This window comes from Pedobacter sp. GW822-FHT03F06, from assembly GCF_058801365.1.
Window position 1 is genome coordinate 173,014 of record NZ_JBXANE010000005.1, and the last position, 56,853, is coordinate 229,866.

The 56,853-nt window shown below is 38.0% G+C and carries 55 protein-coding genes (1 of these 55 only partly in view); 30 read left to right on the forward strand and 25 right to left on the reverse strand.

All coding sequences use genetic code 11. From position 1 onward, the window contains the following. The first annotated feature begins 165 nt into the window (after positions 1-165). From ruvX to AC1RJ8_RS10465, 7 genes are all read left to right on the forward strand, one after another. Entirely contained in the window at positions 166-582 is a 417-nt protein-coding gene (gene ruvX / locus AC1RJ8_RS10435) for a Holliday junction resolvase RuvX (RefSeq protein ID WP_025141594.1), read from the forward strand. Positions 583-589: 7 nt separating this feature from the next. Then, a complete protein-coding gene (locus AC1RJ8_RS10440) occupies positions 590-1,225 on the forward strand; it encodes an O-methyltransferase (RefSeq protein WP_492953757.1) in 636 nt (211 codons plus the stop codon). Positions 1,226-1,307: 82 nt separating this feature from the next. Then, positions 1,308-1,982, forward strand: coding sequence for a glucosaminidase domain and LysM peptidoglycan-binding domain-containing protein (locus AC1RJ8_RS10445; RefSeq protein ID WP_492953758.1), 675 nt, complete (start codon positions 1,308-1,310; stop codon positions 1,980-1,982). A 78-nt stretch (positions 1,983-2,060) separates the two neighbouring features. After that, positions 2,061-2,903 carry a glucosaminidase domain-containing protein gene (locus AC1RJ8_RS10450; protein WP_492953759.1) on the forward strand — a complete coding sequence of 281 codons (843 nt, stop codon included), beginning with the start codon at positions 2,061-2,063 and terminating at the stop codon, positions 2,901-2,903. A 48-nt stretch (positions 2,904-2,951) separates the two neighbouring features. Further along, complete coding sequence (locus AC1RJ8_RS10455; RefSeq protein ID WP_492953760.1) at positions 2,952-3,704, forward strand: hypothetical protein; 753 nt, start codon at positions 2,952-2,954, stop codon at positions 3,702-3,704. 41 nt (positions 3,705-3,745) lie between these two features. Further along, on the forward strand, positions 3,746-4,024 hold the full coding sequence (locus tag AC1RJ8_RS10460) for a hypothetical protein (protein ID WP_492953761.1): 279 nt from the start codon (positions 3,746-3,748) through the stop codon (positions 4,022-4,024). A gap of 94 nt (positions 4,025-4,118) precedes the next feature. Further along, positions 4,119-5,126, forward strand: a complete 1,008-nt coding sequence (locus AC1RJ8_RS10465; protein WP_492953762.1) for a DUF3078 domain-containing protein — start codon at positions 4,119-4,121, stop codon at positions 5,124-5,126. Between the two features lie 2 nt (positions 5,127-5,128). On the opposite strand, the gene AC1RJ8_RS10470 is transcribed toward AC1RJ8_RS10465, so the two are convergent. Next, positions 5,129-5,860 (reverse strand): SIP domain-containing protein, encoded by a 732-nt coding sequence (locus AC1RJ8_RS10470; protein WP_492953763.1) that lies wholly within the window; start codon positions 5,858-5,860, stop codon positions 5,129-5,131. A 96-nt stretch (positions 5,861-5,956) separates the two neighbouring features. Between AC1RJ8_RS10470 and AC1RJ8_RS10475 the strand changes: the two genes are divergently transcribed. Further along, positions 5,957-6,946 carry a helix-turn-helix transcriptional regulator gene (locus AC1RJ8_RS10475; RefSeq protein WP_492953764.1) on the forward strand — a complete coding sequence of 330 codons (990 nt, stop codon included), beginning with the start codon at positions 5,957-5,959 and terminating at the stop codon, positions 6,944-6,946. A 56-nt stretch (positions 6,947-7,002) separates the two neighbouring features. On the opposite strand, the gene AC1RJ8_RS10480 is transcribed toward AC1RJ8_RS10475, so the two are convergent. Next, complete coding sequence (locus tag AC1RJ8_RS10480) at positions 7,003-9,426, reverse strand: DUF5916 domain-containing protein (protein ID WP_492953765.1); 2,424 nt, start codon at positions 9,424-9,426, stop codon at positions 7,003-7,005. Positions 9,427-9,618: 192 nt separating this feature from the next. Here AC1RJ8_RS10480 and ffh point away from each other — a divergent pair, with 192 nt between their 5' ends. The 3 genes from ffh to AC1RJ8_RS10495 all read left to right on the forward strand — a co-directional run bounded on the left by ffh (position 9,619) and on the right by AC1RJ8_RS10495 (position 13,582). Further along, positions 9,619-10,956 (forward strand): signal recognition particle protein, encoded by a 1,338-nt coding sequence (gene ffh, locus AC1RJ8_RS10485; protein ID WP_057930942.1) that lies wholly within the window; start codon positions 9,619-9,621, stop codon positions 10,954-10,956. A gap of 336 nt (positions 10,957-11,292) precedes the next feature. Further along, positions 11,293-12,831, forward strand: a complete 1,539-nt coding sequence (locus tag AC1RJ8_RS10490; RefSeq protein ID WP_492953766.1) for a YifB family Mg chelatase-like AAA ATPase — start codon at positions 11,293-11,295, stop codon at positions 12,829-12,831. A 94-nt stretch (positions 12,832-12,925) separates the two neighbouring features. After that, on the forward strand, positions 12,926-13,582 hold the full coding sequence (locus AC1RJ8_RS10495) for a SanA/YdcF family protein (protein ID WP_492953767.1): 657 nt from the start codon (positions 12,926-12,928) through the stop codon (positions 13,580-13,582). A gap of 182 nt (positions 13,583-13,764) precedes the next feature. Here the strand turns inward: AC1RJ8_RS10495 and AC1RJ8_RS10500 are convergent, their stop codons facing one another. Next, complete coding sequence (locus AC1RJ8_RS10500) at positions 13,765-13,887, reverse strand: hypothetical protein (RefSeq protein WP_492953768.1); 123 nt, start codon at positions 13,885-13,887, stop codon at positions 13,765-13,767. Between the two features lie 110 nt (positions 13,888-13,997). On the opposite strand from AC1RJ8_RS10500, the gene AC1RJ8_RS10505 reads away from it, so the two are divergent. From AC1RJ8_RS10505 to AC1RJ8_RS10515, 3 genes are all read left to right on the forward strand, one after another. Beyond that, a complete protein-coding gene (locus tag AC1RJ8_RS10505) occupies positions 13,998-14,372 on the forward strand; it encodes a hypothetical protein (protein ID WP_230143069.1) in 375 nt (124 codons plus the stop codon). A gap of 73 nt (positions 14,373-14,445) precedes the next feature. Further along, positions 14,446-15,015 (forward strand): Crp/Fnr family transcriptional regulator, encoded by a 570-nt coding sequence (locus AC1RJ8_RS10510; protein WP_492953769.1) that lies wholly within the window; start codon positions 14,446-14,448, stop codon positions 15,013-15,015. An 84-nt stretch (positions 15,016-15,099) separates the two neighbouring features. Further along, positions 15,100-15,780: a type 1 glutamine amidotransferase domain-containing protein gene (locus tag AC1RJ8_RS10515; protein ID WP_492953770.1), complete on the forward strand. Its 681-nt coding sequence runs from the start codon at positions 15,100-15,102 to the stop codon at positions 15,778-15,780. A gap of 52 nt (positions 15,781-15,832) precedes the next feature. On the opposite strand, the gene AC1RJ8_RS10520 is transcribed toward AC1RJ8_RS10515, so the two are convergent. Then, positions 15,833-16,087, reverse strand: coding sequence for a hypothetical protein (locus AC1RJ8_RS10520; protein WP_477610512.1), 255 nt, complete (start codon positions 16,085-16,087; stop codon positions 15,833-15,835). Between the two features lie 194 nt (positions 16,088-16,281). Here AC1RJ8_RS10520 and AC1RJ8_RS10525 point away from each other — a divergent pair, with 194 nt between their 5' ends. Then, positions 16,282-17,664 (forward strand): MBL fold metallo-hydrolase RNA specificity domain-containing protein, encoded by a 1,383-nt coding sequence (locus AC1RJ8_RS10525; RefSeq protein ID WP_492953771.1) that lies wholly within the window; start codon positions 16,282-16,284, stop codon positions 17,662-17,664. 104 nt (positions 17,665-17,768) lie between these two features. On the opposite strand, the gene AC1RJ8_RS10530 is transcribed toward AC1RJ8_RS10525, so the two are convergent. Both AC1RJ8_RS10530 and proB read right to left on the reverse strand, forming a co-directional pair. Continuing rightward, on the reverse strand, positions 17,769-19,016 hold the full coding sequence (locus AC1RJ8_RS10530) for a glutamate-5-semialdehyde dehydrogenase (protein ID WP_492953772.1): 1,248 nt from the start codon (positions 19,014-19,016) through the stop codon (positions 17,769-17,771). Between the two features lie 130 nt (positions 19,017-19,146). After that, positions 19,147-20,226, reverse strand: a complete 1,080-nt coding sequence (proB, locus tag AC1RJ8_RS10535) for a glutamate 5-kinase (RefSeq protein ID WP_492953773.1) — start codon at positions 20,224-20,226, stop codon at positions 19,147-19,149. Between the two features lie 243 nt (positions 20,227-20,469). On the opposite strand from proB, the gene AC1RJ8_RS10540 reads away from it, so the two are divergent. The 5 genes from AC1RJ8_RS10540 (at position 20,470) to AC1RJ8_RS10560 (ending at position 25,677) form a co-directional block, all read left to right on the forward strand. Beyond that, entirely contained in the window at positions 20,470-22,620 is a 2,151-nt protein-coding gene (locus AC1RJ8_RS10540; RefSeq protein ID WP_492953774.1) for a S9 family peptidase, read from the forward strand. Between the two features lie 123 nt (positions 22,621-22,743). Continuing rightward, the gene (locus AC1RJ8_RS10545; protein WP_492953775.1) at positions 22,744-23,196 is read left to right on the forward strand and encodes a hypothetical protein; all 453 of its coding nucleotides are present in this window, start codon (positions 22,744-22,746) and stop codon (positions 23,194-23,196) included. Between the two features lie 26 nt (positions 23,197-23,222). Further along, positions 23,223-24,455 (forward strand): M16 family metallopeptidase, encoded by a 1,233-nt coding sequence (locus AC1RJ8_RS10550; RefSeq protein WP_492953776.1) that lies wholly within the window; start codon positions 23,223-23,225, stop codon positions 24,453-24,455. A gap of 144 nt (positions 24,456-24,599) precedes the next feature. Next, entirely contained in the window at positions 24,600-25,160 is a 561-nt protein-coding gene (gene def, locus AC1RJ8_RS10555; RefSeq protein ID WP_492953777.1) for a peptide deformylase, read from the forward strand. A 4-nt stretch (positions 25,161-25,164) separates the two neighbouring features. After that, on the forward strand, positions 25,165-25,677 hold the full coding sequence (locus AC1RJ8_RS10560; RefSeq protein WP_492953778.1) for a hypothetical protein: 513 nt from the start codon (positions 25,165-25,167) through the stop codon (positions 25,675-25,677). 144 nt (positions 25,678-25,821) lie between these two features. Here AC1RJ8_RS10560 and AC1RJ8_RS10565 read toward each other — a convergent pair whose 3' ends face one another. The 3 genes from AC1RJ8_RS10565 to AC1RJ8_RS10575 are packed head-to-tail and all read right to left on the reverse strand — an operon-like array spanning position 25,822 to position 27,867. After that, entirely contained in the window at positions 25,822-26,457 is a 636-nt protein-coding gene (locus AC1RJ8_RS10565) for a peptidase associated/transthyretin-like domain-containing protein (protein WP_057930958.1), read from the reverse strand. 53 nt (positions 26,458-26,510) lie between these two features. After that, positions 26,511-26,756 carry a NifU family protein gene (locus AC1RJ8_RS10570; protein ID WP_029274884.1) on the reverse strand — a complete coding sequence of 82 codons (246 nt, stop codon included), beginning with the start codon at positions 26,754-26,756 and terminating at the stop codon, positions 26,511-26,513. Positions 26,757-26,790: 34 nt separating this feature from the next. Then, positions 26,791-27,867, reverse strand: a complete 1,077-nt coding sequence (locus tag AC1RJ8_RS10575) for an Mrp/NBP35 family ATP-binding protein (RefSeq protein ID WP_492953779.1) — start codon at positions 27,865-27,867, stop codon at positions 26,791-26,793. Positions 27,868-27,998: 131 nt separating this feature from the next. Here AC1RJ8_RS10575 and AC1RJ8_RS10580 point away from each other — a divergent pair, with 131 nt between their 5' ends. The 3 genes from AC1RJ8_RS10580 (at position 27,999) to AC1RJ8_RS10590 (ending at position 31,570) form a co-directional block, all read left to right on the forward strand. Then, positions 27,999-30,155, forward strand: a complete 2,157-nt coding sequence (locus AC1RJ8_RS10580; protein WP_492953780.1) for a transglycosylase domain-containing protein — start codon at positions 27,999-28,001, stop codon at positions 30,153-30,155. Positions 30,156-30,312: 157 nt separating this feature from the next. After that, entirely contained in the window at positions 30,313-30,855 is a 543-nt protein-coding gene (hpt, locus tag AC1RJ8_RS10585) for a hypoxanthine phosphoribosyltransferase (protein ID WP_492953781.1), read from the forward strand. Positions 30,856-30,910: 55 nt separating this feature from the next. Next, positions 30,911-31,570 (forward strand): phosphatidylserine decarboxylase family protein, encoded by a 660-nt coding sequence (locus AC1RJ8_RS10590; RefSeq protein ID WP_108197006.1) that lies wholly within the window; start codon positions 30,911-30,913, stop codon positions 31,568-31,570. Between the two features lie 325 nt (positions 31,571-31,895). Here AC1RJ8_RS10590 and AC1RJ8_RS10595 read toward each other — a convergent pair whose 3' ends face one another. From AC1RJ8_RS10595 to trmD, 6 genes are all read right to left on the reverse strand, one after another. Next, complete coding sequence (locus AC1RJ8_RS10595; RefSeq protein ID WP_492953782.1) at positions 31,896-33,071, reverse strand: mechanosensitive ion channel family protein; 1,176 nt, start codon at positions 33,069-33,071, stop codon at positions 31,896-31,898. A 70-nt stretch (positions 33,072-33,141) separates the two neighbouring features. After that, entirely contained in the window at positions 33,142-33,489 is a 348-nt protein-coding gene (rplS, locus tag AC1RJ8_RS10600) for a 50S ribosomal protein L19 (protein ID WP_057930964.1), read from the reverse strand. Between the two features lie 231 nt (positions 33,490-33,720). Then, entirely contained in the window at positions 33,721-34,209 is a 489-nt protein-coding gene (locus AC1RJ8_RS10605) for a hypothetical protein (RefSeq protein ID WP_492953783.1), read from the reverse strand. Between the two features lie 115 nt (positions 34,210-34,324). Then, positions 34,325-36,106 (reverse strand): sensor histidine kinase, encoded by a 1,782-nt coding sequence (locus tag AC1RJ8_RS10610; protein WP_492953784.1) that lies wholly within the window; start codon positions 36,104-36,106, stop codon positions 34,325-34,327. Beyond that, positions 36,084-36,719: a response regulator gene (locus tag AC1RJ8_RS10615; RefSeq protein WP_492953785.1), complete on the reverse strand. Its 636-nt coding sequence runs from the start codon at positions 36,717-36,719 to the stop codon at positions 36,084-36,086. The genes AC1RJ8_RS10610 and AC1RJ8_RS10615 overlap by 23 nt, the downstream gene beginning before the upstream one ends. Positions 36,720-36,783: 64 nt before the next feature. Then, positions 36,784-37,458 carry a tRNA (guanosine(37)-N1)-methyltransferase TrmD gene (gene trmD / locus AC1RJ8_RS10620; protein ID WP_492953786.1) on the reverse strand — a complete coding sequence of 225 codons (675 nt, stop codon included), beginning with the start codon at positions 37,456-37,458 and terminating at the stop codon, positions 36,784-36,786. Between the two features lie 203 nt (positions 37,459-37,661). On the opposite strand from trmD, the gene AC1RJ8_RS10625 reads away from it, so the two are divergent. Further along, positions 37,662-39,815 carry an ATP-dependent helicase gene (locus AC1RJ8_RS10625; protein WP_492953787.1) on the forward strand — a complete coding sequence of 718 codons (2,154 nt, stop codon included), beginning with the start codon at positions 37,662-37,664 and terminating at the stop codon, positions 39,813-39,815. Between the two features lie 31 nt (positions 39,816-39,846). Here the strand turns inward: AC1RJ8_RS10625 and rimM are convergent, their stop codons facing one another. After that, a complete protein-coding gene (rimM, locus tag AC1RJ8_RS10630) occupies positions 39,847-40,374 on the reverse strand; it encodes a ribosome maturation factor RimM (RefSeq protein WP_492953788.1) in 528 nt (175 codons plus the stop codon). Positions 40,375-40,541: 167 nt separating this feature from the next. Next, a complete protein-coding gene (locus tag AC1RJ8_RS10635; RefSeq protein WP_492953789.1) occupies positions 40,542-41,114 on the reverse strand; it encodes a 30S ribosomal protein S16 in 573 nt (190 codons plus the stop codon). Between the two features lie 143 nt (positions 41,115-41,257). On the opposite strand from AC1RJ8_RS10635, the gene AC1RJ8_RS10640 reads away from it, so the two are divergent. After that, the gene (locus AC1RJ8_RS10640) at positions 41,258-41,779 is read left to right on the forward strand and encodes a 5' nucleotidase, NT5C type (RefSeq protein ID WP_492953790.1); all 522 of its coding nucleotides are present in this window, start codon (positions 41,258-41,260) and stop codon (positions 41,777-41,779) included. A gap of 61 nt (positions 41,780-41,840) precedes the next feature. Here the strand turns inward: AC1RJ8_RS10640 and AC1RJ8_RS10645 are convergent, their stop codons facing one another. Continuing rightward, on the reverse strand, positions 41,841-44,957 hold the full coding sequence (locus AC1RJ8_RS10645; RefSeq protein WP_492953791.1) for a DUF2135 domain-containing protein: 3,117 nt from the start codon (positions 44,955-44,957) through the stop codon (positions 41,841-41,843). 175 nt (positions 44,958-45,132) lie between these two features. On the opposite strand from AC1RJ8_RS10645, the gene AC1RJ8_RS10650 reads away from it, so the two are divergent. Continuing rightward, a complete protein-coding gene (locus AC1RJ8_RS10650) occupies positions 45,133-45,456 on the forward strand; it encodes a heavy metal-binding domain-containing protein (RefSeq protein ID WP_029274899.1) in 324 nt (107 codons plus the stop codon). Positions 45,457-45,540: 84 nt separating this feature from the next. Here the strand turns inward: AC1RJ8_RS10650 and pfkA are convergent, their stop codons facing one another. The 4 genes from pfkA to AC1RJ8_RS10670 all read right to left on the reverse strand — a co-directional run bounded on the left by pfkA (position 45,541) and on the right by AC1RJ8_RS10670 (position 49,595). Continuing rightward, positions 45,541-46,524: a 6-phosphofructokinase gene (gene pfkA, locus AC1RJ8_RS10655; RefSeq protein ID WP_492953792.1), complete on the reverse strand. Its 984-nt coding sequence runs from the start codon at positions 46,522-46,524 to the stop codon at positions 45,541-45,543. Further along, complete coding sequence (locus tag AC1RJ8_RS10660; RefSeq protein WP_492953793.1) at positions 46,517-48,211, reverse strand: protein-disulfide reductase DsbD family protein; 1,695 nt, start codon at positions 48,209-48,211, stop codon at positions 46,517-46,519. The genes pfkA and AC1RJ8_RS10660 overlap by 8 nt, the downstream gene beginning before the upstream one ends. Positions 48,212-48,361: 150 nt before the next feature. Further along, complete coding sequence (locus AC1RJ8_RS10665) at positions 48,362-48,811, reverse strand: protein-disulfide reductase DsbD domain-containing protein (RefSeq protein WP_492953794.1); 450 nt, start codon at positions 48,809-48,811, stop codon at positions 48,362-48,364. Positions 48,812-48,818: 7 nt separating this feature from the next. Next, the gene (locus AC1RJ8_RS10670) at positions 48,819-49,595 is read right to left on the reverse strand and encodes a biotin--[acetyl-CoA-carboxylase] ligase (RefSeq protein WP_492953795.1); all 777 of its coding nucleotides are present in this window, start codon (positions 49,593-49,595) and stop codon (positions 48,819-48,821) included. Between the two features lie 44 nt (positions 49,596-49,639). Between AC1RJ8_RS10670 and rsfS the strand changes: the two genes are divergently transcribed. The 3 genes from rsfS to AC1RJ8_RS10685 all read left to right on the forward strand — a co-directional run bounded on the left by rsfS (position 49,640) and on the right by AC1RJ8_RS10685 (position 52,770). Beyond that, positions 49,640-50,014 carry a ribosome silencing factor gene (gene rsfS, locus AC1RJ8_RS10675; RefSeq protein WP_057930976.1) on the forward strand — a complete coding sequence of 125 codons (375 nt, stop codon included), beginning with the start codon at positions 49,640-49,642 and terminating at the stop codon, positions 50,012-50,014. Between the two features lie 27 nt (positions 50,015-50,041). Further along, the gene (ftsH, locus tag AC1RJ8_RS10680) at positions 50,042-52,060 is read left to right on the forward strand and encodes an ATP-dependent zinc metalloprotease FtsH (RefSeq protein ID WP_492953796.1); all 2,019 of its coding nucleotides are present in this window, start codon (positions 50,042-50,044) and stop codon (positions 52,058-52,060) included. 65 nt (positions 52,061-52,125) lie between these two features. After that, a complete protein-coding gene (locus AC1RJ8_RS10685; RefSeq protein ID WP_492953797.1) occupies positions 52,126-52,770 on the forward strand; it encodes a LutC/YkgG family protein in 645 nt (214 codons plus the stop codon). Between the two features lie 63 nt (positions 52,771-52,833). On the opposite strand, the gene AC1RJ8_RS10690 is transcribed toward AC1RJ8_RS10685, so the two are convergent. Next, positions 52,834-53,802 (reverse strand): cell envelope integrity TolA family protein, encoded by a 969-nt coding sequence (locus tag AC1RJ8_RS10690; protein ID WP_492953798.1) that lies wholly within the window; start codon positions 53,800-53,802, stop codon positions 52,834-52,836. A gap of 261 nt (positions 53,803-54,063) precedes the next feature. Here AC1RJ8_RS10690 and AC1RJ8_RS10695 point away from each other — a divergent pair, with 261 nt between their 5' ends. Next, positions 54,064-55,140: a 3-oxoacyl-ACP synthase III family protein gene (locus tag AC1RJ8_RS10695; RefSeq protein ID WP_492953799.1), complete on the forward strand. Its 1,077-nt coding sequence runs from the start codon at positions 54,064-54,066 to the stop codon at positions 55,138-55,140. On the opposite strand, the gene AC1RJ8_RS10700 is transcribed toward AC1RJ8_RS10695, so the two are convergent. Further along, positions 55,137-56,624 (reverse strand): tetratricopeptide repeat protein, encoded by a 1,488-nt coding sequence (locus AC1RJ8_RS10700; RefSeq protein ID WP_492953800.1) that lies wholly within the window; start codon positions 56,622-56,624, stop codon positions 55,137-55,139. The two genes, AC1RJ8_RS10695 and AC1RJ8_RS10700, sit on opposite strands and share 4 nt — an antisense overlap. 174 nt (positions 56,625-56,798) lie before the next feature. Continuing rightward, positions 56,799-56,853 carry the end of a zinc ribbon domain-containing protein gene (locus tag AC1RJ8_RS10705; protein ID WP_057930982.1) on the reverse strand. The gene runs 689 nt beyond the window's last position, so the window shows 55 of its 744 coding nt (coding positions 690-744); the start codon falls outside the window, past its right edge; its stop codon occupies positions 56,799-56,801.

Here is a 56,853-nt window from a genome sequence, read left to right on the forward strand (position 1 = left end):
AAATGGAACAAATCATTTTTTTTTTGCCACAAACGCCAATAACATACACGTTACCAAGGCAATACCGCTTAGGTTTACCTATTATTTCAAAAACCTTACCTTTGCTTTTATTTTTTAAACGGGGCTAAACGCTTTACGCCAAACACCCAACGCTTAACTATTTTTATGGCACGGATCCTCGCATTTGATTATGGAACAAAACGCATCGGCATCGCGGTAACCGATCCCTTGCAGATTATTGCGACAGGACTGGATACGGTACATCCGAAAGATGTGATCGAATATGTTAAAAAGTATATGCTAACCGAACAGGTGGAGGCTTTTGTATTGGGCGATCCTAAACAGATGGACGGTTCCCCATCCGATTCGGCACAACATGTAAAGGGTTTTGCTACCCTGTTAAAAAAATCATTCCCCGATATCCCAAGGCATTGGGTTGATGAGCGTTTTACCTCTAAGCTTGCCCATCAGGCCATTATGCAGAGTGGCTTAAAAAAAATGGACAGAAGAGATAAAGATCGGGTTGATACCATCGCCGCAACCATCATTTTACAATATTTTATGGAAAGTAACCGTTTATAACCAACAAATGAGCCTAATAAACGACGATTTACAGGATTTACTAATTGCCTATTGCGAACCTGAAAGCGAATTGCTTCAACAGATAGACCGCGAAACCAACCTTAAAGTTTTAATGCCCCGCATGTTATCTGGCCACTATCAAGGTCGGGTTTTGAGCATGCTGAGCAAAATGATTTCCCCTAAAAGGATTTTAGAGATCGGCACTTTTACCGGTTATGCTACGCTATGCCTGGCTGAGGGCTTAACCAAAGATGGCCTGCTGTATACGCTGGATATTAATGAGGAATTGGAAGACATGGTTCGCCATAACTTTGCCCAATCTGCATTTAATGATCAGATCAACTACATCCTGGGCGATGCCACCACCACAATAACGGGTTTAGATGAAGTTTTCGACATTGTTTTTATCGATGCCGATAAGAAAAATAATGGTACCTATTACGATCTGATTTTTGATCGCGTTCGTCCTGGCGGAATTATCATTGTGGATAATGTACTATGGAGTGGAAAAGTACTGCAGGAGAAACAGGATAAAGACACTAGAAATATTACTAGTTTTAATGATAAAATAACTGCAGATGAACGGGTTGAGAAATTGATATTACCTGTTCGCGATGGTTTGTTTGTGATTAGGAAGAACTGATGATGGCATATAGTTAATGGCTCATGGTCTTAAAAGCCAAGACTATCAACCATTAAACCATGGTCTATTAACCAAAAAAGAAATGAAGAAAATCCTTACTTTTTGTCTGCTCCTTTTAACAGGGATTGTTGCAAGCGCGCAAGATACAGAAGAATATATTGCAGAGCACGTAGAATATGCACAGGGTTTAATGCACGATCATAAAATTCCAGCCAGCGTTATTTTAGCTGTTGCCATACACGAATCGGCTGCAGGAAACAGTAAAATCGCACAACACCTTAACAATCATTTTGGAGTAAAAGGCCCAAATAACAATGCCGAAATCCGTTCATCTTATCGCGATTATTTAAATGCGGACGAATCTTATAGCCATTTTGTAGAAATTATGGAAACCCGCAAGCCTTTTAATAATCTTTTCGAAAAATACGATCAATACGATTACAAAGGCTGGGCTTACGGAATCCGCCGTTGCGGTTATGCCAGCAGCAGAAGCTGGGCCAGCCAGGTAATTGGCTTAATCAAAAAATACGAACTCTACCAATACGATGAAAGGCCAGAAGGATACGAAGAGCCTGTTTATGCAACACCAATTCGCCACCGCAGCAAAAGCAGGAGAACAGCTAAAACTTATACCGTAAAATCTGGAGACAACCTAAGTATAATTGCCAAAAAGAAAGGCACCAGCGTTAAAGCCCTGATGCAAAAAAACGGCATAAAAAAAGCGGCCTTAAAACCTGGACAGAAGTTGAAGTTTTGAGTCATGAGTCCAAAGTCGATAAAGGCGTACAGTTAACCAATTCCAACAATTAACAGATTAAACATAATCATAACATCAATGCGTTCATACAGCCATTACATCCTTATAGCCGCAACCCTCCTATTTTTTAGTTCTTGCGGTACGCGGAAATTTTCTAAAAACAACAAGCAAATAGAAAAAGCAGCCAACAAAGCCAACAACAATTCGTACAAAAGTTACAATACTATAAGTTACATTGATGAGTTTAAAGGAGTGGCGGTTGAAGAAATGAATGCAAACGGAATTCCTGCAAGTATTACATTGGCGCAGGGAATTTTAGAATCGGGCAGTGGAAATAGCGATCTGGCCAAATATGCAAACAATCATTTTGGCATTAAATGTACATCAGATTGGAAGGGAAAAAACTACTTCCGGGACGATGATCAAAAAAACGACTGTTTTAGGGTGTATAAGGATGCCCGCGAATCTTTCAGGGATCACTCTGAGTTTTTAAAGCGCAAACGTTATAGCTTTCTCTTCCAGTTAGATAAGAACGATTACAAAAGCTGGGCACAAGGATTAAAAACAGCCGGATATGCCACCAATCCCAAATATCCGGATTTATTGATCAATACCATCGAAAAATACCAGCTTTACCAATACGATCAACCGGAAAGCGAAAAGCAAAAGATTGCCAGAGAGGACCGTGTCTTTTCAGAAATCAATCAGAATATCCCGCAGGAAAAGGCTAAATTTACGCCAGTAGAAACCCCACCTGCTGGAGCTAAACCCATTCTTGCCGATGGTACTTATACTGTTGTTAAAGGAGATACACTCTACAATATTGCAAAACGTTTTAATTTAACGGTTGATCAGTTAAAAATGTTAAACGAAATGAGTACCGACGCCATTAAACTGGGTCAGATACTTAAGGTTAAATAATGTTAAGTACAAACATAGCCTGCCAGATATTTGTAGTTTTGTAACTTAATGAAATTTTTTCTTCCCTTTATACTTGCTTTCGGCATCTCTACGCTGCTTTATGCACAAAATAAACCTGTGCAGGGAATCGTTATTGATAAAGAAACGAAGCAGCGTTTGGCCAAGGTTTATATTTATAACATCCGCACGGGCGATGGTTTATACAACAATACGAAAGGCGAGTTTAGCACTTTTGCTTTACCAGGTGATACCTTAGTTGCGGCTTTATCGGGCTATGGGGTAGATACTATTGTTTTCAAGGGACAAACAGCCGCATATTTTCAACTTAGATCGTTGGGCATAAGACTGCGCGATGTACTTATTCAACAAAAAAGATTAAGTCCGCAGCAGCAATACGAAAAAAATGTTCAGGAATATCGCTACCAAACCATGAAAGGAAGTAGTAAAGATTTATTGAATTTAGGTAACGGTGGTGTTGGTTTAGGTATCGATGCAATTTATAATCTGTTAAGCAAACAAGGAAGAAATGCCCGTCACCTTCAAAAAATCCTGGAAAAAGATTACCGGGAAGACTTGATCGATTATCGTTTCAGCGCCAGTCTGGTTAGTCAGGTATTAGGCATAAAAGATGCTGAACTCACTGATTTTATGCAACAATACCGTCCAACTTACCAGTTTGTGCTCGATGCTACTGATTATTCCTTTAATCTGTTTATCAGAAATGCCTATAAAAGCTACAGGTTAAACCCGAAAGCACTACAATTGCCTCCATTGCCTAAAATAACCATCGATAAGTTGTGAGGGCGCCAATCATCATCGTTAAAAAACTCCCTGCAGCGGGCATGGCAGTCTTTCCATTTATCCTGTTAAAATCGCCGCGCTTTAAAAGCGATCCAATCATTATTAACCACGAAAAAATCCATTTACGTCAGCAGTTAGAATTGCTTATTTTCCCTTTTTATATTTTATATCTGGTTAACTACCTGCTTAATCTTATTAAATGCCGGAACCATGATTTAGCCTATCGCAACATTGTTTTTGAGCAGGAAGCGTATGACCATGAAAATGATTTAAAATACCTAAAAAACGGGAATTGGTACGGTTGGTTTAAAAAGATCTGAAACAATAGTTTTCAGCTCCGATTCAATTGTCAATCTGACAATCATTTTGTTAAATGCTTTTTATCTCTAAAATTTTTCTTTTTCTTTGTAGGTAATGAAGAACTGTTTAGCTGCCATAATCCTGATTCTAAGTTTCTGCTCTACCAAATTATATGCACAGGAAATTGATACTATTCCGATCAATACAAAAGACCTGAATATAAAGTTAAAGCGTAGTCCTTTACCGAGCAGACAAGGGCCATTAAACTTTGAACCCGTAAAAATTAAGCCCCTGGTTGTAAATGCCAAGATTAATTACTGGAAAACAAAAACCAACATCGGCATCAATGTTAACCAGGCTCAGTTCAGTAACAATTGGAAAGGTGGAGGTACCAACTCTGTGGCTGTTGGCGGGTTGTTAAACTGGAAAGCAGAATACAATAAAAACAGCTATAGTTATATCAGTGAAATTGTTTTGCAATATGGTAAAATCAAAAATAAAGACCAGTTGCAAAAGAAAACCAACGACCGTATTTTTTGGGACAATAAAGCCTCTTTCCAACTCTCCAAAAGCTGGTTCTTTTTTGGATCGGTAAGTTTTGAATCTCAGTTTGATAAAGGTTTCAGGTATTATAGGGATGGCAATGGAGACGAGCAGGCTGTTTTAATTTCTAAATTTATGGCACCAGGTTATTTAACCGAATCAATCGGTTTGGAGTATAAACCGGTTAAATATTTCTCTACCCGAATTGGTACAGGTACAGCCAGGCAGACTTTTGTACTCGATACCGCAGTTTACGAAAAAGATAAAAAGGAAGCTTATGCGGTAGAAAAAGGCAAAAAATTCAAAAATGAACTGGCTTTCCAAATTGTAAGTGCAATTGATAAAGATATTTTTACCAATACCAACCTGAAAGCCAGGTATGCCATGTTTATTCCATATCAGGAGTTTAAGCCCAGTAAAATCGACCACAGGCTGGATATTGCGCTAACAGCAAAAATCAACCGCTTTATGAACACCAGTTTAACAGGAGTATTGTTGTTCGATACCGATATGGATACGAACAAAATACAGGCCAACCAAACGCTGGCCCTTGGTTTTGGCTTTACCTTCCCTAGGTAGCGTTAACCGCCGCCAACTTTACCTATTTCCCAATATGGCATCGTAACAATCTGCTTAAAGCTTACGCCCCTTTGTTTTAGGTAACGTTTAAACTGCTGTACCGATTTTGCCCTTCCGGTTAAATAAAAAGTTGCATTCTGCCACATTTCCCAGCACATTGGGTGCATATTTTCCATCCAGTTGATCGCATTTTTTGCCGGGGCATTTACATCTGATGGTACGGTATCAATTAATAATTTAAGGTGCACAACCGAATTCAGGTTTTCTTCCTGAAGCTCCAGTACGCCAAAATATTCTACATCTTCTTCCATCACTTTTTTACCCAGCGATTCGTACAGGCCAAGGCTGGTTTCATCGCCAAAAAAGAAATGCTGGTTAGATTCTTCCTTATATTTAATCCGCGCACGGTCTAGAATAAGCCTTAAAGTGTCTCCTTTCTGAATGTTCACGGCAAGACTGTGCCCTGGCCCCTGTCTGTTTAAATAAAAGATAACCTCGCAGGTTTCGTTCATTTGATCAAAGGCAGATAGGGTATAGTGCCTGTACTCGTTGGCATTAACCCTAAACAGCACTTCCATTCCAGGAATAAATTTGGCATCGAAAAAATCGCCTTTAAAGGTAACGCACTTTAAGTTGCTGCTCAACATTTTAGTTTCTACAACTTCTACCTGATATATTTTATTGCTGATCACTTTTTCCATAGTATTGGCCAGCCATGATGGTATTTTTGGCATCGTATTCTTTTGTTTAGTAACTTTGAACAAAAGTAATTGTCTAACAAACGCATCTTTTTATACCAAAAGGATTAAAGTTTATATCAAAAGGATTTTATGGCTTTAAACATTTACGATGGTGATGATAAATACTATATTGTTGGTAACAAGTTCGACAATAACGAATTTAACCAGGCACTGGTAACCGAAAGAAGAGACAAATACAGCTTTCCCTTTGGCGATGCAGAGATTGTGGAGATCGCTTTTTCGGGTATTTACATTGTTTACGGCGATATGCTCGTGAAAAAGAGCCGCCTGCGCATTAAATCTTTTGATGAACCCGATATGGTTGAGCTTCATTTTTCAATTACAGGCGGTGGGATTATGGAAAATTACCTCACCAACAAACGCCTGGATATCAAAGCCAATCAGCATAATATTATTTATAGTCCTGATTTTGATGGGATGGCAGAATTTACGATAGGGGGGCCGCATAAATTTTTCGAGGTAAATTTCGAAAGATCACGTTTTGTTGATTTAACCAGCGAAAGCAGCACTTTGCTAAAAAACTTTGCCGAAAAAATCATGAACAACCGTTCGGTAGAGCTTTCATCAGAAAACCTGCCCATCAGCTTAGCCATGCACAGTTGTATAAATGATATTATGAACTGCCAGTTTACCGGTGGATTAAAGCTCTTATTCCTGCAATCTAAATGCCTCGAACTGTTGGCATTGCAAGCCCAGGCTTTTGAACTCGCAGCAAAAAAAACCGACACCCTCACCATTAAATCGTCTTACGATAAAGATCGCATTTATTATGCGCGAGAATACCTGTTAGCCAATGCCATCCATCCGCCATGTTTAACCGAACTGGCAAAGGTTGCAGGCATAAACGAATTTAAACTGAAACAAGGCTTTAAAGAGGTTTTCCAGAATACCGTTTTTGGCTATTTAAGCGATTATAAATTGATGCGGGCCAAAGAACTCCTGGCCGATAGTAGCAAAAATATCAAGAATATTTCCGACGAATTGGGCTATTCTTCCGTACAGCATTTCAGCAGTGCTTTTAGTAAAAAATTCGGTGTAAGCCCTGGCAAAGCACGGTAAGTCTAAGTCATATTTCCTAGCCTTGAGTTTAAACCCAAGGCTAGGAACACCTTAACTTATCCCTTTTTCCTTTTCTTCTTCAGATCGAGATAATCTACATAATATAAAACCTTCACCGAAAGGCTGTTATTCTGAGGAGCATTTAAAATCCCGCTTAGGTTTTTGTTGTAACGTTGCGTGTAAAAGGTATCATAAGTTTCGGCGGCATCCTTGTACGAAACGGAAAGAGTGCTGCCGGGTGCAAATTGCCAGGTATAAATCAAATCAATATTAAACACATTATAGTTTCTATCCATCCCGGTTAATGTTGGTCCTTGATAATCGGTTAAATGGCCATCAGGCTGAAGCAGGTAAAATTCTTTATTTCTTCTATCACTCCAATAATGCCTTAGCACAATGGTTAGTCCCATTAAGTTGGTAAAGGTGTATTTAGCATCAAATGAGTTTTCTACCGTTCTGCGGTCATATTTAGAGAAAATAGCTTGATCACCTTGTGCGGTTACCCAGTTTACATAATCGTAGTTTGGGTTAAAATTAAGGTCTAAACCAAAGGCAATCTTATCATTTAACCGCAGGTTCTGGAAAAAGTAAAAGTTGTATTGTTTACCGCCAAAAAGTTGCTGTTCAAAATAGCGTACATTTCCACCAAAATTATAGGCCTTGGCGCGGTTGGGATTTATATACAAAGCAACACCAAAATTTCCTGGCGCTTGATACATTTGTCCATTTCGGGCTTCGTAAAAGTCGTTCCCTTTTCTATCTACACTTAAATCAAACTCTGCCGACCATTGATTTTTAAATTGAACCCAATACCCTGTATTCGCACCTATTTTTTGATAAGCACTCGGTATTGCCCTGCGAGAATAATTTAGATTAAGCCAACTTTCAAATTGATTATACCATTTGCTTGGCTTGTATACGTTATAACCTATACCAATCCGCTGATCTAAAAAGTTGTTATTGGTAAAGAAACCCATATCTGACGGATCAAATTTATCATCAGCATATACCTGATTGTAGCTCCAGGTAAAATTGCCACTCTGTTTTCCAAACCGTAAGGTGTAGCTATAACCCGTGCTCGACTCTTCACCCCGTAAATAGCTCATTTTACCCCCGCCATTTACGAAATATTTATTGCCTTTATTGTTTAAATTGAAAAGCAGGGCACTCACATTGGCATCGTAAGCAGAACCTTGTCTAAGTACATTTGTATTGATAAACGTAGCCGAACTGTTGTTTTTTAACGACTGATCGAAAACCAGAATGTTATAATTGGTGAGGGGTTGCGTTTCTACCATACGAAGGTTACCCTGAGCATCCTCTACCTCAGTTTCCATGCTATTGGTAATGGCATTAAATATCCCAATACCCAGGCCTTTTGCTGTCCGTCCTGAAATTTTTGTGGCGTTTAATACCTTGGCTTCGGTTTGATCTTTTACAATTTTATCACTGCTGCCTACCCCGCTGTAATTATAATAAGATGGAATAGAACCGATACGCTTCGAATAAAACAGGTCACCTTTGTTAAACAATTCTGTTCCTTCTGTAAAAAACTGCCGGTTTTCATTAAATTTCACTTCAAAAGGAGTGAGGTTTAATATCCTGTTATCGGATTGCACCTGACCAAAATCGGGTACTAAAGTCATATCCAGCGTAAAACTGTTGTTGATTCCGTATTTAACATCCATCCCTCCATTAAACCGCGAAGTTGTGTTTTTTACCCCGGGCAAATTAACCGGATAATGGTTTACATAAGCTGAAATATATGGCGAAAAAGATAATCTTAACGGAGGTTTAACATCTTTTATTCCCATCCACAACCCTTCCTGATTGATAAAGCCATTTACTTTAGGGTCTACAAAATTCCAAAAGGTCTGTGTATTGCTCCGTTGTATCCTACGGCTAAAGTTTAAACCCCAGTTCTGGATATCCTTACTAGAGAAACGCAGGGCCGAATAAGGGATTTTCATTTCGCAGGTCCAGCCTTTATCATCAATTTTAACAGCACTTTCCCACACCGCGTTCCAGTTGGCATCTTCATCACCCACCTGCGAGTATTTGGCATCAAACTGAACACCGGCAGCCGTAACAAAAAAGCCATTTCCGTTCATCTTATCGTAAAAGGGGTCTACAATAATCGAAATGAAATCGGCGTTGCCAATATTATCCCTCGACACCAACTCGTGTGAAACACTGTCAGGGTGATCGTACATCCGGGCATAAACATAAATCGCAACATCATCATAAAGCACCTTCATTTCAGTACGCCGATCATGGGTTTCTATCTTTCCCGGATTTGGCCTGATCTGAATAAAATCAGTAGCAATTGGAACATTATTCCAACACTCATCATCTAAAATACCGTCTACTTTGGGGCTTTGCAGCGTTCTTTTTGCTTCTAGCTGGCGCTGTTTCGAAATATCCTGAGCTTGGGAGAAAGCACAAATAAATATAAAAAAAAGGAGGATACAGCGTTTCATTTGTTTAGGTTAGTTAGGTATAAGACTATACCTTAAGCAAAATGTTGCACCAAAAGAAAAATTTAATATTCATCTTCCTAAAGTTTTGACTTTGAGTTGCTAAGATTTACAAGCAAAATTTGATACATTTGCCTTTTATTAAAAACAACTAGCTTTTTGCCTTTCGGCATGAAGCTTTTAGCTTAAAAAAAGATGTTTGATAATTTACAGGACAAGCTAGACAGAGCATTTAAAGTACTAAAAGGACAAGGCAGCATTACGGAAATCAACGTGGCAGAAACCATGAAAGAAATTCGTAAAGCATTATTAGATGCCGATGTTAACTATAAAACAGCAAAAGCATTTACCGATGATGTGAGGCAAAAAGCTTTGGGGCAAAACGTGCTTACCGCGGTTTCTCCAGGTCAATTGCTTACTAAAATAATGAACGATGAACTTGCAGCCTTAATGGGTGGCGAAGTTACAGAGTTAGATACTAAAGCAAATCCTACCATCATCTTAATTGCGGGTTTAAATGGTGCGGGTAAAACTACCTTTGCAGGTAAGCTGGCTTTGCATTTAAAAGGTAAGGGTAAAAAACCTTTATTGGTTGCAGGCGATATGTACCGCCCCGCCGCTGTAGATCAATTGGAGGTTTTAGGAACCTCGGTTGGTGTTTCGGTTTACGCTAACCGTGCATCAAACGATCCTGTTGGCATTGCTTTAGAAGGTATTGCGCACGGTAAACAAAATGGAAATAACGTAATCATTATAGATACCGCAGGTCGTTTAGCGATCGACGAATCTTTAATGAACGAAATATCAGAAGTTAAGGCCAAAACGCAACCGCACGAAATTTTATTCGTTGTGGATTCGATGACAGGGCAGGATGCGGTAAATACAGCCAAAGTATTTAATGATCGTTTAGATTTTACAGGTGTTGTTTTAACCAAATTAGATGGCGATACCCGCGGTGGTGCGGCACTTTCAATTAAATCCGTCGTAAACAAGCCCATTAAATTTATCGGTACCGGCGAGAAAATGGAAGCACTTGATGTTTTCTATCCAGACCGTATGGCATCGCGTATTTTGGGCATGGGTGATGTGGTTTCACTTGTGGAACGTGCACAGATGCAGTTCGATGAGAAAGAGGCCGCAGAACTTCAGAAGAAAATCCGTAAGAATAAATTCGATTTCAACGATTTCTACAACCAGATTCAGCAGATCAAGAAAATGGGTAACATGAAAGACCTGATGGGCATGATACCGGGTGTAGGCAAAATGATGAAGAATGTAGATATCCAGGATGATGCCTTTAAATCAATTGAAGCGATTATCAACTCAATGACTCCGTTTGAAAAAGAAAACCCAGATAGTATTCAGCAAAGCCGCCGTTTACGTATTGCAAAAGGCTCGGGCAGCAAAGTAGAAGAAGTTACTAAGCTGATTAAGCAGTTTGAAGATATGCGTAAAATGATGAAGCAATTTTCTAACCCGGCAGCCGCAGCAGCAATGATGAAAGGTATGCCTAAAATGCCATTTGGCAGATAGTAGAGAGGTTTGAGGCAGAAGGTTTAGGGTGTAAGGTATAGTAGTTACGTCATGCTGAACTTGTTTCAGCATCTTTTAAAATAATACAAATCCCGATCAGTAATGGTTGGGATTTTTTGTTTTATTGGTTTTGGAAATGGGGGCTCAGTATTCCATAAGGGGGCCAGTCTTGCTTTCCCTGTCCCGACATAAAGTCCAATCAGGTTTATTTAACAGCGGGTCGTGGAACCGACTCGTTAATAGATACTAAAACTTGATCTTTTTTAAATAATCTGTATATTAGAATCAATATTCATCCCGAATAATTTACATCCAAATTTATTTTAATTAAAATCAATGCTTGTAAAAACATACGGGAGTGCTGTTTATGGCGTAAATGCACTAACCATAACAATCGAAGTGAATATTAGCGCGGGTACAAAATACTACATGGTAGGCCTGCCAGATAATGCGGTAAAAGAAAGTCTTCAACGTGTGGCCAGCGCCATTAATATTTCGGGATTCCGTATGCCGAAGCAGAAAATTGTAGTCAATTTAGCGCCTGCAGATATCAAAAAGGAAGGTTCATCCTACGATCTCCCAATAGCCATTGGTATTTTAGCAGCATCTGGACAAATCCCAAGTGATGAACTGGACGACTATTTCATCATGGGCGAACTCTCTTTAGACGGGACCATTCAACCCATTAAAGGTGCCTTACCAATCGCAATCCAAGCACAGCAAGATGGTTTTAAAGGTTTTATCTTACCGAAACAAAATGTTCGCGAGGCTGGCATTGTAAACGATTTAATTGCCTATGGTGTAGAAAACCTGGCTCAGGTAATTGCTTTCTTTAATAAGAGCGAAACACTGGAACAGGTTAAAATCAATACAAAAGAGGAATTCTTAAAAAACATCAATAATTACGAGCACGATTTTGCCGACGTTAAAGGCCAGGAAAATATTAAAAGAGCATTGGAAATTGCCGCAGCCGGTGGTCACAATGTTATTTTAATCGGTCCGCCAGGGGCAGGCAAAACCATGTTAGCCAAGCGCCTGCCAACTATCTTACCCCCTTTAAACTTAAATGAAGCTTTAGAAACCACAAAAATCCACTCCGTTGCCGGGAAACTTTCTGCTGCCGATGCTTTAATGACGATCCGTCCATACCGCTCCCCGCACCATACCATTAGCGATGTGGCTTTAGTGGGCGGGGGAATGAACCCACAGCCCGGAGAAATATCGCTGGCCCATAATGGTGTTCTCTTTTTAGATGAACTACCTGAATTTAAGCGTACCGTTTTAGAGGTAATGCGCCAACCTTTAGAAGACCGTAAGGTGGCCATAGCAAGGGCAAGGTTTTCGGTAGAATATCCTGCAAGTTTTATGCTGGTGGCCTCGATGAATCCTTGCCCATGTGGTTTTTACAATCATCCGGAGAAAGATTGTGTTTGCGCGCCAGGCGTAGTTCAAAAGTACCTGAGTAAAATATCCGGACCGCTTCTAGACAGGATTGACCTTCATGTAGAAGTAACGCCGGTTAATTTTACCGAATTAGCCTCCACAGCCAACACAGAACGAAGCAACCTCATTAGGGAACGTGTAATTAAAGCGAGGGAAATTCAGGACAAGCGTTTTCGCGATAAAGAAGAATTGCACTGTAACGCCCAAATGAGCCCGAAAATGGTGCGGAAGGTATGCCAGATCAGCGAAGCAGGCACTATTTTATTAAAAACAGCTATGGAAAGGTTGGGCTTATCGGCCCGTGCTTACGATAGGATTTTAAAAGTGGCCCGAACCATTGCCGATTTAGCCGAAAGCGAAAATGTAGAACTCGAGCATTTGGCCGAATCGATTAATTATAGGAGTTTGGATAGAGATGGCTGGGCAGGATAAAAAGATTTGAAGAAAATTAATTTTTAAAGACATGTGATAATCCGTTTTGCCTTTAACTATATTTAAGAGATAAATAATTACTACCGTTTAATCCATGAAGACTAAAAAAATCATAAAATTATTAATCTATGCCTCCTTATTGGGCATCATTGTAGTATTGGGCATAAATTTATTGATAAAATCTCAAACTGATCCGGTAATTTTTTCAAAAGAAAAAGACACGCCAGGAACCAAAGTAGCCATTATTTTTGGTGCAGGAATAAACAACAATAAGCCAAGCAAATACTTAAAAGATAGGCTCGATGCTGGCATAAAACTTTATAAAAACCATAAAATTGATAAAATTCTGTTATCTGGTGATAACGGTAGCGATGAGCATGACGAGTTAACGGTGATGAAACTTTATTGCTGTGAACATGGTGTTGATACCAATAAAATTTATCTTGATTATGCCGGCTTTGATAGCTACTCTACTTTATACAGGTCTAAATATATCTTTAATATTGATACAGCCATTCTGGTTTCACAAAAATATCATTTAAACCGGTGTATTAATATCGGGAATAAACTAGGCGTTAAGTCATATGGCTTTGCTGCCGATAAAGGCACGTATCAGGGTTACAAATATGCTTCTTTTAGAGAATATTTTGCCCTTGTAAAATCTACAATCGACTTAATGATTGGTAGAAAGCCTCATTTTTTAGGCGAAAAAATTGATATTAATGGTCCATCAAACTACACCAAAGAATAACATGAAATCCTCCATATTCTTATTGGTTTTATCTCTTTTACCTATACCTCATTCCAAAAAAAATAGCCATTCCGAGGTATTTTATTAAGTGAATCGCCAAAATATAGCATTAATTCAAAAAGGTTGAAATGTTAGACTTTATCAATGCCTAAATTGAACAAGGTCTTTTAAACTGAACAGTTTTACCATGCTAAATCTTTAATGCTAACTCCAGGATCCCCATTTAAAAAATTTTTACTGTCCGTTTTTTCAAAAACCAGCCAAAGCACTGTATTACAACATTTTAAATTTAAAAATAATTTCATTACACAAGATTTTAAAGGCCTATTCAGCCAATGGCAGCAATGCTTTGGCACAGTCGTTGTCATAGCTCTGTTACATTTATTACCTATTTAAAACTAAAAAAGTGAAAGAGATGAAAAAGACAGTTCAAATTTTCAGCATGCTTTTAATAGCATTAACCGTAATGGTATCATGTAAAAAAGATACCGATCCAGCAGATCGGGATTTCTTTGTGGGTACCTACAAAGGAACCGTTTCTTATCGGAGTGGAGAAACTACCATTAACAGTACTGATGGTAAAGTAACAGTAAGTAAAGTGGGCGAAACTTATAATTTTTACTTCGGCAACGGGATTCCTGATATTACAGGTGTAAAGTTTGAGAAAACAGGCGACAACAGTTATGTTAGTATTGGGTCAGGCTTAACCGGTATCAGTATTGATGCCAGTACCCTTAAAATTTTGGTTTCGAAAGATGGCCAAACCTGGACAGCCAATTGTACCCGATAACTCTTAATAAAATAAAAGCGCCAATTGGCGCTTTTATTTTATACCTATAATTCAGATTAGCTAAATTTATAGTATGAGTTTTGAATTAAAAGCACACCTCGAAGAAATCATCCCGCTTACTGATCAAGAATTTGAACCTATAATTGCCCATTTCAGGCTTAAAAAGCTCAAAAAACACCAATATTTGATCCAGGAAGATGAACCTGTAAAAAATATCTATTTCGTAATTAAAGGGCTTTTAAAAGCCACTTTCACCGATGCCAACGGCAAAGAATACATTATACAGTTTGCCATGGAAAACTGGTGGATCTCTGACTTCAGGGCTTTTTACAGCAATGTAAACTCAGTTACAAATATCAGCTGCTTAGAAGATGTAGAATTATTGGCCATTACCAAGGAGAACTTAGACAAAGTATGCGCTGAACACCATAAAATGGAGCATTTCTTCAGAGTGAAAAATAGCTTTGGTTATATTGCCTTACAACAACGGATTTTATCCCTGCTTAGCACAAGTCCTAAAGAACGCTTTGAGCAATTATCACAACAATATCCACAACTTACACAAAGGGTTTCTAAGACTATTATTGCAGCATACTTAGGCATTTCAAGGGAAACGTTAAGCAGGCTTTCTGCAAAAGTGTGATTTAGCGCACACCAAATATGTGACGCTAATCCTTTGCTGTTGAGAAATAGCACTATAATTTTGCTTTATAAATACATAAAAGATATGAACAAGAAAGTTTTATTCGTGCTTACAAGCCACGACGAATTGGGAAATACAGGTTTAAAAACAGGTTTTTGGTCAGAAGAGCTAGCCGCTCCCTATTATGCCTTAAGCGATAAGGGCATAGAAATTACATTGGCCTCACCAAAAGGTGGCCAACCACCCATTGACCCTAAAAGCGAAGATCCCACATTTCAAACCGATACCACGCGGAGAATGGATAAGGATGCTGTTCTATTGGATAAATTAAAAACCACCATTAAATTGGAAGATGTAAAAATGAGTGATTACGATGCGGTTTTTTATCCTGGTGGCCACGGACCACTTTGGGATTTAGCAGAAAGCACAACCTCACAACAACTCATAACCGAATTTTATACCGCCAATAAGCCAGTTGCTTTTGTATGTCATGCTCCGGGAGTGCTTAAAGATGTAAAGATAAATGGCGAATACCTGGTGAAAGAAAAAAATGTAACCGGATTTACCAATACTGAAGAAGAGGCCGTACAATTAACAAAAGTAGTGCCTTTCCTGGTTGAGGATATGTTGGTAAAAAACGGCGGGCATTACAGCAAAATCGCAGATTGGAATCCCTATGCTGTGGTTGACGGCTTGTTGATAACCGGACAAAATCCGGCCTCATCAGAAAAAGTTGCAGAAGAATTATTAAAGCTCCTTGCCTAAATTTAAATCCTCAACAAGGTTGGCTAAGCCTTTCCTTGTTGAGGATTCCTTATTATAGCTCGTCTTCTTCCTCGTCTTCAGGTTCAGGCACATACTTTTCAATGGCCTGCCCAATTGCATTTACTTCTTCGTCTTCCTCAAAAATCGGAAGTTCGGTTTTATAATCCATTTTTAGCCAGATAGATGAAGTATCCTTTTGAATCTGAATGTATTCTTTTCCATCTTTAAAAATGGTATACGAATCATTTCCTTCAGGAAAAACTGAATAATTAATTGGGCCGATTTCTATATCAAAAGGTTCTTGCATGGCGGATATTTTTCTTCAAAGATAAAAAATCTTTCGTTGCATAATTGCTGCCAATCTAAGCTTCCTGATAAAAATCGACATCGGTAATCGAGCGCATTTTAATATTCCATAATTAAAAAATTACTTCTTATTGTTTAAAAATCCCATCATTTATATTACTTTACGCCTAAAGAACTTACGCGAAAGATAAGAAGATGAAGTTAACGTTTTGGGGAGCAGCACAACAGGTAACAGGAAGTATGCACCTACTCGAAATTGGGCATTATAAAATACTGATAGATTGTGGATTAGATTATGAGAAGGAAACCTACCAGGAAGAAAACCAGCAATTCCCTTTCGATCCGGCAAGTATAAACCTCGTTATTTTAACCCATGCACATATCGATCACTCTGGCAATTTACCTACGCTGGTTCGCATGGGTTTTGATGGCCAGGTGCTCTGTACACCACCAACAGCCGACCTTACTTCGATATTATTATTCGATTCAGTAGAGCTTTTTCTAAGAAAAGCCAGTCGCAAACCCAGAACAAAACGCGGTAACTTCAGCGGTCCAAAACCACTATACCTGCACAAACATGTAATGGATACGATCGATCGTTTTGTAACCATTGCCTTTAACAAGCCTTTCAAGATCAACGGAGATATTAGCCTAACCTTTGTGCCTGTTGGCCATTTGCTTGGCGCTGCTGCAGCTATTTTAACCATCAATGACAATGGCATTGAGAAGAAAATTGCTTTTACAGGCGATATTGGTAGAGAGAACTACCCGGTATTGGTTAACCCTGAGCCGCTGCCAGAAGTTGACTATCTGGTAAGCGAAGCAACCTATGGCGGGAGGATGCACACCAAAGATCAGACCTTAGAGGAAAGATTGGTTCAGGAAATTACCGAAGCCTGCATTAAAAGCCCTGGACGATTGATTATTCCTGCATTTAGTATTGGCCGTACACAATCGTTGGTATTTGCCCTAAACCAGATCTTTACTAAAAAACTGTTGCCACCTATTCAGATTTTTGTAGATAGTCCCATGGCCATACAGGCTACCGAGGTTTACCGCAAACACCATAACCTGGTAAATCAGGAAGCGAAAGACTTTTACCAAACCATGGGTGATGAGTTTGAATTTGAGCATCTTGCTTATGTTCAAACGATGAAAGAAAGTAAAGATGTTTCCAATTATTTCGATCCCTGTATTATTATTTCTTCTGCAGGCATGTTAGAGGGCGGAAGGATTCAGGATCACTTGTACTATAACATTCAGAACTATTATTGCACCATTCTTTTTATCGGCTATTGTGCCAAAGGAACACTCGGTTACAAACTTTTGAGCGGAGCACCTATTGTACGCATTAAAGACCGGGAAATGATGGTTTACGCCACTATACACCAAACCGATCTGCTCAGTGGCCATGGCGATCACAATGATTTAGTGAAAACGATTAAACAGACAGGACAGCCCAAAAAAGTTTTCTTGGTTCATGGTGAAGATAAAAGTCTGCAAAGTCTTTCTTTAGCTTTACAAGAAGATGGCTTTAATGTTGCCGTGCCAGAAAGAGGAGAAGTGTTTGAGTTATAGGTTTGGCCGTTGATGGTCCATGGTTTTTTAGTCAATAGCTCAGGGGCTTATAAGCCATCAACCATGATCTATTAAACCATTAACCAAACATCTTCCATCAAACATTACCCCCTCACTTGCCCGTCACCCCGTACCACCCACTTATAGCTGGTTAATTCTTCCAAACCCATCGGACCGCGGGCGTGGAGTTTTTGCGTGCTAATGCCAATTTCGGCGCCCAAACCAAACTGTGCACCATCAGTAAATCCGGTAGAGGCATTGGCATAAACCGCAGCAGCATCTACTTCGTTTAAAAATTGGGCAATATTCGCAGCATCTTCAGAAATAATGGCCTCACTATGTTTAGAGCTATAATCTGCAATGTGGTTCAAAGCTTCAGTTAAATCAGCCACTACTTTAACCGCTAGTTTTAACGATAAAAACTCTGTACCAAAATGTTCAGGTTTAGCCTGGTTTAACAGTTGTGCAGGATATGAAGCTTTTAATAGCTCAAAACTTTTTTCATCAGCATAGAGCTCAACATTACCATCAGCCAAAGGAGATAAAAGCGCAGGAAGATCATCAAGCCGATTTTGGTTAATTAGCACACAATCCAGAGAATTACAAACACTTACCCTTCTGGTTTTCGCATTAAAAATAATCGCTTTCCCTTTCTCTAAATCACCCGTCGCGTCAAAATAAGTATGTACAATCCCTGCTCCGGTTTCAATAACGGGGATTTTACTGTTTTCGCGAACGTAGTTAATTAACGATTGACTACCCCGCGGAATTAAAACATCTACAAAACCTCTTGCATTTAACAAAGCTTCGGTTGCCGCTCTTTCCGTTGGCAGAAGTGTTAAAACATCAGGGTTAATTCCGTACATATCCAGTACGCCATGTATTACCCTCGCAATAGCCAGATTTGAAAATTCTGCATCACTTCCACCTTTTAGCACAGCTACATTTCCGGTTTTAAAGCAAAGTGAAAATACATCGGCAGTAACGTTAGGGCGGGCCTCGTAAATTACCCCAACCACTCCCAATGGCACGCTAATTTTTTGGATATGAAGCTGGTTTTCCAACGTTTTATCTGAAAGGATTTTACCTAACGGACTGTTTAAACTCGCAACATTTTTAAGATCGTTCGCAATATCTGCAATGCGTGCCGTACTAAGCTTCAGCCTATCGTATTTGGGGTCTTCGATAGGCATTTTTGCTAAATCTTTTATATTTTCAGCAAGAATTAATTCAGTATTGGCTACTAAAGCCGCAGCCAGATCTCTTAGAACTGCATCTGTTGTTTCTTTGCTCAGGCTAACTAAGGTACGACTTGCCTGCCTTGCTTTTTCGAAGTATTGTTTGTAATCCATTTTGTTAATTATTAACCGCAAAGCGCCAGGTTTTCGCAGAGAAACGCAAAGCTAGATGCGTTCTTTCATTTTATTCATATTGCCTCTGCGTTCTTTTGCGTCTTCTCTTTGTGTCCTTTGCGGTAAACCTTTAAATAGCCGAGTAAAAATAATCGTAATGTACCAGCGCTTTCTGTTTCTTTTGCCCAATGCGTTCTCTGGCTTTATCTGATCCGTATTCCGCGATTCCCAATCCGATCAGGTTATTTTTTTCGTCTATAATTTTAATAATATCGCCTTTTAAAAAGTCTGTCTGAATTTCGATAATCCCAACCGGCAGTAAACTGGTTGCTTTGCCGGAGGTTAATACCGTTTTTGCTCCATCATTTAATTTCACAACACCTGTTGCGGCAGTTTCTGAATGCGCAATCCATTTTTTCTTGCCCGATTTACTTTTTTCGGGCACAAAGCGCGTATGCACCAGTTCGTTGTTTAGCAAAGAAGTAAGCACATTGTCTTTCGTTCCATTAGCAATATGAACCGTGATGCCCAGTTTAGCCACCTTTTGCGCCATAGTCGATTTGGTAATCATTCCACCACGGCCAAATTGTGATTTACCCGTTTGGATAAAAGAAGCCAGATTAGCAACCGAACCATTAATTTCCTCAATAACAGCCGATCCTTCAATTTTCGGATCACCATTGTAGATTCCGTTTACATTCGATAGGATAATCAAGGCATCGGCATTTAACATCGAAGCAATTAATCCAGCCAGTTCATCATTATCGGTAAACATCAGCTCAGTAACCGAAACTACATCGTTTTCATTCACCACAGGGATTACCTCATTTTGAAGCAAAATCTGTAAGCAGTTTTTCATGTTTAAATAATGCGCCCGGTCGCGGAAATCTTCTTTGGTAACCAAAACCTGTGCACACTGAATTTCATGTGCTGCAAAAAAATTAGCGTAGGTATTGATCAGTTTAACCTGACCAATGGCCGCCAATAGTTGTCGGGTAGTTACGGCGTCTTGTTTTTCAGATACCCTGATCAAACTTCTGCCCGATGCTACCGCACCCGAAGAAACCAAAATCACCTCAATACCAAGTTTTTTTATATCGGCCAGTTGATTCACAAGATGTTTAATCCTTGCTTCATCAGGTAAACCATTCGCCTGTGTAATTACATTCGAACCAACTTTAACAACTATTTTTTTGTACCCTAATTTCATTATTATTTTCAAACAATTTGATGTGGCAATTTACCATCAATTTTTCTAATTAAGATGATTATCTATAGGCATAATGGATTTTTACAAAAATGGTAATGGGTTTGGCGTATGGCGCTAAGCGTTTGGGGCTGGGAGTTTGGAGTCAATTAAACGATTAACCTTTTCCCCCACTAATGAACCAATGACAAATGAACTATTGAACTAAATTATTTAAATTGCATTCAACCTAAATTTCAAACCACTATGAAACGTATCTTACCCAGCCTAATCGTACTCAGTGCAATTACGGCATGTAACAACCCTCAAAAGAAAGAAATGAAAGCAATTAAATGGCCCGACGCCAAGGCCCCTATAGCAGAGATTATTCCACATAAAAGAACAATACATGGAGATACCGTGATAGATAACTACTATTGGATGATCGATTATTTTAAAAAAGGTCCCGATAGTACAAAAGTTGTTGATTATTTAAAGGCCGAAAATGCCTACCTCAACACGATGATGAAAAGTACAGATCAATTTCAGGCCGATCTGTTTAAAGAAATGAAAGGTAGGATTAAAGAAAAAGATGAGTCTGTTCCTGTTTTCAAAAATGGCTATTTTTATTACACCAGAACCGAAGACGGGCAGCAATATTTTAAGTATTGCCGTAAAAAGGGGAGTTTATCCGCTTCGGAAGAGATATTATTAGATGTAGATAAACTGGCAAAAGGCCATGCCTATTATAGCGCAACCGGATTTAGTGTTAGTCCTGACAATAAACTTTTAGCCTTTGGTGTAGATCAGGTTTCTCGCCGCCAATACACCATTAATGTTAAAAATTTAGAAACTGGCGAAATGCTGAAAGATGTCATTACCAACACCGAAGGCGGGGTAGCATGGGCAAATGACAATAAAACATTTTTTTATACATCAAAAAATCCAGTTACACTATTAAGCGAAAAAATTAAAAAACACACGCTTGGCACCGATGCTAAAACAGATCCCATAGTTTATGATGAAAAAGACAACAGCAACTATATCGGTGTGATGAAATCGAAAAATGGCCGTTTTATTTTCATTGCTTCGCAGGGAACATTAACTACCGAACATAGAATGATTGATGCAGATCATCCAGAGGCCGCGTTTAAAGTATTTTCACCCCGCTCAAAAGATGTTTTATACGATATTTTAACCGTAGATGATAAGTTTTACATCATCACCAACTGGAATGCCAAAAATTTCCGTTTAATGCAATGCCCGCTGGATAAAACAGAAAAAGAAAACTGGAAGGAGGTTATTCCAAACCGCAAGGATGTTCTACTCGAATATGGAGAGGAATTTAAGGATCATCTCGTGTTATCGGAACGTAAAAATGGCTTGACCGAGCTGCGCGTACTGAAGAAAAATGGTAGCGATTATTATATTAAGTTCGATGAACCTGTTTATGCTGCCGGTGTTGGCGCAAATCCAGAGTACAACAGCAAAACACTGCGTTATTCGTACACCTCTTTAACCACACCAAACTCAGTTTACGATTACGACCTGGAGAAAAAGGATAAAAAACTAATGAAACAACAGGAAGTTGTTGGCGGTTACGATCCAAAAGATTACACAACAGAACGTGTTTTCGCTACGGCAAAAGATGGCACAAAAATCCCAATTGCTTTGGTTTACAAAAAAGGCTTTAAAAAGAACAGCAACGCTCCATTATTACTTTATGCGTATGGATCTTATGGATCGAGCACTGATGCAAACTTCTCTTCGCCAAGGTTAAGCTTGTTAAACCGCGGCTTTGTTTTCGCTATTGCCAACATCCGCGGTGGACAGGAAATGGGGCGCCAGTGGTATGAAGACGGTAAACTGATGAAAAAGAAAAACACCTTTACCGATTTCATTGCGGCGGGAGAGTACCTGATTGATCAGAAATACACATCAAAAGGCCATTTATATGCACATGGAGGTAGCGCGGGTGGTTTATTGATGGGCGCGGTTGCTAATATGGCACCCGATTTATGGAACGGTATTATTGCTGATGTTCCTTTTGTAGATGTAATTAATACCATGCTGGATGAAAGCATTCCATTAACCACCAACGAGTTCGATGAGTGGGGCAATCCGAAACAAAAAGCAGCTTACGATTATATGAAAAGCTACTCTCCTTATGAAAATGTAGAGAAAAAAGCTTATCCGAATATGCTGGTTACTACAGGCTTACACGATAGCCAGGTGCAATATTTCGAACCGGCCAAATGGGTAGCCAAATTAAGGGCAACCAAAACCGACAAAAATGTATTATTGCTTAAAACCAATATGGAATTTGGACATGGCGGCGCATCGGGCCGTTTCGATTATTTAAAAGATGTTTCGTTACGCTGGGCGTTTTTATTCTCGCTGGAGGGGATAACAAAATAATTTTTTACTCGGTTCGTCATTCCCAACTTGATTGGGAATCTTAAAGCTGGCTGCATTAAGATTCCCGCCTGCGCGGGAATGACGACCATCCTTTTTAAAATTTAAATCAAGCTAAAATCCACAATGAATACCAAACTAAAAACACTCCAGATTATCCACCTTGCTTTATGCTCAGGCGTTTTCCTCTTTGCATTAGTAACCATTTTCCTCAACCGCGAAATCATGTTTTTTGATGCCAATCCTAAAACTACTTCACCTTTTAACCCGATATTTCCGATTATGGGATTGATTACCATCTCGGCGAGCATCTTCTTTTACAGAAACTTAATGGCAAAAATCGACAAAAATGCTCCTGCCGATACCAAGATTAATATGTATCAAAGTGCGTTTATCATTAGTTCGGCAATGTTAGAAGGGGGGGCTCTTTTCAATATTGTTGGTTTTTTTATGACACATAATTCATTCTTTTTAATATTCGGTGCAGCAAATTTTATTTTTTTGGTACTCAAAAGGCCAACTAAGGATAAATTGATTTCCGCTTTACAATTGCAATACCCAGATACAGAGGCTTTGTAAGCAATTAGCCTTATCTTTGCCCCTCAATGGAATACAATGTTCACACTTTGCCAAACGGCATACGCTTATTGCATGTGCCCTCGGCCTCTGCCATATCTCACGCATGCATCATCGTTAACACAGGATCGCGCGACGAGCCTGAAAACAAAGCGGGTTTAGCACACTTTATTGAGCATCTGATTTTTAAGCGCACCAAAAAACGGAGCACCAACCAGATTTTAAACCGCCTAGAGAGTGTGGGGGCAGATTTAAATGCCTATACTACTAAAGAATATACCTGTGTGCACGCTTCTTTTTTAAATCCATACCTTGATCGGACACTAGATCTTTTCAATGATATTATATTCCACTCTACCTTCCCTGAAGAGGAAATGGATAAAGAGAAAAGTGTAATCCTGGATGAAATTTCTTCTTACCTCGATCAACCGGAAGAAGCCATTAATGATGACTTTGAGGATATGCTTTTCGCTGGCCATGCACTTGGCAACAACATTTTGGGCACAACCGAATCCGTTCAGCATTTTACCAGGGAAGATGTAATCAATTTCAGGAAGGCCAATTACCGCACAAACGAAATTGTGGTGGCCGTTTTAGGCAATTACACCTTAAATAGTGTTGTAAATAAAGGGAGCAAACATTTCGCAGCTGTTGAAGAGAATAATCCAAGCAAAGAAAGGCTTAAACCGGGTATAATAGCACAAAACAATACGACTATCTATAAGCCGATTATGCAGGCACACTGTATTTTAGGCAGGCAGGCATATTCTACCTACCAATCGCAAAAGGTACCTTTAATGCTGTTGAATAATTATTTTGGTGGTAATGGCATGAGTTCGGTATTAAATCTACAGATCAGAGAAAAATATGGGATTGCCTATACCATCGAGTCCAATTTTTCTCCATTAAGCGATACAGGTATTTTTTCCATTTATTTCGGAACAGATAAAGAAAAACAAGCCAAAGCACTCTCTTTAATCTTTAAGGAGATCAAAAAGCTCAGAGAACATCCTTTAAATGAATTGCAGTTACAAAAAGCCAAGAACAAATTTATCGGTCAGATTGCTTTAGGAGAAGAAAACAGGATCGGTTTAATCATTTCAATGGCCAAAAGCCTGATCGACCACAACAAAATCGATTCTCTGGAAACTGTTTTTGAGAAAATTAATGCGGTTACCACCAAGCAAATGGCAGATGTTGCCAACGAGATTTTAGATATTGAGCAACTGAACATCTTTACTTTCTGCCCAATAGAGGAATAATTCTTATTTTTGTAAGTCAAAACCACTCGTTTTGTCATCCTGAGCTTGTCGAAGGACTTAACTATAGGTCTTCTACAAGCTCAGACTGACAGCGATTTATAATAATTAATAAGTTCAGATCTAGATCTGAAAAAATATAATACAATGAAATTACCAATAGTAGCTTACGGCGATCCTGTTTTAAAAAAGGTAGGAACCGATATCGATAAAGATTATCCAGGATTAAAACAATTAATCAGCGACATGTTCGACACCATGTATTATGCAAATGGCGTGGGCTTGGCTGCTCCTCAGGTTGGTTTGCCAATCCGTTTATTTATTGTAGATACAGGTGAAGATGAAGACGGGAAACCAGGTTATAAAAAAGTATTTATCAATGCAGAAATTTTGGAAGAAACGGGTGAGGCCTGGAGTTTTAACGAAGGCTGCTTAAGTATTCCTGATATCCGCGAAAACATTATGCGCAAGCCGAACGTTAAAATCACCTATTTTGATGAAAACTGGGTAGAGCATACTGAGGATGTAGACGGAATGCCTGCACGCGTAATCCAACATGAATACGATCATATTGAAGGAAAATTATTTACCGATAAAGTAAGTGTTCTTCGAAAAACCATGCTTAAAAGCAAGTTGGATGCGATTTCGAAAGGAAATATCAAAACAGATTACAAAATGAAGTTTCCGAATAAAAGTAAGAAAAGATAATGCCATGAAAAGTTGTTGGCAGTTATTGAGCAAAGGTTGCTTCGTTATCTTTACGATCGTCAGCTTGATTAGCTGCCAACAAACAAATTCGCCCAGCCCCCAATACAGCTATGATAATGGGCCAGAAATCGACACTTCCTACATTGCAATAATCCCCTTCGAAAAAAACACTGCTTTTAGAAAGCCCGCTCAGTTGACCTCAACTGATCTAAAAGAAATAGATAAAATTCTATTAAAATTTGCTGAAGATTATAATAAGCATATCCTAAGTTTACTTTCGCCTAACGACGACAAAAAGAACTTTCTACTAAATCTTAAAGATTACAAACGCCAATACACACCAACAACCAATAGCAAAGGAGAAAAGGAAGTTGTAATTTATTGCATGTGCCACTCTTTTAATGTTGACTGGAAAAAAGAAAGAATAGATGTTCAAGATGGAGGTAAATGCTACTTTATGTTAAAACTAAACCTTAAAACAAAGGATTTCGAGAGTTCCGTTAATGGAGAGGCTTAGTAGATCGATGGTGATCCGATGGATTTTATATGTAAACATTTACATTTCACTTCAGTCGAGATGACGCCCCTATGAAACTAATTCTTTTATTGAAAGAGATGGTTCTGCATCCAAGACTAAGGACTCCGGACTTAAGACTCCAGACTAATTCGTCCTACTCTTATCCCCATCAAAAATCTGCTGCATTAGCTTGCCCCATGCGAAAGGATTAAGCAGGGGATTAGTTTGCACCATGTTCTTATTGACCATCCTATCAAAATTATACCGGTAATTCTGACTTCCGATTTCTTGTCCGTCGCGTGGCAAGGTTTGAATTAATCCATCAATTGAGGAGCGTGAAAGGTTCTTTTTGGCTATGGCCATATCATCATCCGCCAGTTTCATTGATAAAAACTCGCGGGTAAATTCTTCTGTTGTTGCCCATGGAAAAACACGCACCGACGGTAAATCGATCACATTGGCTTTCAGTTTCACCATAATGGTATACTTGCTATCCGGTGTACTTTCTGGAATTACTGTAGAAAATTTCTTGTAACCAATGGCGGTGAACAAGATGGTATCGCCAGGATTTACAATGAAGGTAAAATACCCTCTATAATCAGCACCAACCCTTTTGCTTTTGGCTGAAAGATTGGTGATGGTAACATAAGGAATCACGTTTGAGCTATCGATATCGGTAATAATCCCAGAAAATTGAATAAGTTTATCCTGTGCCGGCTTTTGTTGTGCAAAAGCGGTTACAGAAAAAATAAGGCAAATTAGGGCAACACAATATCTCATTAAGACAAAAGTAATTTTATTAATAAAACTTCCTTGTTAAATAGTGTTAAAGCTTAATCTTGCTCGGCCATGTTAACGGCAACTACCGAAGTGATCTGAGGAACGGCTTTCATAATGGCCTGTTCGATACCAGATTTCATAGTCATGAAACTCATCGGGCAAGAACCGCAGTTGCCTAAAAGTTTAAGCTTTACCGTTCCTTCAGATGTAATTTCTTCAACAGAAACATCACCTCCATCAGCTTTTAAATATGGCCTGATAGTTTCCAATGCCTGTTCTACTTGTTCTGTTAAATTCATTATATATATTTTAATTTATAAAAATAGTAAATTTTTAGCAATTCACCATTTGCGCATTGTTGATGGATATTTGTTGGGCAATTTTACTTGCAATGTCTCCAAATATAACATCCAGCAAAGGATTTTGGTTTAATGCAACCGGTTTCCCTTTATCGCCAGCTTCCGAAATGCTCTGGATAATTGGAATTTCGCCTAAAAACGGCACATCAAAACGTGCTGCAAGCTCGGTACCACCACCTTTTCCGAAGATATAATATTTATTCTCCGGCAATTCTGCTGGTGTAAAATATGACATGTTTTCTATAACACCTAAAATCGGGATATTAATTCCCGGCATCCTGAACATGGCTAAACCTTTATGAGTATCAGCCAGGGCAACCTGTTGAGGTGTAGTAACTACAACCGCGCCCGAAATTGGGAAACTCTGCGTGATGGTGATGTGGATATCGCCGGTTCCCGGTGGAAGATCTACGATCAGATAGTCCAGTTCTCCCCAGTTGGTATCGTTAAACAATTGTTTTACTGCGTTGGATGCCATTGGTCCGCGCCATGGCACTGGTTGGCCGGGATCAGCAAAAAAGCCTAATGATAATAACTTGATCCCGTATTTTTCGATCGGTAAAATTTTGGTTTTACCATCGGCAGTTTCTTCAGCGCCCGGCTTGGCATCAACCAGATCGAACATGGTGGGTACCGAGGGCCCATAAATATCGGCATCGATAAGACCAACTTTGGCGCCATCTTTAGCCAATACAACTGCCAGGTTACTTGCTACTGTAGACTTACCAACTCCTCCTTTTCCAGATGAAACCAAAATGATGTTTTTGATGTTATCTAACGATGATGAATTGCTTGGTTGGGTAACCCTCGAAGTTACATTGATGATTACCGCTGCAGTTGGCGATACAAAATGCTTGATGGCATTTGTACAGGCATTTTTCAGCATTTCTTTCATCGGACATGCTGGCGTAGTAAGCTCTAATGTAAAATTGACCTGGTTATCTTTAATCTGTAAATCTTTAATCATGTTTAAAGTAACCAGATCTTTTTTAAGATCGGGATCTTCAACATTTTTAAGCGCATCTAAAACTTGTTGCGGGCTAATCTGCATGGTATTAATTTAAATTCAAAATTAACAAAACATAGCCACAAATACTTTTATTTAGGCTTTTTAACTGTAATTTTAACACGAAATAAACATTTAATTGTTACGTTTAAGCAATTAACCATTTTAACGACTATATGCGAATACCAAAAATTAAGATCCCCAAAAAATATTTAAAAATCGGAGCCTGGGTTTTAGGTGTTTTTTTAGTTGTTTGTATTGCTTTAGGTGCGGTTGCCTATAGCAAAAGGGAAGCACTTCTTAAAAAAATGGTCGCCAAAGCAATTGCTAAGGCCGATAAGGATTATGGTTTGGAAGTTAAAATCGGATCGGCTGGTTTTACAGGCTTTAGCACTGTAAAAATGACCAATATTTCTGTTGTTCCTAAAGATAGGGATACGCTTTCTAATATTGGCGAACTTAGCGTTGGTGTTAAACTTTTCCCGCTCATTTTTGGCAAAGTAAAACTCTCAGAAGTAAAACTGAACAATGGTTTTGTAAGTGTTGTACTTAAAGATTCAACCACAAATATCGATTTCATCTTAAAGCGCAAGAAAAAGGACAGCACCCAAACTAATGGAAAAGCCAACTTACCGGAAATAGCCAGTAACATCTTAAATCAGGTTTTATACAAAATCCCTGACGACATGGATGTGAAGAATATGATCTTTAAACTAAACGATCATGACACAGCCAAATTGAGTTTTGCAACGACGGCTACAATTGATGGGGGTGACTTAAAATCAACCATTGATGTGAATGGTCACGAATCTACCTGGCATGTAGATGGATATGTAAATCCAGGCAGCAAAGAATTAAGCTTTACCGCTTATGCTGATGGAAAAAAACTGGAATTACCCTACTTAAACAACAAGCTCCATGCAAAAATCAATTTTGATACCTTACAAACCGAACTTAAAAATGCGAAATACAGTGGAGACGATTATAAAATTTCTGGCTCCTGGTCGGTAAAAAACATGCTAATTAATCAGCCGCGCATTGCTTCAAACGATATCATTATACAAAACGCAAAACTGGATGCCGATATTCTGGTAGGACCTAATTACATTGCTTTAGACAGCACTTCAACAGCCTACCTAAAAAATGCACAGATCCATCCTTTTGTTAAATATACTTTAGGAAAGAACAAAATATATGAGTTAAAACTAAATGCTGAAGAACAGGATGCGCAAGGCGTTTTAGATGCTTTTCCACAAGGCCTGTTCGAATCGCTGGAAGGATTAAAAGTACAGGGGAAGGTGAAGTATAACCTAAATTTTTATTTAGATACAAAAATACCTGATAGTGTGCGCTTTAGTTCTACCTTAACACCGGTTGATTTCAAAATTGTACAATGGGGTAAAACCAATCTACAAAAAATCAATAGCCCATTTGTATATACACCTTATGAGTATGGTAAACCGATGCGCAATATTACCATAGGTCCATCAAACCCGAATTTTACACCATTATCTTCAATATCGAAAAACTTTATTAATGCGGTTTTAACAGCAGAAGACCCATCATTTTTTACACACAATGGCTTTGTTGAAGAATCGATCCGTAAATCAATCGCCGTAAACTTTAAAGAAAAGAAATTTAAACGCGGTGGCAGTACCATCAGCATGCAGCTGGTTAAAAACGTTTATTTAAGCCGTCAAAAAACCTTGGCCCGTAAAGCCGAGGAGATTTTAATTGTTTGGCTTATTGAGCATAACCACCTGGTAAGCAAACAACGGATGCTCGAAGTATATTTCAACATTATGGAACTAGGGCAGAATATTTATGGAATAGGTGAGGCTTCACGCTATTATTTTGGAAAACAACCTGCCGATTTAACCATCGGCGATGGATTATTCCTGGCGAGTATTGTTCCTAAACCAAAGGCATCGATGTATAAATTCATGGCTGATGGTAGTTTGAAACCTTACATGTTCAACTATTTTAGGTTTATGGGAAATATTATGGCAAGAAGAGGTTTAGTGGCGAGCGATACTTCTGGCTATGGCTTCTATAATGTACGTTTAAGAGAGGGCCTCCGCCAGTATTTAGCACCTGATACGGCTGTTGTTGATACTACAGCATTTGATGATGACGGAGACGGCTTACCAGTTGTAATTGTACACGATAAAAATAAAAGTTTCTTCGAACGCCTTTTTGGTGGTGGATCTAAAAAAGATACCACAAGCAAACAGATAACCACACCAACCGATACTACTAAAACCAAAAAACAATTGAGGCAGGAGCGTAGGGAGGAACGAAGACGACAAAAGGAATTGGAAAAAACGCAGTAGCAATGAGTTTGCGGTTGTCAATTGGCAGTTACCAGTTGAGCCACACCATTAAACAATTAACCATGACCAAGTTTGCAATTGGTGGTTTACGGTTCTTAGTTAAAACCAACGATTAACCAATTTATACAATTAAACAAAATAACCTTTAAACAGCAACATGCACAAAATAAAAGTAGAGGATAAAGAGTTCGAGATATTTTTAGAGAACGATACCTTAAACAAACGGATCCGTTTACTGGGCATCCAGATCAATGTTGATTACGAGGGTAAATGCCCGCTATTTATTGGTGTATTAAATGGTAGTTTTTTGTTTATGGCCGATCTAATCAAAGAAATAACCGTACCCTGCGAAATTGCTTTTATGCGTGTGGCCTCATACGAGGGAACAGCAAGTTCGGGAAATGTAAAAGAATTAATCGGACTGCCCGATAACATCGAAGGCAGAGATATTATCATTGTAGAAGATATTGTTGATACAGGCTTAACCTTAACGCATATTTTAAAAACGATAAAAGAAAAAAATCCTGCTTCAATTAAAGTCGCTTCTCTTTTGCTTAAACCAAGTGCTTTAAAATATGAAATTGAAGAACTAGAATACGTTGGTTTTGAAATACCTAACGAATTTGTGGTGGGTTACGGATTAGATTACAATGGCCTTGGCAGAAACCTGACTGATATTTACAGAGCAACCGGGGCATAATTTTTAGATTGGATTAATTTATTTTTCGCACCTTTGCCCAATAATTTCTAAAACAATGACCATACATAAAGAAGGCTACACCACCATTGCCTTAAGCATATTGTTTATCTTCGTAATCAACGCAGTAGTTGATTATAAATATCACGACATTACCTGGTTGCGCTGGTTCATTTATATCTTTTCAGCAGCATTATTTATTATTGTACTGCAGTTTTTCCGCAACCCAAGCCGCAGCTTTTCTTCGGGCGAAAACCTGGTTATCTGCCCGGCAGATGGCAAAGTGGTAGTAATTGAAGAAACAGAAGAAGGTGAATATTTTAAAGATAAACGTTTACAGGTTTCAATTTTTATGTCGCCAATAAATGTTCACATTAATCGCAATCCAATTTCTGGAGTGGTGAAGTTCTTCAAATATCACCCAGGAAAATACCTTGCGGCATGGAATCCAAAATCATCAACAGAGAACGAGCGTACAACAACTGTTGTGGAGCATAAAAATGGCACCCCCGTATTGTTCCGTCAAATTGCCGGTGCTTTAGCCCGCAGAATTGTATGGTATGTAAAAGAAGGCGACCAAGTGGTACAAACAGAGCAGTTTGGCTTCATTAAATTCGGATCGAGGGTTGATGTGTTTTTACCTGTAGGGACAAAAGTTAACGTGGAGCTTAACCAGGTTGTAAAGGGTGGAATCACTACCCTGGCGACTTTAAGTTAAGGATATAATATTTTAAAAGAAGCCGGTTTAGTTAATGCTAAATCGGCTTTTTTGTTCATTTTACAAATATTTAGATGGCAATTTATATCCCTTTAGGATATTCTATACATATTCTAATCTAGTCGTCACCCTGAACCGAGCTTTAGCGAGCTCACCGAAGGTAATTCATTTCAGGGTCTATTTTGCAGGAAAGATGCTGACCACGAAGTAGCTACAAGACAATTGAAAACACTATCTTACTTGTAAAATAATTCAGCATGACGATCATCGTCTAAGCAAATAGTTAAATTAATAAATATTAATCGGATGCAGGGTATGTAATCACTTAATCCATAGCATCATTACCTACCTCTTCTTTATCACCTGCAGGAGCTGGCCTATCGCTAATTAAGCGTTGTGTAGGGTAGGCAAAATCCGACTTATTACGGATAACGATATCCATAATTTCAAGGTTGATCTCTTGTCTGATTTTAAGGAATTCGGTATAATTTAGCACGGTTACAAAATAGTTAACCTCTACATTTAAACCCGAATCGCCAAAGCTCTTAAAGGAAGCATTTCCATCATCACTGGTACCTTGATGATTATTGATGTAACTTTCTATCTCGGTAATAATTTTTCTAAGTGATTCCGAATTGGTTTCGTAAGTAAGCCCGATGATAAAAGAGACCTTGCGCGAATTCCTTAGTGAAAGGTTTTCCAAAACGCCATCAATCATACCTCTATTAGGTATAGTAGCCATCGTTTTTTCAGAGGTTCTGATCCTTGTACTCCTAAAACCTACTTTTTCAACCGTTCCTTCCACACCATCAACCTTTACCAGATCGCCAACGGTAAAAGGTTTATCTAAAAAAATGGTGAACGAACCTATTAAGTTCTCTAAGCTCTCTTTAGCAGCCAAAGCAATGGCAATACCACCAATGCCCAATCCAGTAATCAGCGTTAATACATTAACCTCGAAAACAAAACCAAGAAGGGTAAAAAAACCGATAAATATTACGATCGTTTTAAACAGCTCTTTTAAAAAGGGCACCAGCTGATCGTCGGCCTTATTATCTGTAAGCGAAGCTTTATAAAGAAGCACGTGGCTAATAAAGTCGATTATCCTTAAAATAATCCAAAAAATTGATAAAATGATCCCAAACAAAAATATCCGGTCAATACAATCGCCAATTGTTACAGGTATTAACTCCTTAACCTTACCAATTAATTTGCTGTAATGGAATACAGCTACCTCTAGTGGGTGTTTTAACTGGTTAATGGATAGATAAAGTGTGGTTAACAGAATAAAAACCTCGATGGGTTTTACCAATAAGGCAACGAAAGCATCGTTATGGGATTGATTTGAAAAGTTTCTGAAAAGCTTAAACAGCAACCTACTTAACAGCTTAGAAACAATGTTCTTAAAAACTAAGCCTAAAAAAAGTATGCCTCCGAAAAGGAAATAGGCTTTTACGGTATTACCCCAAAACACTTGGTCGAAAAAAGCAGAATCTAACATTTAACAAAAGTACAAACAAAAAAACCTCCACGAAATTAATCGTGAAGGCTATATCTTATAATAAAGAATATTATTTTCTCAAAGATTTGATACGAGCAGCTTTACCAGTTAAAGCGCGTAAATAGAACAATTTCGCTCTACGAACTTTACCATAGCTATTCACTTCTACTTTCTCAATGTTTGGAGAACTAAAAGGGAAAATACGCTCAACACCAACGCCGTTGCTCATTTTACGAACGGTGAAGGTTTCGTTAGCACCTGCACTGTTACGTTGTATTACAACACCTTGGTAAATTTGAACACGTTCTTTATTACCTTCGCGAATTTTATAGTGTACGCTCACTGTATCGCCAGACTTGAACGCAGGAAAATCTTTTTTCGCGATGGCCTGCTCTTCAACAAATTTTACTAAATCCATGATTTTAAGCTATTAAACCAACTTTCTTTACCTTGAAAATCGGATTGCAATATTAGGGATTTTTTTTCATATAAAAAAACCTATTTTAATTTTTTCCACAATCTTTATGAATTCCACATTCGATTGTGTTAAATGCTTCTATTCCAAAAGATCAGGAGAGCACTTATTCGCGAATATATCTCAAATTTAGTGTTCAATATCCTAAGGTAAAATATTTACGTATTGATGATATCAAATGTGAATAATACAATTAGGCAATGTTTCTTCCGCTTTTATTATCTTTTCTAAAATGCTATCCCGACTTTCTTCCACCTCTTCGTCGTGAGGCGATATATGCAGTTCTTTGAGGTTTTTTAAATCTTTTAAAACCCATATATCTTCTAAGCGGATTTTGGTTCTCCAGATATCGAGGTATTCCAGATCGGTCAGTTTGTTCAGGTAAGGCAAACACGCTTTAGTAATATCTTCATGCTTCATCAGGGTTAAATCTTTAAGCTGCTTAACATTGCTGATCAATTTAACTCCCTCATCGGTAACTCTCGTTTCTTTTAAATAAATACTTCCCATAACCGAAACTTTTGCAAAAAGCATGGCTAAATACGCATCATCAACCAACGAATCGATACTGGTAAAACCGGGCAGTTCTGTAGGGATATTTTTCGCTTCGGTAATATGTCCGAAATGCCACCAAAACTGTTTTTCTGCGCCCCTGAGTTTCATTTTTTTATTAAAGGGTATATTGCTTTAATAAGCTAAAGTATGCGAAATATACTCAGGTAAACATACCCATTAAAGGGTATATTAACAGCTACACACTCAAGAAAAAGGCTAAAATTTAACGATTGGATGGAATATTAATCTGAATAATAGTGCCTTCATTTTTAGTACTGCTGATTTCGAAATTACCTTTGTAGTAATTCACTCTCTTTTCAATGTTTTCGAGCCCAAAGCCCTTGCTTGTTTTCTGCAGATCGAAGCCGAGCCCATCATCGGTAAACTGAAAATGGTAATTTTTGGTATATTTATAAAGCTCCAAGGTAATTAGCTCAGCATTACCATGTTTAATGGCATTATTTATAACCTCAAGTGTAATAAGATATAAATCATAAATCCACTTTTCATCAATTTTATCAGGAAAATCATAACAGAAAAGCTCAATTTTTGCATTTGTTAAACCTGCGTTCAGGCTTGAGATCTGGCTTTGTAAACTAGATATCAAAGCCCCTTCATCAAGTGCTTTCGGCAGTATTTTATGAGATATTTCTCTGATATCTTCTGCCAGTTCGTTTATGGTTTGCTTGGCAAGCCCGGCATTCTTCATGTCAAAGAGATGAATAATATGGGCAATCTTGCTCCCTACATTGTCGTGAATAATATTAGCGATGTTTCTTCGCTCACGTAGCTGAACCTCACTAATGGCCCTCAGCGAGCTTTCTTTTTCGAAAATAACCTGTTGCATCAGTTCGTTGTTCTTCAAAAAAATATCAATATAATTTCTTGATAAAACATATCCGAACAAAAACACTTCATAAAGGCCGATAAACAACATCCAATTATCGCCCAGTGATTTTGGAATAATTTCAAATGTCTTTAAAATTAAGCACGCGCCCCATACAAACTGTGGCGCAAAGGCAAGAAGCGCATAAATAGCCTGGGTTTTTTCAATTTTCAGGTGCGTTAATGCCGCCCAGAAAAGTACGACAATAGAAGCCAGGAATATCGTATAGCCCAACACAAAAAAGTAGCGAAATTCAAACCCCTTATAAAACACCAATAAGGAAATCGAAATTAAAATCAGTGAAAAGTTTATACCGCCAAGCACTATAATTAACTTATGTTTAACCGGCTGATTTTCTTTTAACTTTAAAAAATATTCAAGAAAAATACTCAGGGCAATATACCAAAGTGCTCCAGTGTAAACCCGGCCCTCGCTAAAAAACCTAAACTCGGGAAATAAAACATGCTTGGCGAAATTGGTTGTAATTGCCGCGTAAAACACAGTTAATACAGAATAGCCAATGTAATAACCATATAACCTGCTTTTAGTCATGAAAAACAATATCCCATTGATCATGAGCAGCAAAAATACCATACCGATAAAAAAAGATGTCAGCGCTGTTTTTTGAGATGACTTGCTTTCTAAATAAACCTGATCTTCCAAACTATAAGAAAAATCTAAATAGGACGTCTCTTTTTTAACCCGTACCCAAAGTAATTTTTCTTCGCCTGGCTGCAGGTTAATTTCAAATGCCAGGGTTTCAATAAACGGACTCTTGCCAGCCGTTCTATCGCCAATGGTTTTAATTAATCTACCATCGTAAAGGCTAAGGCTATCGATATGGTTATTGTTAAAACACAACCATGTTTTATTGCTTTGCGAAGTATTTATATTTTTAATAATAAATCTGCACCATACCGCCGCATTTTTGTTATAGCCGATATTAACCTTGCTATCCTGCTTAAATGGATGAAATTTTTGTTTTTGGAGCATCCCGCTCGTCCACGACGAATTTTGGTCTAAAGCATAGCCGGATATTACAGATATTGATTTGTTTGTGGTTTGTGCACAAGAGAGTAGCGGGAATAGCAAAAAGCTAATCAAGTAGATTATTCTCATGAGCAAACTTAATGAGCGAACTGCTGTTATTGATTTCCAACTTCCGGTGGATGTTCTTCCGATGGGTAGTTACGGTTGTTATGCTGATAAATAGGACTTCAGCAATTTCTTTACTGGTTAATCCTTTAATGATTAATTTAATAATCTCTTTTTCCTGTCTGGATATCCTGAATTTATTTACGATTGAACCATCAATGGCGCTATACACACTCTCGCCTTTTTTATAACTCTTATTGGTATAAAACGTTGTGTCTTTATTTGATTCGATAATACTGATAAGCTCTTCGGCAGGTGTTTCCTTTTTTAGGAAAGCATTCACACCCAGTTTCTTTGCCTTTTGAATCAGAAAATCTTCGTAATAAGCAGTGAGAACAATTATTTTGGTATTTTTTAGTTGGGATCTAAGTTCTTCGATCAATACAAAACCATCAAAGTGGTTAATATTTAAATCACAGATGAAAACATCAGCAATGTTTTGCATTAAATGGTTTCTGCAGGAATGTACATCGCTGAATTTAAAAATGCCATAATTGTTCCCGGTATTTTTAAGCAATTCGGAAATGCCGTTTAAAAAAAGTAAATGGTCATCACAAATAACGATTTGTTTGTGCATATTATCGGGAACTAGAAGCGTTTCTCCTAAAATAGAATTTACCTTTATAATTTACAAGGAAATTTTATTCTAAAAGGTCAGGGCGACGTTTTTTGGTTCGCTCTAATGCCTGTTCGTGCCTCCATTCGTTCACTTTGGCTTCATGACCGCTTAATAAAACATCGGGCACTTTATGTCCACGCCAGTCTGCAGGGCGGGTATAAACTGGTGCATCAAGCAGTTCTCCCTGAAAACTATCAGATAAGGCTGAAGTTTCATCATTTAAAACACCCGGGATTAAACGTACAACAGCATCTACCACAATCGCTGCAGGAAGCTCGCCACCGCTTAAAACATAATCACCAACCGAGATCTCCCTCGTTACAAAAATATCGCGTATACGCTGATCTATGCCTTTGTAGTGGCCACATAAAATAATAATGTTCTTTTTAATAGAAAGTTCATTGGCTGTGCTCTGGTTTAAAGTAACACCATCGGGACTCATGAAAATAACCTCATCGTATGTTCTTTCTGCCTGAAGCTTTTCAATACAGGCCGCAAAAGGCTCAATACTCATCACCATACCGCTACCCCCGCCGTACTGGTAATCGTCTACACTTTTTTGTTTGTTGGTGGCATAATCCCTCAGGTTATGGACAACAATTTCGGCTATGCCTTTTTTTTGTGCGCGTTGCAAAATAGAATGAGCAAACGGACTTTCTAATAAAGCTGGCAAAACGGTTATAATATCGAAACGCATGCTGCAAAGGTAAGTCTTTAGTCTGAAGTCTTTAGCCTGAAATAGAATTTCGCTGGTTGATCATATTTGAATGGATAGGAAGTAAGAATAAGTCGTATAAATAATTCCAGAAGAGATTCAAAATTAGATACCCTTAAAAATTCGTAAATTAGCTTAAAGTTAAAAAAAACGGAGGGCACCAGATATTAAAGTTCACCATTCCAATGGAGAAAGTAAAAACTGATTTAAGCAATTTAAATGACCAACAGAGGGAAGCCGTTGTTTCAGAAACAAAACGGTTGCTCGTTCTTGCTGGTGCGGGTTCAGGAAAAACAAAAACACTTTTGCAAAAATTGATTTATTTAATTGAAGAAAGGAATGTTAATCCCTCTAATATATTAGCTATTACATTTACTAAAAATGCCGCTAATGAAATGCTTGATAGGCTGATCATTTCGGCGGATGATACCGAAAACTATCGTGAAATTTTATCAGATAAAAATAAATCTGCAAAAGAAAAGGATATTGAGCGATATTTTTTCAGTAAAAAGTACAAATGGATTGAAAATATCACACTTCGTACATTTCACAGTTTGTGCTATAATATTTTAAGAAATTTTGGCGTAAACGAGTTTGATAATAAATTCAAAATAATTGGTGAAACAAAAACCCACGAAGATGAGTTCGCAAAATATTCTGCAACAGAAACATCCTTTGAGGTTATGCATAAAATTTTGATTGAATGTTGTGAATCGAAAAATTACCTTTTAGATTTAAAAAGATATATTCTTGATTATTTAGTAGATAAAATTCATCAAAAAAAACAAACTACGCCTAATTTATATCCCGAGGGAAAGTATTACACATCTTTAAATGGAACAAAAGTAAGATCCAAATCCGAGCAATATATTTCAGACTGGCTTTATAGACACAGTATAAAATTTGAATATGAACCAATTATAAATTTTTCTGATTTTGATTTCAAACCCGATTTCTTTATTCCTGAAGCAAATTTATACATCGAACATGTTAGTGACAAAAGCTATTTAACTAAAAACAAAGAAGATCAGTTTCGAAAAGCAAACAAACTTCTTGTAAAAACTTATGAGAAGCAAACAGAAGATACAGCTCTATTTAATATTACGCTAGAAAAGATCGTTAAGAACAGACTACCCGCAAATTACCACTATATTAGTGCGTTAAAGTTTGAAGAAGAGTTTAAATTTTACCACAAAGAAATAAAGGACTTCTTAAGATTGGCGCTTTCAACCTTGGATTTGATAAAGGTCGAAAATTTAGCAACGGATGTATTATTGAAAAAATCGCAACAAGATCAACATGAAAGAGTAAGAGATTTTTACAAACTAGCTATCCCATTATTAAAAGAGTATCAGAAGTACTGTACCAATAAATCATATTTGGATTTTAACGATATGATTATTAAAACCATTGATTTATTCAAAAATCATAAAGAAATCGGTGATAAATTCAGACAGAAGTTTGAGTACATTTTAGTTGATGAATTTCAGGACGTAAATAATCTTCAAGTAGAGTTTATCAAATTATTGTTAACACAAAATAATCAATTGTTTTGTGTTGGAGATGATTGGCAAAGTATTTATGGCTTTAGGGGGTCTAATGTTGATTATATTGTAAATTTTGAAAGCTATTTTCCGCATTCCAAAACAATAAAATTAAATATGAACTATAGAAGCACTGAGCATATAGTAGGTGCTAGTAATGAAGTTATAAAACACAATAAATTTAAGGTTGAGAAAAATATTCAATCCTTTAAAAAATCAGATAACAAAATTACCATCTTTGCTGGAAAAGATGAAAATGAGAATCTCGACTATGTTGTCGATGAGGTAAAAAAATTAATTTTAAAAGGCTATTTAAGAGAAGATATTCTTTTTTTGTACAGAAGAAGCAAGATGTTTAATCCTTATTTAGATCGCATGAAACATGAAAAATTGTCTGTTACAGGAAAAACAATACATGCATCAAAGGGTTTGGAAGCTAAAGCCGTTTTCATTATTGGACTAACCGAAGGAAACGGCGGTTTCCCCGATATTTGGATGGAGGATAGAATTTTTCAAGCAATAAAGATTTCAAATCATGATTTATTGTTTGAGGAAGAAAGAAGGCTTTTTTATGTTGCCATTACTAGGGCCAAAGATGAGTTGTTTTTAATTACTGAAAAAGGAAATGAATCAAGCTTCTTAAAAGAAATACCAGACATTTTTACTCATAAAATAAACTTTTTATTTAAACCGATAATTGAACATAATAAAACATGTAATAGCTGTAAAAATCAGCTAGATACAAATTTTGTTTTTTGCCCTTACTGTGGAAAAAAACAAATTGAATCTAATTAATACTTTTTTAGCTAAAATCAGAAAGATTATTTTATTTTTCTAAATAGATATCCAGCAAACCTTCAGGCAGATCCAAAGTCAAGCTTTTCTCATCCTCATCGTATTCTACAATAAAGTCTTCATTTAGCGGGAACAGGATTTCGGTTTCTTTATACATCACTGTAGCCACAAATTGTTGCGGATATTCGTTTACTTCCAAAATTTCGCCCAATTCGCCTAAAGTTTCATCTATTGCTAAATAGCCTTTAAAATCGGTATAGAAAAATTCTCCTTCTTCGCGTTCTGGAATTTGTGATAGGGGCAGGTATAATTTCTTTTTTAATAGCGGCTGCACTTTATCGATATGGTCAGCGTCATCAAAGTTAAAATAGCCGGTTTTATTGGCCTGCAGTTTTGCCGAAGCCACAAAATACGGAACAAGCTTACCGTTCATATCCGCAAATACCACATCAAATTCGAGTTGTTCGTATTCATCAAATTCGAAAAATACCTGAACTTCTCCTTTTAAACCTCTCGTTTTGGTAACGTAACCTATATAAAATGCTTCTTCGTGTTTCATACCCCAAATTAAACGTCACCCTAACCTGTAGCATAGCGGAAAGCTACGCAGTATTTATTTCAGGGTCTTCCCAGAAAGATGCTGAAACAGGTTCAGCATGACGAACTGTAAATAAAAATAGCGTTCCGAAATTCGGAACGCTATTTTATGAGACAAAATAATTAAAATTATTCTGCTCCTTCTTCTTTAGTAGCTTCTGCTGCAGGAGCCTCTTCAGTTGCTTCAGCTTCAACAGCTGGTGCTTCTTCTGTAGCTTCTTCTTCAACAACTTCTTCTGCAACTGGTGCATTTTTAGCTGCGATAGCTGCTGCTTTATCTTCTTTTTTCTTAGCTTCTGCTGCTAATGCCGCTTTACGCGCATCTGCTTTAGAAGTAGCTAAACCTTCTGATTTACCAGAAATTTTACCTGCTTTAGCATCTAACCAAGCTGCAAATTTTTCATCTGCCTGTTCTTGAGTTAAAGCACCTTTTTTAACACCACCTTCTAAGTGTTTTTTGTACAAAACACCTTTGTAAGAAAGGATAGCGCGAGCAGTATCAGTTGGTTGTGCACCACTGTTTACCCAAGCTAAAGTTTTTTCGAAGTTAATTTCGATGGTTGCAGGATTGGTGTTTGGGTTGTAAGAACCTAAACGCTCAATAAATTTACCATCACGTGGAGAGCGAGAATCTGCTACCACAACGTGGAAAAAAGGTTTTCCTTTTTTACCGAATCTTTGCAATCTGATTTTAGTTGCCATTTCTTTTTGTATTTATGTATTCAACATAGTTCCCGGAGCTTCATGCTGCGGGGCTGCAAAGATAACTAAAATACTGTAAATTAAAAACATAGTTTAATTTCTTTGTTTTCAGGATATTTGCGCCGAAATATTTGCAGGTACAAATGGAAAGAATTGCGATTGATATGGACGAGGTAATTGCCGATGCCCTTGGAAAATTTATTAAACTATATAACCGGGATTTTAACGTTCCTTTAGACTTAAAAATTGATGCCGGAAACGAAATCTATCACCATGTTCCGCAAGATGTTAACCAGAAATGGTTCGAATATATAAACGAGCCTGGTTTTTTCCGCGATCTTGAGGTTATTGCTGATAGCCAACGGGTAATTAAGGCTTTACAGGAGAAGTATGATGTTTATATTGTTTCGGCAGCGATGGAGTTCCGAAATTCATTGGTTGATAAGTACGATTGGATGGCCGAACATTTTCCTTTCATCGATTGGCAGCACATTATGTTCTGCGGAAATAAAATTGTAAATGTTGATATTATCATTGACGACCGCACTAAAAACTTTGTGAATTTTGCAGGCAGACCATTGTTATTTACCTCTCCACATAATTTATTGATAACCGAATACGAGCGCGTTAATACCTGGGAAGAAGTAGCAGGTTTATTGCTATAATATTAATTCATGGGGGTCGACTTAAGTCGACCCCCATGAATGCAATTAATCAATATAATCCCTAAAAATTAAATTCGCCTACAAGGTTGGCTCCGCTACTTCTGGCTGCCATAGGCAACACAATTACTTTCCGCTGTTGTTTGCCTGTTGCGTATCGGGTATAAATCTCAGCCGTCACCGTTGTTGGTCCACTAATGTTAATCTGCCTATCGCCGTAATAGTTAACCTCGATTTTATATTTTCCCTTTATTGCTTTTTTGATCATAAATTGTTCGGGGCCATAACCGGAAGTGAAATCGTTGCTGATCCTGCCACCTATTTTTGTTCTCGAGTTTCCATAAAATCCTTTTTCGCCAGTTGGGTCGGTTAGCCATAAATCGATATCAGTATCGTTTTTATTCCAATTGAGCACCACGCGCACATCTACTGGCAAAGGCTGTATTAACCTTTTATCAATCCCACTGATACTTAGGCTATTGCCGTGTTTTGCAATCAGGTTATTGATTTCGGATAACACAATCTCCTCGATTCCCTGGTCTCGATCGGTAATCTGACTGTTATAACTTTGGGTAAGTACCTTATATAAATAATCAAGTGCAACCTGGTATTGCCCGTTATCTGCCAGTGCTAAAGCGTAATCGCGGTAACTCTGCGCATCCATTGGCCTCCATTGCAAAACCTTCTTTGTGATAAAAATCTCGTCTTTATAATTTCCGGTCTGCTTTAATTTATAGGCTAAAATTTTATATAAATCGGCATTCTCCAAGTCCAGATCGGCAATATTACTTAAAATGGTCAGTGCCCTAACACTATCTTTCTGTTGGTAAAACCAATTGGCTACATCAAAATAAAACATCGGTGTGCTGATGTAGCTTGAACGCATTTTTAAATAAGCCTGATAAGCGCTGTCTGGTTTTCCAACCAGGTTTTTCATATAATCTTTATCACTTTTAAATTCGGGGATTATAATTGCGGGTTGTTGTTGTACCGGTGGCGGCATCCTTATTGCATCTACATTTTGCACTTGAACACCTGCAACCCTACCCGCGAGAGCACCATGCGAACTTCCTGGTGTACCACTACTATATCGATTTGAGACTGTCGCTGCAGAGCCAGTAGTAACAGTTTTGCTTTGAGCTGCGTAACCAACAACTACAATCTCATTAAGCATTTTATCATCGCTAGCCCTTGCATCTTCATCTTTTTTTACAACGGGCGCGGGCATTCTTACCCGACTTGCAGACTCAGCTCTGCTTCTTGCGCGTAACTGTTGTGCAGCTGCTCCTCTCCTTGTTCCTTCGCCAACTGGTTCTGAAAGCACGATATCAGCAGTAGGATCTCCATTTACATCTCTTTGCCCCGGATCAGGGTATCTTTCCTTCTTTTTTTCTGGTTCTTTATAGTAAAAATCTGTATTCCACCATGTTTTCAGTTCTTTGGCCATGGCTACCGCAGCATTGATTAGATCCTGTTTACGTTCCAAAATAGCAATTCTGCGTTGCTTCAAAACGGCATTATAGGCCTGCTGCAATTCAACAGGGGGTACAATATCATAACGCAGGTAATCATCAAGATTCTCTAACACGACGAGGCTGGTATTACGGGTAACAATACCAAATTGTTTACTTAAAACACTAATATCATCCTTATTATCTTCATATTGAATGTCCATTTCAGCAATTTTCTTCTGCGCCCAAACACGGCTAACATCAATGCTGCTTAAAGTATGCTCCGTAGCATTTAACCGAACAACCTGTTCTGAAACAACAGTATTTCCAAAACCAAACTGCAACGTAAATTCCGTATTAAACTCATTCATAATACCGGCTAAAGAGAAATGTCCGTTTACATTTACTTTCATTGAAGGATAAGTCTGCCTTACATCTGCTCCGTTTTTAATGCCTAAAAACTGTAGGTTTTGCTGGTTCACTTGTTTAAAAGCCTCGGCAACTGACGTGGAATTAAGATTTACAAATTGCCCCCCGGTTTTCATACTGATAAACTTTAATGTGCTATAATCTGCTTTAAGTGCTGTGTTGATACAATGAACAGGTTTATTTAAGCTCACCGTGTTTTTACCGAAAGTAGATAGTCCATCAGTAAATAAAATATATTCGTCGGCCTGCAGGCTTTTAGCGTTTATGGCACTGAAATTTGTCCCTCCATCATACACAAGATTCTTCAGTTTATCTTTTAACTGTGTCCAGTTACCATTTGAGATGATAAAAGTTCCTGCGTTTTTAAACCCATTATTAACCAAGCCTAACTGGATGGTTAAATTTTGTTTTTGTTTGATGATTAAATCCAGCAATTCTATTTCCTTCTCGGTATTGCGCTGCATACCACTTAAAGAAACATCCCATATTACACCTATTTGATTACTCCACTGTTTTTTCCGGCTGTCGGTTTTAGGGAAAACATTCACTAGAAAATAATAACCCGTAGATACTTTTTGCATTTGCACTTCAGTCAGTTCATTTCGTTTGGGCAGGTTAATAGTCAGGCCGTTTTTAGGCTGATAATTGGTTTTATTAATCTCTCCAACATAGGTATTTCCATTGGCTTTTAAATCAAAACTGCCGTCTGGCTGTTCACCCAGCTCTGGTTTTATGATACTTTCGAAAACAGTAGTTTTTAACGAAAAATTTTCAATGGCCTGGTTATAATCTAATGGCAAATGATACCTTAAAACATTCTTATTATTAAAACTTAACTCTTCCTCATAACCTACAATTATGGTTCTGCTGCCATTAGCAGGTAAGGGATAAATCCTGGTACGGAAATTATTTCCTTCAACTTTTTCCAATAAGCCCGGATCTATCCTACGGCGCTCAATACTCTCGAAAACCTCAGTTGCTTTGGCTTTTTCTACGGGAACGGCTTCGCGCATTTTCCCATTAATATCTAAAGCGTACCGGCTTATGCTAACGCCTTCTGGCATTGGAAAGGTGAGTTCACCTTCTAAAATACGGTTACTGTTATTGTGGAAGGTCATTGTCATTACCGTTGTGGCCACATTTCCTGTAATCTGCACATCAATATTTAACTTTTTAAGTTTAACGGCATCTTTTTGCTCGCTGGTTTCGGTCTGCTGTACCTTTAAAACAGGCATTTGCGCCTGAACAAAAAACATGACCAATAATAGGGGAAGGGTGAGTAAGGTTTTAGATGGTTTCATAACAGTAATTTTAAATAGTGATGCAAAAGCATTAGCGATTACATAAATTTATTTTCGGAGCCTCATCTTTTTTGGGTTTTGGAAGTAAAAAAACTTTTCAAAAATCTAAAATGGGCTTTTCAAAAAAAATGTAACATTTCTAAAAAAAATTGTTCTAATTATTAAAACTGAAACTATGTTAGTAACCACAACGCCTTCAGTTGAGGGCAGAAAAATTGTAAAATATATAGGTCTTGTTACCGGAGAAACGATTATTGGGGCAAATATTTTTAAGGATTTATTTGCAGGAATAACGGATATCGTAGGGGGCAGATCGAGTTCTTACGAACGCGTTTTAAGAGAGGGAAAAGATACTGCGGTTAACGAAATGCAGCAATATGCAGCTGCCCTTGGTGCAAATGCTATTGTTGGTGTAGATTTAGATTATGAAACTGTAGGCAGCGGAGGCAGCATGTTAATGGTGAGCGCCAATGGTACTGCTGTTATTTTAGAAGATTAAGAAATTGCTTATTGCGAAAACTAAGCAAAAACAAGAAAGTCTTTCCGGTGCGGGAAAGACTTTTCTTTTTTATCCTGTTTTCGATTAAAACGAAAGTATATCGATTAATTTAAGCCATTTAGAACTCACTTTTTCAGCATTAATGTGTTTAATGGCATGATCAAAGGGCGTAAAAACAATTTCACGGTTAATCTGGCCAGCCATAACACCGCTTTCGCCATTAATTAAACCCTCTACAGCAGCAACACCTAAGCGGCTCGCCAGCACACGATCCATACAGGTCGGTTTTCCACCACGCTGAATATGCCCTAAAACTGAAACTTTAGTATCATAATGCGGATATTTTTCCTGAAGAATTTCGCCAACCTTAAATGCGCCACCGGTATCATCACCTTCAGCAACGATAATGATTTTCGAAGCTTTATCTTTACGGCTATGCTCCAGTTTATGTAAAATGTCGTTCGCATTCATGTTTGCTTCCGGAATCATAATGGCTTCGGCACCAACACCGATTCCACTTCTTAGAGCAATTAACCCGGAGTCGCGGCCCATTACCTCTACTATAAAAAGCCTGTCGTGCGATTCGGCAGTATCTCTGATCCTATCCACCGCGTCGATAACGGTATTAATGGCAGAGTCGTAACCAATGGTAAAATCTGTTCCGGCTAAATCGTTATCAATAGTGCCAGGCAAACCAACAATTGGAAAATCGAACTCTTTTGAAAAAATATTTGCGCCTGTAAATGTTCCATCACCACCAATTACAACCAAGGCATCAATTCTATTGGCTTTTAGGCTTTCATAAGCTGTTTTTCTGCCTTCAACGGTTTTAAAAGCTTCGCTACGTGCAGTTTTTAAAATGGTTCCTCCGCGCTGGATAATATTTGCTACAGATTTGCGGTCCATAGGGATAAAATCATTGTTGATCAACCCTTCGTACCCACGGATAAACCCGGTTACTTCGATATCATAATAAATTGAGGCCCTTACCACGGCCCTGATTGCGGCATTCATGCCTGGCGAATCTCCACCAGAGGTTAAAACACCAATATTCTTAATCTTATTCATTTGTTTGTTTCTTAGCAAATTCTGATAATCCATTATCAAGATATTGCAAATATTTATCTATATTAAATTCTACTCCGATAGGAGGCGAAACTAATTCTTTTTCATCAGTACCCAAAAGTACATAATATGGTTGCGAAATGGTATTAAATCTTTCGGCCTGCAAATGTTTAAATTTTTTACCAACCGTATTCACTTTTGTGCCTAAAATTTTAGAATCAAATTGTTCAGCAGCTGGCAGATCCGTTTTATCATCGGTGTAAAGCGATACAACAATATAATCTTCTTTCAACTTTTTAAGCACCCTTGGGTCAGACCAAACCCTTGCCTCCATTTCGCGGCAATTTACACAGCCATGGCCTGTAAAATCAAGAAATAACGGTTTTTTTACCTCCTTTGCGTAAGCCAACGCTTCCTGATAATCAAAAAATCCATCAATGTTATGCGGAATGTGCAGGAATTCAGCATATTTACGCTTAGCATGGCTGGTTGCTGTTGTTTGGTTTGATCCACCACCACTATCTTGTCCGATCACAAAATCCTGAGTAGAAAGCGGAGGTACCAATGCACTTACGGCTTTTAAAGGAGCTCCCCATAGGCCTGGAATTAAATATATCGCAAATACGAAAGTGGCGGTTGCAATAAATAACCTCGGCACTGAAACATAAGGAAGATCACTATCGTGAGAAAATTTGATTTTTCCCAGTAAATAAACGCCTAAAATTAGCGCCAGTACAATCCAAATGGCCAAGAAAATCTCTCTATCCAATATACCCCAGTGATAAGCCAAATCGGCTGTCGAAAGGAATTTTAAAGATAGGCCCAACTCTAAAAAGCCAAGAAAAACTTTAATAGAGTTTAACCATCCGCCTGATTTTGGCAATCCCGTCATTAAACTCGGGAAAATGGCAAACATGGTAAAAATTACCGCTAACGATAATGAGAAACCAAACATTACTACAACAGGTGTTAGCAAATCGGTATTAATGGCAACTAATGAGGTTCCGATCAGTGGGCCGGTACAAGAGAAGGAAACAACTGCTAAGGTTGCTGCCATGAAAAAGATCCCGCTTAAACCTTTAGCATCCGATTTTGCATCAAGTTTATTTACAAATGAACTTGGCAGGGTAATTTCGAAAGCACCTAAAAACGATATGCCGAAAACAATCAGTATAAGAAAGATGAAAATATTAAAAAATCCATCGGTAGATATTTCATTTAATGCACTGGCGCCCCAGATCAAGGTAATAATTACGCCTAAACCAACATAAATTACAATGATCGATAAGCCGTAAATAATGGCACTTCTGATTCCTTTTGCTCTGCTTTCGGCTCTTTTGGTAAAAAAACCAACAGTAAGCGGCACCATGGGAAAAATACATGGAAGAAAAAAAGCGGCAATACCGGCCAACAGGCCTAAACCAAAGGTTACCCAAAGCGATTGTTTAGGGGCATCCTTACCAGCTACCGTAGCTTTTTCTACTTTGGCTGTATCCTTCTTAAGGGTATCTTTTTCCGTTTTTACCAGACTATTGGCTGCACTATCCTGTGCAGAACCTACTTCGGTAAAAACAATATCATCGGGAGGAGCAGTTGCTGTGGTATCCTGTGTTACCAGGGCGTAACTCTTAACGGCTGGCAATGCAACAAACATTGTAGCCATTAACAACAATAATAAAACCTTTTTCATTTGTGTGTTTTGTGTGTGTATTTTTTGAAACCGTGAAATTAAGAATAATTTTATAAACGATTTTTTTTAAACCACTACTCCACGTAGATTTTACTTTAAAAAGAAACAGTCCCGAAAATTCGGGACTGTCTGTAAATATTTTGATGTCAACTATTTAACCGGAACGCTAAACTCAACTTCTTCTGGTGGAAGACATTGTTTATCATTACAAACCATAAACTCAACTTTTCCTTTAACAGCAGCTGTACCCTTATTTAATTTCACCTTTTGCTGAAAAATTACCGCTTTTTCGAAATAGCTTACGTTCATTTTAAATGTACTTTCGTATTTAACAACTGCTTTAGGTTCGATTGTTTTACCAACAAGGCTAAAATCTTTGGAAGGGGCAAAAGTAAATGTAGTTTTTACCGGGCCACCATCTTTCACATTTTGCGAATAGATATGCCATCTATCTTCGATTGTAGCCTTTAAATATATGATGGCTTCATCTTTACTTATTTTCTTCGCAGAATAAGCCCAGGTTACCGGCTTTTCAATTTGGGCAAATGCACCCGCGATGGTAAAAAGTACCATCGAAAGTACTAAAGTGATTTTTTTCATTGTGTGTTTATTTTGTGTGTGTAAATTCTATTTCTTTAAAATTAAAGCCTTTCAGGCCGTTCTTTGTATCAACGGTTAGCCTACCATCATCCTCAACTCCTACTATAGTACCTTCAAAAAGCGCTCCATTTTGCATATACAACGCTGGAATATTAAAGTTATAAAGCCTTGAAAGGTAATCATTTTGTAAAATACTATATTTCCCAGTCCTCAAAATTAAGTAGTATTTTTCCATAAATATGAATAATTTATCCATAATATCCATTAAAGCTACATCTCTTTGTAAAATTTGAATGACTGAAGTAGCGCGTTGGCTAATATTATCCGAAAATTCGGATTGGTTAATATTTAAACCAATGCCAATTACTGATGATTTAATAGAATTGCCTGTCAGTGTATTTTCGATTAATATCCCCCCTAATTTCTTATTTTGGTAATACATATCATTCGGCCATTTTACTTTTATCCCGTCCGGAACAAAACAGGCTAAAGCATCACTAACGGCTAAACTAACGGCTATATTTAAATAAAACTGTTTATTTAGGGGCAAAAAAGAAGGTTTTAAATAAATGCTTGTACTTATATTTTTCCCTGCCTGTGTTTGCCAAACGCTTTCCTGCTGTCCTCTTCCGGCAAACTGATTATCTGCCATAATTACAGTCCCTTCGGCTAATGGCTCGGATTTTGACACCAAATCTTTTAAAAAGTTATTAGTAGAATCAACTTCTTTTAATTTGATTAAATTTTGACCAACAAATAGTGTCGAAAAAGTGTTATTTTGCAAGTGTTGAATTTATAATATTGTAATTCCAAAATTAAAGCATTTTAATGGTAAAAAAGAAAATAGTAGCCCTTTCTACATACCTTTCTGAGTTAGCCGTTCACGGCATACAGGAGAAAAAAGGAGAAGATATTGTGCGGTTAGATCTTAGAAATATTCATACCTCAGTGGCTGATTACTTTATTATTGCGAGCGCCAACTCCGGTACTCAGGTAAAAGCTATTGCTGATAGTGTAGAAAAAGAAATATATAAAGCCACTCAGGCCGATCCAAGACATAAAGAAGGTTTCGAATCTGCAGATTGGATTATTCTTGATTATTTCGATGTGGTTGTGCACATTTTTAAAACTGAAAAGCGCCACTTTTATGGCATAGAAGAACTTTGGGGGGATGCCGAAAGCACAAATTATCAAAGCGCATAACCTATAGAACCATTTTGACAAAGACAAATGAACGACAATCAAAATACCAACGAAAAACAAGGAAAAAGAATTCCAAATATCCCTAAAAAACCACAAAAAGGATCGAAATTTAATATTTTCTGGGTGTACGCGGCCATTATTATAGCCATTATTGCAGCACAGTTCTTATTTACTACCGATGGCGGTAAAGAAGTTACTTACCAAAAGTTCGAACAACAGATGTTACTTAAAGGCGACGTACAAAAAGTTGTTGCCTATAAATCCGACGATTTAGTCCGTGTAGAGGTTTATATCAAAAAAGATAGTTTAGAAAAAAAGAAACTATACGATGCCTACAAAAGCAATAGTACCTTTAATGTAAATAACACCGCTAGCCCTGTTGTATATTTCAATGCCGGTACAATGGATGGCCTTGATAAACAACTTGCCGATTCGCAAAAAGATCTTCCTGCTAACCAGCCAAGGGTATTGGCCGAGAAAACCAGCCGCAGCAATCCGTTGGCAAGTTGGTTCTTAAGTATCATTTTACCAGTGCTGCTTTTAATCGGGTTCTGGATTTTTATGATGCGCAGAATGGGCGGTGGTGCCGGCGGTGGCGGCCAGATTTTCAGTATCGGAAAATCAAAAGCAACTTTATTCGATAAAGAAAGCCAGGTAAACATTACTTTCAACGATGTTGCGGGTTTAGAAGAAGCAAAAACAGAGGTAATGGAAATTGTAGATTTCCTTAAAAACCCTAAAAAATATACCGATTTAGGTGGAAAAATCCCTAAAGGTGCTTTACTTGTAGGTTCGCCAGGTACTGGTAAAACCTTGTTGGCTAAAGCTGTTGCAGGCGAGGCCCAGGTTCCTTTCTTCTCGCTGTCAGGATCTGATTTTGTAGAGATGTTTGTTGGGGTAGGAGCATCTCGTGTTCGCGACTTATTTAAACAAGCAAAAGATAAATCGCCATGTATCATCTTTATTGATGAGATTGATGCTATTGGCCGTGCACGTGGTAAAAACGGTGTAATGGGCGGAAATGATGAACGCGAAAACACCTTAAACCAGCTTTTAGTTGAAATGGATGGTTTTGGCACGAATACACATGTTATTATTTTAGCCGCTACCAACCGTGCTGATGTTTTAGATAAGGCTTTATTAAGAGCAGGCAGGTTCGACAGGCAGATTTATGTTGATTTACCGGATGTTATCGAGCGTAAACAAATTTTCGAAGTTCACATCACTCCGCTTAAAAAATCAGAAGAGCTTGATACTGAATTTTTAGCAAAACAAACGCCAGGATTCTCAGGAGCAGACATTGCAAATGTTTGTAACGAAGCGGCATTAATTGCTGCCCGTAAAAACAAATCGGCAGTTGATAAGCAAGATTTCTTAGATGCTGTTGATAGAATTGTAGGTGGTTTAGAAAAGAAAAACAAAATCATCACCCCAAGTGAAAAACGCGCTATTGCTATTCACGAGGCTGGTCACGCCACAGTAAGCTGGTTGTTAGAACATGCGGCGCCTTTAGTTAAAGTTACTATTGTGCCACGCGGACAGAGCTTAGGTGCAGCCTGGTATTTACCAGAAGAACGCTTAATTGTTCGTCCTCACCAAATGCTCGACGAAATGTGTGCAACGATGGGTGGTAGGGCAGCTGAAAAAGTAATGTTCGATACCATTTCTACCGGTGCACTTAGCGATTTAGAAAAAGTAAATAAACAAGCCAGAGCAATGGTTACCATTTATGGTTTGAACGATAAATTAGGGAATATTACTTATTACGATTCATCTGGTCAGAATGAGTATAATTTCTCTAAACCATATTCAGAGGATACCGCATTAACGATCGACAAAGAAATTTCGGCATTAATTGAAGGCCAATACCAAAGAGCGATTAGTTTATTAGAAGAAAATAAAGATAAATTGATCCAATTGGCCGATATCCTGATCGAAAAAGAAGTTTTATTTAAAGACGATTTAGAAGTGATTTTTGGTAAACGATTATTCGAAAACCAAGGAGAAAGCGGAACTCCCGGACATATTACTCCGGTAGAAGCATAAATAAATAATTTCTATTATTACATTTGCTACCCTAGTTTAATTATTAGGGTAGCTTTTTTTTTACAATGAAGGATAATACGACAGCAAAAGAACAAATACTAAAAAAGATAAGGAAAGCACTATTAGAGAAGCGCGAAAACCCTTATCCTAATTTAGAAGAAAGTCAATTGTATAAAAAAAATACGGATGAGCTAGAAGTATTATTTGCCGAGCAGCTCACCGCTATATCTGGCAACTTTATCTTCTGCGAAGATGGGATTGATTTCTTTGAAAACATGCTGCAATTGGCCGATAAGTTTAAATGGCGCAAAATATACTGCTGGGAACCAGAACTTCAACAGTTTTTAAGCAAATACGAATTCCCTTTTTATCAAACCGATAAAGATTTTGAACAGGCAGAGGTAGGCATTACCCTTTGCGAAGCCTTAATTGCCCGTAATGGAAGTGTAATGGTAAGCAATAGCGGTGCTGCCGGCAGGAGATTAAGCATTTTCCCACACCACCACATTGTAATTGCAAAAACAAGCCAGCTGGTTTTAGATCTTAAAGATGCTTTTCTGTTATTGAAGAACAAGTATGGTAATCAAATCCCATCAATGATCAGCAACATCACAGGTCCGAGTAGAACTGCAGATATCGAAAAAACATTGGTTTTAGGCGCGCACGGGCCTAAAGAGCTTTTTGTGTTCTTGATTGATGACTTTAGTTAATGGGATGAGCAGATAGACCCCTATTATCTTCCTGTATAAAACCCATCCCATTATACAATAAATCTACCTCGAACTCTGAAACCTTTTCACCACTAACTCACCTGCAGCATTTATGCAATATATGTCTTCATCATAGTTAGAATATCTTCTTGATAGCACCGGTTTTAACCCCTCATCTTCCAGTTTATGGTGATCAAATGTCAAATAAAGTTCTACTCTAGAGCGATCTTTATCCAAAGTGATGGTTTTTTTCGTTTTTACATTGTAAATGTCAACATCCTGAATCCTTCTATAATTATAGCCCCAGCTAGAATCTTCCCCAAAATCTTTGCTTCTACCAATCACGAAATAATCGTTCATTAAATGAAATATGGTACTGATGCTCTTATCATTAAAAAGCCGTTTTCCTTTCAGGTCAACGATATCTGCAACCTTTCTCGTTTTACCATTGGTTAAGGTGTTTTCTTCATTCAAAATCACGATCCCGATATTTTTATTGTCTCCAAAAGCCGCGAAAGTGCTATTATAATCCTTGCTTTTTAAAACCGTATCGCCATTTTCGTTCAAAAAGTAATTTAAGCTTTTACCACTCATCGACATTGATCCTGGATAGTCGGCAAAAAACAATATATCTTTTGTGGGTTTAGATGGTGCTTTTTTTACGGGCACTTCAGGCTTTTTGATCGCTGTTACAGGCATTTTTCCCATCGTTACGCGTACTTCGGTTACTTTATTTTTCTCTGCAGTCTCGGCCAGTTTCTTTTTAAAGTCTGCCTCCCTTTCAGCCTTAAGCTTTGCATTTCTAATTTTGCCTGCTTCATAGGCTGCCTTATCATCTGCGATTTTCTTTTTACGGGCGTCCTCATTTTCTTTGTCACAAGCGGGGCACATCAGTTTTCCTTCCGCATTATTCCAGCCTTTAGGTGCAAATCTGCAGTTATAACGGGCATATTCGCTCTTCGAAACATGCGATTGGGCATTGGCGAACTGTACCATCAACAGCAGCAAAACAATGGTCAAGAAACTTTTCATTTTATTTCGTTTAATTCATTGTAAAAATACCCGAGCAACTAAACGATTTATATACCCTTTACTGGGTATATTTAGTGCCTGATTTATATATTTATGAAATGTTAAGTAAAACATGCCATAGAAGCTAAACGCGACGGGAAAACAACCTTATTAAAATTTGTCCATGAAAATAAGTTTCGTTAAAATTAAATTTATTTTCGATTACCGAATATAATTGATATTTTTATACTACATACCGTTTTAGTATGCGGTATTATAATTATGAGCAGAGCAATAAATACGGTAATTACCGGCACTGGAAGTTATATCCCAAAGAATATTATTTCTGGTAGTGAATTCTTAAATTCGACGTTTTTTGAGAATGGTAACCGATTGGAGAAAGAGAATTCAGAGATCATTGATAAATTCTCGGAGATTACGGAAATCGTAGAAAGACGTTACGCCTGCCCCGAGCAGTTAAGCAATCACATTGGCGCAAAGGCCGCAGAAAAAGCCATTGAAAATGCAGGTATTGATAAAGAAACTTTAGATTATATTATATTCTGTCATAATTTTGGCGATATCCCTTTAGGTAGCAACCGCATAGATATTTTACCGTCGTTAGCCTCAAAGGTAAAACAACAATTAGGTATTCAAAATCCAGACTGTGTTGCCTACGATATCATTTTTGGTTGTCCAGGATGGGTTCAGGGTGCGATACAGGCAGATTATTATATTAAAAGCGGAGATGCGAAACGTGTTATGGTTATTGGCGCAGAAACCTTAAGCCGCATTATCGATCCACATGACCGCGATAGTATGATTTTTTCGGATGGTGCCGGAGCCGTAATTTTCGAAGCTGAAGAATCAGCAGAAAAAAGAGGGATATTAGCCCATAAAACAGAAACACATGCCGTTAATTACGGTAATTTACTTACCATGGGCAAGGGATCTCATCCTGATGAGACCAGTGGAAACTTCTATTTAAAAATGAATGGGCGTAAGCTATACGAGTTTGCGGTAATCCAGGTGCCTCAGGTGATTAAAAAGGCCATTGATAAAGCAGGCTTAAGCGTTGAAGATGTAAATATCGTATTTGTTCACCAGGCTAACGGGAAAATGGATACGGCTATCATGAAACGTTTATTTAAGCTTTACGGTAAAGATACAGTGCCAGAAAACCTAGTCCCAATGACGATTTCATGGCTAGGAAACAGTTCGGTAGCCACCGTACCAACCTTATTAGATCTGGTATTAAAAGGCGAAGTTAAAGGCTATAAAGTTAAGCCTGGCGATGTAGCTGTTTTTGCTTCAGTAGGGGCTGGGATGCACATTAATGCCTTTATACACCGTTTCTAATTCGCTAGCCGTTTTAATCCGGCCCTAGCCTGGCTTTCAATACTGCTTTCGAATTCATGATTTTTCATGGCAATCGCCGTATTGAAAGCCTCTTTCGCTTTTGCGTTATTTTTCCTTCTTTCGTAAAGCTTACCCATCTGCACTGCCGCGTTGGCGGCAAAATAGTATTTTAGATTTTTGCCTTCATTAATTGTCTCCTGATAAGCTGTTAATGCCTGATCGTCTTTCCCTAAGTCATCATAAATTCTACCTAACCGGTAATTCAGTTCTGTTTTGTCTTTATCGTTAGTGTAATCCGTTACTTTCTTGTTATCAAGTAGCTGCAAGGCCCTGCTTAAATAACCACCATCAAACAGTAACCGGGCTTTTAACAGGTCAATTGTTGGCGCTCCTGAAGTCGCTTCGGCTTTCGCCTGTTTATCTTTTTCCATGTAAGTATATCCGTTTTTAACAGCCTTGGCAGCAAATGCCGTGTAAGCCGCTTTATCTCCTTTCAGAAGAGAGATCCAGCCCAAATGAAGGTAAGCGTCCTTCACAAAATTAACACCCTTGGTTGTCTGCAAAAAGCGGTTTAAATAGGTTCCTGAATTGAGGTCAAGTTTATTCAGGTGCGCAATGCCCTCCAGGTAATCCAAATATGGAAAAGGCTGATACACGCCCCCTTCAGGCCGCTTAGCTAAAATTGTAATAGCTTCTTCGCTATGTCCGTTTTTAATGCACACATAACTCTGCAAATAACTTTTTAACAAACTGGTATCGGCAATCCGTTCGGTATATTTTATGGTTTTTGCATAGGCCTGGGGGCTATGCGCCACATCGGTTAATACATAGGCATAATAAAACACCACTTCTTCGTAAAAAGGCTCGTAAGACGATTTTGGTAGATTATCAGCCAGTTTTTCGAACATATTTAGTCCGTTCTGAAGGTTACCCTTGATTCCAAAAGTAGATAATGCTGTTTTTAAAGCTCCATCCGGAAGATTGCCCAGAACAGCATTAATCAGCCCCAGGCCTTTTAAGTTGAGGTGAAAGTTCGGAAATTTCTTACTGTTCTCCTGCAAAAGACTGTTGGCTTTTTTAACCTCCATCGCAGCATTAAAATATTCACCAAAACGCCCACGGATCAGTGCCCATTGCAAATTAATTTCTGCCTGCGCATATAGGTAATATGGCGAACTTTTATCATCATCACTTATTTGGTCTAACCGTGTATATTTATTTCCCTTTAGGCGATCAAAATCAGCTTTGCTCTCAGATGTTAGGACTGTAAAATAATCTACGTAATTTTCTAAAAGTGGAATAATGGAATTATTGGGGTGCTGTTTTTTTTCGGTAGAGATATAAGCCCTTGCATTGCCTAATTTAAGCTCGAATATACTTTTATAGGCATTTAAGCAATTGTTGTTAAAATCGAAATTTGCAAATAAAGATGCTGGAAGCAGTAGAAGAGCAGAAAGTGCAAAAACAGGGAAGATTTTAGTCATTCGGGAATATATTTCAGTTTGATTCTGCGCTATAGCAACAGTAGTTCACATTTAAACAAATATCTACATTAAACGCTAAAATCATATTCTTGTTTTGTGTAAACGCCAGAAAATAGGTCTAAACAAAAAACGTCCCGATTAAATCGGGACGTTCTAATAATTTTATGATGCGGATTAAGCTTCTGCTACTTCGTGCGTTAAAGCTTCATCAACCAAAATACGACCGCAG

What these genes read in the sequence shown, in the direction of transcription:
- AC1RJ8_RS10470 (WP_492953763.1), bottom strand. Translation starts at nt 5,860, where the DNA reads ATGCCAAAAATACCATCATGGCTGGCCAATACTATGGAAAAAGTGATC.
- AC1RJ8_RS10640 (WP_492953790.1), top strand. Translation starts at nt 41,258, where the DNA reads ATGGAAAGAATTGCGATTGATATGGACGAGGTAATTGCCGATGCCCTT.
- AC1RJ8_RS10690 (WP_492953798.1), bottom strand. Translation starts at nt 53,802, where the DNA reads ATGAAAAGTTTCTTGACCATTGTTTTGCTGCTGTTGATGGTACAGTTC.
- AC1RJ8_RS10500 (WP_492953768.1), bottom strand. Translation starts at nt 13,887, where the DNA reads ATGAAATTATTTTTAAATTTAAAATGTTGTAATACAGTGCTTTGGCTG.
- AC1RJ8_RS10590 (WP_108197006.1), top strand. Translation starts at nt 30,911, where the DNA reads ATGACCATACATAAAGAAGGCTACACCACCATTGCCTTAAGCATATTG.
- AC1RJ8_RS10515 (WP_492953770.1), top strand. Translation starts at nt 15,100, where the DNA reads ATGAACAAGAAAGTTTTATTCGTGCTTACAAGCCACGACGAATTGGGA.
- trmD (WP_492953786.1), bottom strand. Translation starts at nt 37,458, where the DNA reads ATGCGTTTCGATATTATAACCGTTTTGCCAGCTTTATTAGAAAGTCCG.
- rsfS (WP_057930976.1), top strand. Translation starts at nt 49,640, where the DNA reads ATGGTAAAAAAGAAAATAGTAGCCCTTTCTACATACCTTTCTGAGTTA.
- AC1RJ8_RS10650 (WP_029274899.1), top strand. Translation starts at nt 45,133, where the DNA reads ATGTTAGTAACCACAACGCCTTCAGTTGAGGGCAGAAAAATTGTAAAA.
- AC1RJ8_RS10505 (WP_230143069.1), top strand. Translation starts at nt 13,998, where the DNA reads ATGAAAAAGACAGTTCAAATTTTCAGCATGCTTTTAATAGCATTAACC.
- AC1RJ8_RS10605 (WP_492953783.1), bottom strand. Translation starts at nt 34,209, where the DNA reads ATGAAACTCAGGGGCGCAGAAAAACAGTTTTGGTGGCATTTCGGACAT.
- AC1RJ8_RS10490 (WP_492953766.1), top strand. Translation starts at nt 11,293, where the DNA reads ATGCTTGTAAAAACATACGGGAGTGCTGTTTATGGCGTAAATGCACTA.
- AC1RJ8_RS10645 (WP_492953791.1), bottom strand. Translation starts at nt 44,957, where the DNA reads ATGAAACCATCTAAAACCTTACTCACCCTTCCCCTATTATTGGTCATG.
- AC1RJ8_RS10615 (WP_492953785.1), bottom strand. Translation starts at nt 36,719, where the DNA reads ATGCACAAACAAATCGTTATTTGTGATGACCATTTACTTTTTTTAAAC.
- AC1RJ8_RS10465 (WP_492953762.1), top strand. Translation starts at nt 4,119, where the DNA reads ATGAAGAACTGTTTAGCTGCCATAATCCTGATTCTAAGTTTCTGCTCT.
- def (WP_492953777.1), top strand. Translation starts at nt 24,600, where the DNA reads ATGAAATTACCAATAGTAGCTTACGGCGATCCTGTTTTAAAAAAGGTA.
- AC1RJ8_RS10445 (WP_492953758.1), top strand. Translation starts at nt 1,308, where the DNA reads ATGAAGAAAATCCTTACTTTTTGTCTGCTCCTTTTAACAGGGATTGTT.
- ruvX (WP_025141594.1), top strand. Translation starts at nt 166, where the DNA reads ATGGCACGGATCCTCGCATTTGATTATGGAACAAAACGCATCGGCATC.
- AC1RJ8_RS10475 (WP_492953764.1), top strand. Translation starts at nt 5,957, where the DNA reads ATGGCTTTAAACATTTACGATGGTGATGATAAATACTATATTGTTGGT.
- hpt (WP_492953781.1), top strand. Translation starts at nt 30,313, where the DNA reads ATGCACAAAATAAAAGTAGAGGATAAAGAGTTCGAGATATTTTTAGAG.
- ffh (WP_057930942.1), top strand. Translation starts at nt 9,619, where the DNA reads ATGTTTGATAATTTACAGGACAAGCTAGACAGAGCATTTAAAGTACTA.
- rplS (WP_057930964.1), bottom strand. Translation starts at nt 33,489, where the DNA reads ATGGATTTAGTAAAATTTGTTGAAGAGCAGGCCATCGCGAAAAAAGAT.
- AC1RJ8_RS10545 (WP_492953775.1), top strand. Translation starts at nt 22,744, where the DNA reads ATGAATACCAAACTAAAAACACTCCAGATTATCCACCTTGCTTTATGC.
- pfkA (WP_492953792.1), bottom strand. Translation starts at nt 46,524, where the DNA reads ATGAATAAGATTAAGAATATTGGTGTTTTAACCTCTGGTGGAGATTCG.
- AC1RJ8_RS10455 (WP_492953760.1), top strand. Translation starts at nt 2,952, where the DNA reads ATGAAATTTTTTCTTCCCTTTATACTTGCTTTCGGCATCTCTACGCTG.
- AC1RJ8_RS10560 (WP_492953778.1), top strand. Translation starts at nt 25,165, where the DNA reads ATGAAAAGTTGTTGGCAGTTATTGAGCAAAGGTTGCTTCGTTATCTTT.
- ftsH (WP_492953796.1), top strand. Translation starts at nt 50,042, where the DNA reads ATGAACGACAATCAAAATACCAACGAAAAACAAGGAAAAAGAATTCCA.
- AC1RJ8_RS10685 (WP_492953797.1), top strand. Translation starts at nt 52,126, where the DNA reads ATGAAGGATAATACGACAGCAAAAGAACAAATACTAAAAAAGATAAGG.
- AC1RJ8_RS10700 (WP_492953800.1), bottom strand. Translation starts at nt 56,624, where the DNA reads ATGACTAAAATCTTCCCTGTTTTTGCACTTTCTGCTCTTCTACTGCTT.
- AC1RJ8_RS10575 (WP_492953779.1), bottom strand. Translation starts at nt 27,867, where the DNA reads ATGCAGATTAGCCCGCAACAAGTTTTAGATGCGCTTAAAAATGTTGAA.
- AC1RJ8_RS10460 (WP_492953761.1), top strand. Translation starts at nt 3,746, where the DNA reads ATGGCAGTCTTTCCATTTATCCTGTTAAAATCGCCGCGCTTTAAAAGC.
- proB (WP_492953773.1), bottom strand. Translation starts at nt 20,226, where the DNA reads ATGAAATTAGGGTACAAAAAAATAGTTGTTAAAGTTGGTTCGAATGTA.
- AC1RJ8_RS10660 (WP_492953793.1), bottom strand. Translation starts at nt 48,211, where the DNA reads ATGAAAAAGGTTTTATTATTGTTGTTAATGGCTACAATGTTTGTTGCA.
- AC1RJ8_RS10540 (WP_492953774.1), top strand. Translation starts at nt 20,470, where the DNA reads ATGAAACGTATCTTACCCAGCCTAATCGTACTCAGTGCAATTACGGCA.
- AC1RJ8_RS10520 (WP_477610512.1), bottom strand. Translation starts at nt 16,087, where the DNA reads ATGCAAGAACCTTTTGATATAGAAATCGGCCCAATTAATTATTCAGTT.
- AC1RJ8_RS10450 (WP_492953759.1), top strand. Translation starts at nt 2,061, where the DNA reads ATGCGTTCATACAGCCATTACATCCTTATAGCCGCAACCCTCCTATTT.
- AC1RJ8_RS10635 (WP_492953789.1), bottom strand. Translation starts at nt 41,114, where the DNA reads ATGGCAACTAAAATCAGATTGCAAAGATTCGGTAAAAAAGGAAAACCT.
- AC1RJ8_RS10595 (WP_492953782.1), bottom strand. Translation starts at nt 33,071, where the DNA reads ATGTTAGATTCTGCTTTTTTCGACCAAGTGTTTTGGGGTAATACCGTA.
- AC1RJ8_RS10580 (WP_492953780.1), top strand. Translation starts at nt 27,999, where the DNA reads ATGCGAATACCAAAAATTAAGATCCCCAAAAAATATTTAAAAATCGGA.
- AC1RJ8_RS10550 (WP_492953776.1), top strand. Translation starts at nt 23,223, where the DNA reads ATGGAATACAATGTTCACACTTTGCCAAACGGCATACGCTTATTGCAT.
- AC1RJ8_RS10530 (WP_492953772.1), bottom strand. Translation starts at nt 19,016, where the DNA reads ATGGATTACAAACAATACTTCGAAAAAGCAAGGCAGGCAAGTCGTACC.
- AC1RJ8_RS10570 (WP_029274884.1), bottom strand. Translation starts at nt 26,756, where the DNA reads ATGAATTTAACAGAACAAGTAGAACAGGCATTGGAAACTATCAGGCCA.
- AC1RJ8_RS10610 (WP_492953784.1), bottom strand. Translation starts at nt 36,106, where the DNA reads ATGAGAATAATCTACTTGATTAGCTTTTTGCTATTCCCGCTACTCTCT.
- AC1RJ8_RS10495 (WP_492953767.1), top strand. Translation starts at nt 12,926, where the DNA reads ATGAAGACTAAAAAAATCATAAAATTATTAATCTATGCCTCCTTATTG.
- AC1RJ8_RS10510 (WP_492953769.1), top strand. Translation starts at nt 14,446, where the DNA reads ATGAGTTTTGAATTAAAAGCACACCTCGAAGAAATCATCCCGCTTACT.
- AC1RJ8_RS10480 (WP_492953765.1), bottom strand. Translation starts at nt 9,426, where the DNA reads ATGAAACGCTGTATCCTCCTTTTTTTTATATTTATTTGTGCTTTCTCC.
- AC1RJ8_RS10525 (WP_492953771.1), top strand. Translation starts at nt 16,282, where the DNA reads ATGAAGTTAACGTTTTGGGGAGCAGCACAACAGGTAACAGGAAGTATG.
- AC1RJ8_RS10665 (WP_492953794.1), bottom strand. Translation starts at nt 48,811, where the DNA reads ATGAAAAAAATCACTTTAGTACTTTCGATGGTACTTTTTACCATCGCG.
- rimM (WP_492953788.1), bottom strand. Translation starts at nt 40,374, where the DNA reads ATGAAACACGAAGAAGCATTTTATATAGGTTACGTTACCAAAACGAGA.
- AC1RJ8_RS10625 (WP_492953787.1), top strand. Translation starts at nt 37,662, where the DNA reads ATGGAGAAAGTAAAAACTGATTTAAGCAATTTAAATGACCAACAGAGG.
- AC1RJ8_RS10440 (WP_492953757.1), top strand. Translation starts at nt 590, where the DNA reads ATGAGCCTAATAAACGACGATTTACAGGATTTACTAATTGCCTATTGC.
- AC1RJ8_RS10565 (WP_057930958.1), bottom strand. Translation starts at nt 26,457, where the DNA reads ATGAGATATTGTGTTGCCCTAATTTGCCTTATTTTTTCTGTAACCGCT.
- AC1RJ8_RS10695 (WP_492953799.1), top strand. Translation starts at nt 54,064, where the DNA reads ATGAGCAGAGCAATAAATACGGTAATTACCGGCACTGGAAGTTATATC.